This window comes from Microcoleus sp. C2D2 (assembly GCF_036702495.1).
Lineage (GTDB): Bacteria > Cyanobacteriota > Cyanobacteriia > Cyanobacteriales > Microcoleaceae > Microcoleus.
The window spans coordinates 179,424-237,094 of sequence record NZ_JAUBTO010000001.1 but is presented as its reverse complement, the minus strand read 5'-3'; the positions used below and the strand labels follow the sequence as shown (position 1 = coordinate 237,094).

At 45.7% G+C, this 57,671-nt stretch carries 46 protein-coding genes, 1 tRNA gene, 3 pseudogenes and 1 CRISPR repeat array (1 of these 51 only partly in view); of the genes and pseudogenes, 29 read left to right on the top strand and 21 right to left on the bottom strand.

Annotated features, from left to right (window positions below):
• The 4 genes and pseudogenes from QUB61_RS01025 to QUB61_RS01010 form a co-directional block, all read left to right on the top strand.
• A protein-coding gene (locus QUB61_RS01025) for a phosphoglucomutase/phosphomannomutase family protein (protein WP_333132913.1) crosses the window boundary here: on the top strand, positions 1-1,116 show its 3' portion. Its footprint begins 318 nt before the window's first position; the window shows 1,116 of its 1,434 coding nt (coding positions 319-1,434); the start codon falls outside the window, past its left edge; its stop codon occupies positions 1,114-1,116.
• Positions 1,117-1,178: 62 nt separating this feature from the next.
• Positions 1,179-2,042, top strand: coding sequence for a hypothetical protein (locus tag QUB61_RS01020; protein ID WP_333132912.1), 864 nt, complete (start codon positions 1,179-1,181; stop codon positions 2,040-2,042).
• A 274-nt stretch (positions 2,043-2,316) separates the two neighbouring features.
• Positions 2,317-3,024 (top strand): annotated as a pseudogene (locus QUB61_RS01015) (IS1 family transposase).
• Positions 3,025-3,087: 63 nt separating this feature from the next.
• Entirely contained in the window at positions 3,088-3,363 is a 276-nt protein-coding gene (locus QUB61_RS01010) for a LapA family protein (protein ID WP_333132911.1), read from the top strand.
• A gap of 14 nt (positions 3,364-3,377) precedes the next feature.
• Here the strand turns inward: QUB61_RS01010 and QUB61_RS01005 are convergent, their stop codons facing one another.
• The 3 genes from QUB61_RS01005 to QUB61_RS00995 form a co-directional block, all read right to left on the bottom strand.
• Positions 3,378-4,373 (bottom strand): hypothetical protein, encoded by a 996-nt coding sequence (locus tag QUB61_RS01005; RefSeq protein WP_333132910.1) that lies wholly within the window; start codon positions 4,371-4,373, stop codon positions 3,378-3,380.
• 154 nt (positions 4,374-4,527) lie between these two features.
• Complete coding sequence (locus QUB61_RS01000; protein ID WP_333132909.1) at positions 4,528-5,592, bottom strand: hypothetical protein; 1,065 nt, start codon at positions 5,590-5,592, stop codon at positions 4,528-4,530.
• Positions 5,593-6,145: 553 nt separating this feature from the next.
• On the bottom strand, positions 6,146-6,820 hold the full coding sequence (locus QUB61_RS00995) for an Npun_F0813 family protein (RefSeq protein ID WP_332954998.1): 675 nt from the start codon (positions 6,818-6,820) through the stop codon (positions 6,146-6,148).
• 1,351 nt (positions 6,821-8,171) lie between these two features.
• On the opposite strand from QUB61_RS00995, the gene QUB61_RS00990 reads away from it, so the two are divergent.
• The 7 genes from QUB61_RS00990 to QUB61_RS00960 all read left to right on the top strand — a co-directional run bounded on the left by QUB61_RS00990 (position 8,172) and on the right by QUB61_RS00960 (position 13,790).
• Positions 8,172-8,245, top strand: a tRNA-Arg gene (locus QUB61_RS00990).
• Positions 8,246-8,606: 361 nt separating this feature from the next.
• The gene (locus tag QUB61_RS00985; RefSeq protein ID WP_333132908.1) at positions 8,607-10,238 is read left to right on the top strand and encodes a site-2 protease family protein; all 1,632 of its coding nucleotides are present in this window, start codon (positions 8,607-8,609) and stop codon (positions 10,236-10,238) included.
• A gap of 212 nt (positions 10,239-10,450) precedes the next feature.
• Positions 10,451-10,834 carry a helix-turn-helix domain-containing protein gene (locus QUB61_RS00980; RefSeq protein WP_333132907.1) on the top strand — a complete coding sequence of 128 codons (384 nt, stop codon included), beginning with the start codon at positions 10,451-10,453 and terminating at the stop codon, positions 10,832-10,834.
• Between the two features lie 291 nt (positions 10,835-11,125).
• A complete protein-coding gene (locus QUB61_RS00975; RefSeq protein WP_333132906.1) occupies positions 11,126-11,380 on the top strand; it encodes a hypothetical protein in 255 nt (84 codons plus the stop codon).
• A 39-nt stretch (positions 11,381-11,419) separates the two neighbouring features.
• Positions 11,420-11,815 carry a zinc ribbon domain-containing protein gene (locus QUB61_RS00970; protein ID WP_445300237.1) on the top strand — a complete coding sequence of 132 codons (396 nt, stop codon included), beginning with the start codon at positions 11,420-11,422 and terminating at the stop codon, positions 11,813-11,815.
• Positions 11,816-11,942: 127 nt separating this feature from the next.
• Positions 11,943-12,893, top strand: coding sequence for a PIN domain-containing protein (locus QUB61_RS00965; protein ID WP_333132905.1), 951 nt, complete (start codon positions 11,943-11,945; stop codon positions 12,891-12,893).
• A 228-nt stretch (positions 12,894-13,121) separates the two neighbouring features.
• Positions 13,122-13,790: a hypothetical protein gene (locus QUB61_RS00960; RefSeq protein WP_333132904.1), complete on the top strand. Its 669-nt coding sequence runs from the start codon at positions 13,122-13,124 to the stop codon at positions 13,788-13,790.
• A 191-nt stretch (positions 13,791-13,981) separates the two neighbouring features.
• Here QUB61_RS00960 and QUB61_RS00955 read toward each other — a convergent pair whose 3' ends face one another.
• From QUB61_RS00955 to glpX, 3 genes are all read right to left on the bottom strand, one after another.
• A complete protein-coding gene (locus tag QUB61_RS00955) occupies positions 13,982-16,990 on the bottom strand; it encodes a UPF0182 family protein (RefSeq protein ID WP_333132903.1) in 3,009 nt (1,002 codons plus the stop codon).
• Positions 16,991-17,184: 194 nt separating this feature from the next.
• The gene (locus QUB61_RS00950; RefSeq protein ID WP_333132902.1) at positions 17,185-18,477 is read right to left on the bottom strand and encodes a glutamyl-tRNA reductase; all 1,293 of its coding nucleotides are present in this window, start codon (positions 18,475-18,477) and stop codon (positions 17,185-17,187) included.
• A 145-nt stretch (positions 18,478-18,622) separates the two neighbouring features.
• Positions 18,623-19,660, bottom strand: a complete 1,038-nt coding sequence (gene glpX / locus QUB61_RS00945) for a class II fructose-bisphosphatase (RefSeq protein WP_333132901.1) — start codon at positions 19,658-19,660, stop codon at positions 18,623-18,625.
• A gap of 494 nt (positions 19,661-20,154) precedes the next feature.
• On the opposite strand from glpX, the gene QUB61_RS00940 reads away from it, so the two are divergent.
• Complete coding sequence (locus QUB61_RS00940; protein WP_333132900.1) at positions 20,155-20,772, top strand: CP12 domain-containing protein; 618 nt, start codon at positions 20,155-20,157, stop codon at positions 20,770-20,772.
• Between the two features lie 148 nt (positions 20,773-20,920).
• Here the strand turns inward: QUB61_RS00940 and QUB61_RS00935 are convergent, their stop codons facing one another.
• The 6 genes from QUB61_RS00935 to QUB61_RS00910 form a co-directional block, all read right to left on the bottom strand.
• Positions 20,921-21,307: a VOC family protein gene (locus QUB61_RS00935; protein WP_333132899.1), complete on the bottom strand. Its 387-nt coding sequence runs from the start codon at positions 21,305-21,307 to the stop codon at positions 20,921-20,923.
• Positions 21,308-21,457: 150 nt separating this feature from the next.
• Positions 21,458-22,129, bottom strand: a complete 672-nt coding sequence (locus QUB61_RS00930; protein WP_333132898.1) for an SOS response-associated peptidase — start codon at positions 22,127-22,129, stop codon at positions 21,458-21,460.
• A gap of 448 nt (positions 22,130-22,577) precedes the next feature.
• The gene (uvsE, locus tag QUB61_RS00925; RefSeq protein WP_333132897.1) at positions 22,578-23,522 is read right to left on the bottom strand and encodes a UV DNA damage repair endonuclease UvsE; all 945 of its coding nucleotides are present in this window, start codon (positions 23,520-23,522) and stop codon (positions 22,578-22,580) included.
• A gap of 291 nt (positions 23,523-23,813) precedes the next feature.
• A complete protein-coding gene (locus QUB61_RS00920) occupies positions 23,814-23,951 on the bottom strand; it encodes a hypothetical protein (RefSeq protein ID WP_333132896.1) in 138 nt (45 codons plus the stop codon).
• Between the two features lie 261 nt (positions 23,952-24,212).
• A complete protein-coding gene (locus QUB61_RS00915; RefSeq protein WP_333132895.1) occupies positions 24,213-25,865 on the bottom strand; it encodes an AarF/ABC1/UbiB kinase family protein in 1,653 nt (550 codons plus the stop codon).
• Positions 25,866-26,430: 565 nt separating this feature from the next.
• Positions 26,431-27,009 carry a DUF3611 family protein gene (locus QUB61_RS00910; RefSeq protein WP_333132894.1) on the bottom strand — a complete coding sequence of 193 codons (579 nt, stop codon included), beginning with the start codon at positions 27,007-27,009 and terminating at the stop codon, positions 26,431-26,433.
• Between the two features lie 981 nt (positions 27,010-27,990).
• Here QUB61_RS00910 and QUB61_RS00905 point away from each other — a divergent pair.
• Positions 27,991-28,839, top strand: a complete 849-nt coding sequence (locus tag QUB61_RS00905) for a DUF1206 domain-containing protein (RefSeq protein WP_333132893.1) — start codon at positions 27,991-27,993, stop codon at positions 28,837-28,839.
• 210 nt (positions 28,840-29,049) lie between these two features.
• Here the strand turns inward: QUB61_RS00905 and QUB61_RS00900 are convergent, their stop codons facing one another.
• Positions 29,050-29,241: a hypothetical protein gene (locus tag QUB61_RS00900; protein ID WP_333189765.1), complete on the bottom strand. Its 192-nt coding sequence runs from the start codon at positions 29,239-29,241 to the stop codon at positions 29,050-29,052.
• Positions 29,242-29,825: 584 nt separating this feature from the next.
• Here QUB61_RS00900 and QUB61_RS00895 point away from each other — a divergent pair.
• Both QUB61_RS00895 and QUB61_RS00890 read left to right on the top strand, forming a co-directional pair.
• Positions 29,826-30,560: a cadmium resistance transporter gene (locus tag QUB61_RS00895; protein WP_333133765.1), complete on the top strand. Its 735-nt coding sequence runs from the start codon at positions 29,826-29,828 to the stop codon at positions 30,558-30,560.
• Positions 30,561-30,674: 114 nt separating this feature from the next.
• Positions 30,675-31,301 carry a hypothetical protein gene (locus QUB61_RS00890; RefSeq protein WP_333133764.1) on the top strand — a complete coding sequence of 209 codons (627 nt, stop codon included), beginning with the start codon at positions 30,675-30,677 and terminating at the stop codon, positions 31,299-31,301.
• Positions 31,302-31,403: 102 nt separating this feature from the next.
• Here QUB61_RS00890 and QUB61_RS00885 read toward each other — a convergent pair whose 3' ends face one another.
• Positions 31,404-31,832, bottom strand: coding sequence for a hypothetical protein (locus tag QUB61_RS00885; RefSeq protein WP_333133763.1), 429 nt, complete (start codon positions 31,830-31,832; stop codon positions 31,404-31,406).
• Between the two features lie 236 nt (positions 31,833-32,068).
• Here QUB61_RS00885 and QUB61_RS00880 point away from each other — a divergent pair, with 236 nt between their 5' ends.
• Positions 32,069-32,854, top strand: coding sequence for a hypothetical protein (locus tag QUB61_RS00880; protein WP_333133762.1), 786 nt, complete (start codon positions 32,069-32,071; stop codon positions 32,852-32,854).
• A 94-nt stretch (positions 32,855-32,948) separates the two neighbouring features.
• On the opposite strand, the gene QUB61_RS00875 is transcribed toward QUB61_RS00880, so the two are convergent.
• The 3 genes from QUB61_RS00875 to QUB61_RS00865 form a co-directional block, all read right to left on the bottom strand.
• Positions 32,949-34,010: a mannose-1-phosphate guanylyltransferase gene (locus tag QUB61_RS00875; protein WP_333133761.1), complete on the bottom strand. Its 1,062-nt coding sequence runs from the start codon at positions 34,008-34,010 to the stop codon at positions 32,949-32,951.
• 355 nt (positions 34,011-34,365) lie between these two features.
• Positions 34,366-36,535: direct repeats of the CRISPR family, unit length 37 nt; unit sequence GCCGGAAAATACCCAAAACCCTATCAGGGATTGAAAC.
• A gap of 154 nt (positions 36,536-36,689) precedes the next feature.
• Complete coding sequence (locus QUB61_RS00870) at positions 36,690-36,983, bottom strand: hypothetical protein (protein ID WP_333133760.1); 294 nt, start codon at positions 36,981-36,983, stop codon at positions 36,690-36,692.
• Between the two features lie 544 nt (positions 36,984-37,527).
• The gene (locus tag QUB61_RS00865) at positions 37,528-38,139 is read right to left on the bottom strand and encodes a thylakoid membrane photosystem I accumulation factor (protein WP_333133759.1); all 612 of its coding nucleotides are present in this window, start codon (positions 38,137-38,139) and stop codon (positions 37,528-37,530) included.
• A 323-nt stretch (positions 38,140-38,462) separates the two neighbouring features.
• Here QUB61_RS00865 and QUB61_RS00860 point away from each other — a divergent pair, with 323 nt between their 5' ends.
• On the top strand, positions 38,463-39,365 hold the full coding sequence (locus tag QUB61_RS00860) for an undecaprenyl-diphosphate phosphatase (RefSeq protein ID WP_333133758.1): 903 nt from the start codon (positions 38,463-38,465) through the stop codon (positions 39,363-39,365).
• Positions 39,366-39,805: 440 nt separating this feature from the next.
• Here QUB61_RS00860 and QUB61_RS00855 read toward each other — a convergent pair whose 3' ends face one another.
• On the bottom strand, positions 39,806-40,804 hold the full coding sequence (locus QUB61_RS00855; RefSeq protein ID WP_333133757.1) for a tetratricopeptide repeat protein: 999 nt from the start codon (positions 40,802-40,804) through the stop codon (positions 39,806-39,808).
• Positions 40,805-40,971: 167 nt separating this feature from the next.
• On the bottom strand, positions 40,972-42,612 hold the full coding sequence (locus QUB61_RS00850) for a tetratricopeptide repeat protein (RefSeq protein WP_333133756.1): 1,641 nt from the start codon (positions 42,610-42,612) through the stop codon (positions 40,972-40,974).
• A 208-nt stretch (positions 42,613-42,820) separates the two neighbouring features.
• Between QUB61_RS00850 and QUB61_RS00845 the strand changes: the two genes are divergently transcribed.
• The 6 genes from QUB61_RS00845 (at position 42,821) to psbM (ending at position 48,934) form a co-directional block, all read left to right on the top strand.
• Positions 42,821-43,030 (top strand): hypothetical protein, encoded by a 210-nt coding sequence (locus QUB61_RS00845; RefSeq protein ID WP_333133755.1) that lies wholly within the window; start codon positions 42,821-42,823, stop codon positions 43,028-43,030.
• Positions 43,031-43,172: 142 nt separating this feature from the next.
• The gene (locus tag QUB61_RS00840; protein ID WP_333133754.1) at positions 43,173-43,940 is read left to right on the top strand and encodes a methyltransferase domain-containing protein; all 768 of its coding nucleotides are present in this window, start codon (positions 43,173-43,175) and stop codon (positions 43,938-43,940) included.
• Positions 43,941-44,013: 73 nt separating this feature from the next.
• Positions 44,014-45,399 carry a TIGR03279 family radical SAM protein gene (locus tag QUB61_RS00835; RefSeq protein ID WP_333133753.1) on the top strand — a complete coding sequence of 462 codons (1,386 nt, stop codon included), beginning with the start codon at positions 44,014-44,016 and terminating at the stop codon, positions 45,397-45,399.
• 667 nt (positions 45,400-46,066) lie between these two features.
• Positions 46,067-47,965, top strand: coding sequence for a TolC family protein (locus QUB61_RS00830; RefSeq protein WP_333133752.1), 1,899 nt, complete (start codon positions 46,067-46,069; stop codon positions 47,963-47,965).
• A gap of 265 nt (positions 47,966-48,230) precedes the next feature.
• Positions 48,231-48,527 carry a 2Fe-2S iron-sulfur cluster-binding protein gene (locus tag QUB61_RS00825; RefSeq protein WP_333133751.1) on the top strand — a complete coding sequence of 99 codons (297 nt, stop codon included), beginning with the start codon at positions 48,231-48,233 and terminating at the stop codon, positions 48,525-48,527.
• Positions 48,528-48,820: 293 nt separating this feature from the next.
• Entirely contained in the window at positions 48,821-48,934 is a 114-nt protein-coding gene (gene psbM / locus QUB61_RS00820) for a photosystem II reaction center protein PsbM (RefSeq protein WP_015177760.1), read from the top strand.
• Between the two features lie 120 nt (positions 48,935-49,054).
• Here the strand turns inward: psbM and QUB61_RS00815 are convergent, their stop codons facing one another.
• Positions 49,055-49,906, bottom strand: coding sequence for a universal stress protein (locus tag QUB61_RS00815; protein ID WP_333133750.1), 852 nt, complete (start codon positions 49,904-49,906; stop codon positions 49,055-49,057).
• Between the two features lie 141 nt (positions 49,907-50,047).
• Between QUB61_RS00815 and QUB61_RS00810 the strand changes: the two genes are divergently transcribed.
• The 5 genes and pseudogenes from QUB61_RS00810 to QUB61_RS00790 all read left to right on the top strand — a co-directional run bounded on the left by QUB61_RS00810 (position 50,048) and on the right by QUB61_RS00790 (position 54,922).
• Positions 50,048-50,542 (top strand): thioesterase family protein, encoded by a 495-nt coding sequence (locus tag QUB61_RS00810; RefSeq protein WP_332955046.1) that lies wholly within the window; start codon positions 50,048-50,050, stop codon positions 50,540-50,542.
• Positions 50,543-50,737: 195 nt separating this feature from the next.
• A complete protein-coding gene (locus tag QUB61_RS00800; RefSeq protein WP_333133749.1) occupies positions 50,738-51,886 on the top strand; it encodes an RNA-guided endonuclease TnpB family protein in 1,149 nt (382 codons plus the stop codon).
• 342 nt (positions 51,887-52,228) lie between these two features.
• Positions 52,229-52,966: pseudogene (locus tag QUB61_RS39700) on the top strand (2-isopropylmalate synthase); the annotation flags it as partial.
• Entirely contained in the window at positions 52,943-53,377 is a 435-nt protein-coding gene (locus QUB61_RS39695; protein ID WP_445300992.1) for a homocitrate synthase/isopropylmalate synthase family protein, read from the top strand. The pseudogene QUB61_RS39700 and the gene QUB61_RS39695, both read left to right, overlap by 24 nt.
• An 81-nt stretch (positions 53,378-53,458) precedes the next feature.
• Positions 53,459-54,922: an MFS transporter gene (locus tag QUB61_RS00790; RefSeq protein ID WP_333136277.1), complete on the top strand. Its 1,464-nt coding sequence runs from the start codon at positions 53,459-53,461 to the stop codon at positions 54,920-54,922.
• A 41-nt stretch (positions 54,923-54,963) separates the two neighbouring features.
• Here QUB61_RS00790 and QUB61_RS00785 read toward each other — a convergent pair.
• Positions 54,964-55,233, bottom strand: a pseudogene (locus tag QUB61_RS00785) (SufE family protein); the annotation flags it as partial.
• Positions 55,234-55,479: 246 nt separating this feature from the next.
• Between QUB61_RS00785 and QUB61_RS00780 the strand changes: the two are divergent.
• Positions 55,480-57,671, top strand: a 2,192-nt coding sequence (locus QUB61_RS00780) for a hypothetical protein (RefSeq protein WP_445300990.1), incomplete at its 3' end; no start/stop codon positions are given.

Below are 57,671 nucleotides of genomic sequence, written 5' to 3'. Positions count from 1 at the left end.
ACTGCTTCCCACAATCCCGCACCTTACTGCGGCATCAAATACATCCCCGACTACGCCGGCCCGGCAACCCCGGAAATTACTGATACAATTGTGGCCAATATTGCTGGTGCTTCGGATGCCCCAGCCAAAGGCAGCCACAACGATAAAATCTCCAGTTTTGACCCCAAACCCGAATATCTGAAGTTTCTTTATACTTTGATCGATGTGGAGCGGATTCGCTCTGCTAAGTTGAAAGTGAAGTACGACGCTCTCTACTCGACTTCTCGCGGCTATCTCGACGGAGTTTTGGAACACTGTGGCTGTGATGTCGAAAGTTTTCACACCTACCGGGACGTGCTGTTTGGTGGCGGAATGCCGGAACCCAAGGGCGAACAGTTAGTTGAGTTGGTGGAAGCTGTTAAGAAGGATGCGGCGGATTTGGGTTTGGCTACCGATGGCGACAGCGATCGCTTTGGTATTGTCGATGAGTTGGGAAATGTCTTGACTCCAAACACCGTGCTGTTGCTGCTGGCGCGTCACTTGGTTAAGAATAAAGGCTTGACTGGGGCGATCGTCCGTACAGTCGCAACTACCCACTTGCTGGACAATTTGGCCGCCAAGTACGGTTTAACAATCTACGAAACCGCAGTCGGTTTTAAGTACATCGGCGAAAAAATGCGGGAAACGGAGGTGCTCATAGGTGGCGAAGAGTCGGGCGGTTTGAGCGTTTTGGGTCACATTCCCGAAAAAGACGGGATTTTGGCTGATATGCTAGTTGCTGAGGCGATCGCCTATGAAGGCAAACCGCTTTCTCAGCTAGTCGAAGAAGCCATTAAAGAAGCCGACGGTCCCCTGTACAACAAACGCTTGGACTTGCACCTAGAAGAAGCCCACAAAGCAGCCGTTTTAGAATCTTTTACCAAGAATCCCCCCACAGAAGTAGCAGGTATTGGCGTTAAGGAAATCGGCCGCAAAGACGGGATTAAACTTTATCTGGAAGACGGTGGCTGGGTACTGCTGCGGCCTTCAGGAACCGAACCCCTGATGCGCGTTTACATGGAAACAAATTCTGTGGAAAAAGAAACTCAAGTTGCCCAATACATGGAAAAGGTAATTTCCCAGTTAGAACCTGTTTAAACTGCAATATCCCCAGATACCTGACTCCTTAAAGAAGTCGGGTATCTGAGTGTTCTGTGTTTTTGTCTACTTATATCATGCTTTATCAAGCCTTTGAATTAAGGAATAGACAGATAGTTGTTTGTGCCATCAGCCCCGATTGTGAAACTATAGCAAGTACAGACTTTTGTCACCATCATACAACCCCACATCGCCTTCAATTTGGGGATATATCCCAAGGTAATTTTAGTTTACTTTACGAACTTGAAAACACCTACGGCCAAGTCACTAAAATAGCTTTCAGTGCTGAGAGTAAAACAGTGGCAATAGGCAACTTTCAAGGTAAAATAGCATTGCAAGAAGTCAACACTGGACGATTAATCAAGACTCTAGACAGTGGTTCTTGCGTAAATGACATCGCTTTTAGTTTAGACGGTAAGTATATGCTGTCTTGCTGCGACTATGCTGGTGCTCATTTGTGGAACCTCAAATCAGGAGAGCAACTCGATCATTTCTCTGGTTTTCAAGGTTGGACTTATGGAGTTGCTTTTAGTCGAGATGGCAAATTTGCAGCCGCAGGTGACGACTATGGCTGCATTAAAATCTGGCAACTTTCAGATGGAGTTTTGCTCAATACATTGAACCATATATTCAACCATCTTTCATGTTTCCTAGGTCTCTTGGCATTTAGCTGTTATGGCGACATCATCGCCAGTGCGAATCAGCTTGATGGTACAATTAAATTTTGGTGGTGGCGTCAAGAACACAAATTAACCAACTTTGTTTGCAGTATAGTAACACGGGTATTTCAGCGATCGCTTTTCATCCCCATAGACCAATCTTTGCTTGGGCTGATGGTTGCAATTTCAAATTATGGGATTTTGAGCATGATGCAGAGTTTGATTACCAGCACGTCGCCCAGATTAACATCATTCAATTTAGTTTAGATGGCAGAAAATTATATATTTGTCATACAATTGGATTTGTTATAGTTTTGCAATTGTAATTTTTTATTTTAATAAACAAAAAAAAACAAAATTTCGGATACTTCCTTGACTTTTTGAAACTTTATATTGTATTATTCTAAATAATCGGATACTTACGCAAATAAAAATTTCACACAAATTTAGATTGTGAAGCAAGTATATCAGTTAAATTATTGGCGTTGCACAGTTGTGGTATGCTAAAAACGAACAGTTAAAAAATATCCGGCTATGATTTATGATTTGTCCTAAATGTCAATCTACAAAATTTCAGAAAAATGGCCACAAAAGAGGGAAGCAAAATCATCTTTGCTCAGACTGTGGTCATCAGTTTATTGATAACTACTCTCCCCTAGGGTATCCAGAGTATGTCAAAAAACATTGCCTGCATCTGTATGTTGAAGGAAATGGCTTTCGTCGTAAGCGAGCGACTAACAGGTGTTTGTCATAATACTGTTATTAACTGGGTTAAAGCGGCCCGATTAAGCTTGTCCCAACAGCCAGATTACGACGAGATTCCGGAAGTAGCCCAAATCGATGAGTTGCAGACATTTGTAGGTAATAAAAAAAACAAAATTTGGCTCTGGACTTCAGTAAATAAGGAATTTGCAGGGATTTTAGCGACGACTATGGGAGACCGCTCGGCAGAAACATTTAAGTTTTTATGGAAAATTATTAAAGGGTGCAAATGTTTTTTTATGCCACAGATGGTTATGCTGTTTATCCCAAGTTTATTGACGAGGCTGACCACATTGTTAGTAAAAGTTATATGACCGGCGTTGAGGGAGAAAATACCCGTTTAAGGCATTACTTAGCACGCTTGCATAGAAAAACTCTTTGCTACTCTAAGTCTGTTTTGATGTTGGCCATGTCAATTCGATTAGTCATTTATTACTTGAAGCATAAAACCGTGCTTATTCCTAGCCAAAATATTTTTGTTTCTTGATAAAGACTCCCTGTAGCATACCACAATTGTGCAACGCCAAATTATTAGCCTGTCAACCCGTGTATGAAAACAATTCCTCTGCTCGCCATTAGTTTTTTAGTAGCCTTTTTAGCAAGCGCGGTCGGCATTATCTCAGTGCAGAACGCCGCGCCAGTATCCTTAAACTTTATCTTTTTTCAATCGATACAAATGCCCGTAGGAGTAGTATTGGCAATGAGCATGAGTGCAGGACTGATCGGAGGTGCGCTACTGCAACCGTTGTGGAACCTTTCAGACTCCCAAAACTCGCGTCCTAAATTTCAGGCAAATCCAGAAGAATCCGACACCGTACAATATTAAGTAGATTTGATCCCTTAGAGGGAATACACCTGACCGTCAATCAGCAATCTAGTAATTCCCTTAGCTAGCAAATAAGGCGCGGTTTTTTGCAGCATACTGCCGTCAGGAATCTTGAAAACCCTTTGATTGCGAGTAGCAAATCGGCGGGCCACGCGGTGATTGTCAAACACTGCCAGGGTTTTCTCGCGAATTTCCGCCGCCGGAATTTGGCCGAGTTCGCCAAAAGCTTTTAAAGGTCTAGTGATTAACTCGGCCGCCCGATCGACCACCAAATAACAAATTTTGGGTACAGACGCTTCGCTTAAAGGCAAAACTTGAATCAGCCCTGTACCGCGAAGCTCGATCGACTCGCCCGACGATATTGAACCCAGCAGACTACCTTCAAACAGAGAGTCTTCATCGTCTAAATCTTCGTCGAAGTCGTCCTCTAAATCGTCTTCATCCTCATCCTCGTCCTCATCCTCGTCCTCATCTTCCTCGAAATCGCTAAAATCTTCACCTGGCAGCAGCCCTTCTGCTGGCACCATTGCCTTTTGTTCACCAGTCACAACAGCGCCGCGGTTCCGATCGGCCTTCTTTGCTGCTTGGACATTTGGCAAATCAGAAACATCCAAATCCGACTCTACAGTTCCTCGAATTTCGAGTTCTGCAACAGGTTCAGGGGCCGATCCAGAACGCTTTCGGATCGTCGGTCTCGCATTTGAGGCTGACTGCGGTTCGGGGGCTGACTCCGACAGGGGGACATCTACAGGATCGGTTTCGCCATCGGCTGACGACTCAGTAGTCCTCTCTGTCGGTTCAGAAACACTTGTGCTAGAGGACAAACGCTTTTGTTTTTGCTGGACTAGAAATTCGTATTCCGGCTCGGACAAAGCCCCCTGAATGATGCGCCTCACAGTCGAACTGCTCACTCCGTAGCGCTTTGCCAGAGTGATCGTATTCTCGTTTGACTGTCGGTACAGCCTGATGAGTTCGCGTTTGTCTGAATCGGAGAGTTTTGTAGGCGTCATGCCAAGTTTTCCAGCAAAAAGACGTGAAAAGACGCAGGCTAGCAGTCAGCGAACTGTGATTTTTCATGTTCGATGTCAAGCTCAGAGATGCCGACAAGGGCAAAAAAGCTTTCGCGTCCCCATCGCTTGCTCTTGCAACTCCAATCTCAAATCGCTACGCTGCGCGGCGACTTCGCCTGCTCTGGCGAGAACGGGTTGAGATGTCATGTTCCAAGATAGCTCCTATTCCGAACAGGATGGCGCTGAAAACAAAAAAGACTTCCAGCAAACTGCCGCTTTGATAACTACCCTCAGCCTGAGTATCGCGCCATTTAAAATACATATCTGCGATGTAAAGCGAAAAAGTTGCAGCCGCAATCATCCTCCAAGATTGGGAAAAACGTCCTCCCCAAAACGCCAGCAGCAGTGCAGTAGCAATAATCAGCAGAAAAACGTCCCCGACGATGTAAAACAAATTGATTGCATTTTTGTAAGGCGACAGTTGCTTGTCAAGTGCCATCACCCATGCCGGAGCTTTGGTTTCTGCTGCTTCTTCTTCTTCTGCTGCTGATTCATCAGCATCAGTAGCTGCTGCTCCTTTTGCCTGTAACTTGGACGAATTGTCCAAAGCAGGCGCTCTTCCTTTGGCAGCGGTTGCTGGTGCAGAGCCGGTCACTACTTCCTGAGTGGCTGCTGTACCCATTCCTAGCTGTGCCCTCCAAGAGTCAGGTGCAGCAACCCAGATAGCTACAACAATCCCGAAGGCTGCAATTCCCGCTAACAAACCCCACTGCCAAATTTCTAGATTCAGCCGCTTGGAAGTCACAGCTACAACCATGCCCCCGATCAACACCACATAGCTGCCCAGATAAAACGCATCTGCAGGAGACACGTCCGGGTCTAACTCGAAATAGAGTTCCCAAATCCCGAACAGCACGCCGGCTATGAAATAGAAGAGCATCCCCAGACCAATGCCCAGCCAGACGTTGCGCCCGCTGACCATGTGCGGGCTTTGCCAGTTTCTAAAACAGACTAAAGCCGCTCCGAAGTATGCTCCGCATTCAAAAATATAAGTGCCGATCGAGTACCAAAGAGGTAAACCCTCTTCTACTGAGAAGGGGACGCTGAACAGCAAAAAGAACAGCAGCGCCATTACAGCCCAGACAATGCCCGCAATCACTAGGGTCTGAGCTGACAGTAAAGATGGAGATGTAGATGACTTTTCTGAAGTACTACTCATAGGGATTCCACGAGACCTAACTAGCGGTTGAACGCACCCCATCTCAATCTTTGATTGTAGATGAGGATTCTTTCGCAACAGAACCTTTGTCTGACGCTCCCGGAAAAACTGGCGTCCTCAGCGTGTCCTTGGGACTTTTGCCCTTGTACACTCTAGAAAGACTAAGCAAGAATAATATCTATTTACTAATTCAAGGAATTAGTCGTTAGTCGATCTTTTGCCCGGAAATTAATGATAGAAATACGGTATATGTCTCCACCCTTAAGGCTTTTACAGTACCCAATCTATCTCTGAAATTATACCCTCAAATGTTGCAGTATCTGTTTTTTTGCTTCCGCGCTCCCCCATTCATATCAATGATTATGGCTGGGGGAGTGCGATCGAGCGAAATTTAGTTAAATTGCCAGACATTAAGTAGACTCGAAACCGACTCAACAATTTGGTTGCTTAATACACGTTGGTAATCCAACCTGTATATCACGTACCCCCTACAGTGCAATTATCTCGGCTCAATTATCTGGATCCAATTGTCTGAGCAATTGTCAAAGATTTTCTATGCTGCGATCCACAACTTGTTGAGGGCTGATTGTTTCAGCCAATCTAGAAACTGAGTGCGATCCGGTGCTGGCATATCTTGCAGCACATCGCTCACTCCCTCAGCGAAGCCCGTATCCCCAAAGTATGATTTGCCCAAACGATGAAGTTCTTGCAATAATGTCTTGAGATGCTGCTCTTGCCAAGGGGGCGCCTTGTGATTTTGCAAGGGACTAACAGTTAGCCAATTTTTGATCGCATCAGGGGAGTCTGCCTGGGGGAAGTTTCCCTGCTGAAATACCTTGGCGATATCTTTCTGAAACGATGCGGCTTGCCTTGCGCCTAAGAGGTCTTCTACATCGAAGTAAACAGCTTGGAGGAGCAGCAGACAACCCTGCGCGAACAGCGGTGCTTTGGTTGCTTCATTACCTGCCGGTTCTTCACCGGCAAGCTGATCTAAACGGACTTTTCCCCAGACGCTATATCGATCCGGCTCTTCTAGCAGAACACAGGCTTTGCCTCGGTTGTCGGTTAAGTCCCGCCACAAGGCTCTGGCGTCTTCTGCTTGCTTGCCGTTGAAGGCGCTGATCAGGCGAAAAGTCTGCCCCTGATAATTGAGAATGGGAATTTGTTGATCCCGTTTTGGGTGTTGAAAATTGGTTATTTCAACATCCTGCCGTTTCAGAATAAACATGACACTGCGATTTGACTCCTGTCATGGCCGAGGTGCTGTGCTTTTGACACTCCCCATGCCTAAAGGCGAGGGGATTCTTGATTCAGCGAGTCCACTTAAATTAGCAGGATTGCTCCCGTTCACCCAGAGATGGTGCTCTCCTCAAGCGTTCCGATACTTTTTTGCTAACAAATGCTAACAAATATCTAAGCTGAGATTGTCTCTGAGCTTTGGCGTATCAATCAATGCACGAAGGAAAATCCCCCGCGCACAATTTACAACTGCTGTACTGGCAACGCTTGATTTTCGCGCTCGTGCCGAGCGGGCGATTGACTGTTTTGCTTTGATGCCGTAGAGGAAGCTTAGATAGAGGCTCCATACCATCAAGGATTTTCACCTGAGTCTTTCAATCCTAGTTCTACCACATTTTTATCAAATATCAAGTCGAGCCGAATGTTAGCAAACATAACTAAATATCAGCAAATTAGTCATTCTGGCTCAACTCATGCCTAAAATCAGGGAACGATCTCTGGTTTTTCGGTAATGGGTCAGCGTTTTAGGCTTTACCACTATCGAATGTTAACATAACCAATAGACATCCCTGGAAAAGCACCTGTGACTCTTGTCCTGTCTGAGCTCGGTCTTAATTTATGGATATATCCGATCGACAAAATATTTGGGTTTGAACTCGACCTCTAAAATACCTGACGTTAGTTCACGTCCTACCTAGTTTTGATTGTAAATTTACAATTGTGCTGTTTGCAGGTGAGTCCCGACAGCTTTTGTCAGATACAGGAAGAGGACGTACAGGCACTCTCATCACCTTGGTTTTTTTCCCCCATCGCGATCCACGCCGTATTTTCGTACCTCAAACCGGTTTCTGCGCAAGTCATAAAAAAACTCTGTAAGTGGAAAACGAGCGTCCCAAAGAGGACCCGCCCGGGAAAGGATCCTTCGGCTACGCCAGCGGGCATCGCCCGGGCGGTTTCAACCGCCGTGAATCTTCTGCCAATCAAGGTGCGAGTAAGAATAATCAACTACGTGTTGAAGCATTCCTAGTAGGGAAAGATTCCCGCGAAGCACCTAAGTGCCAAGAAGCACAACACAAAAAGAGCAAGTAATGGCAGGGTGGGGAGCGTACCGGATTGGCTAATGTTGAGATCCCAAAGCGATTTGAAAATAAAAGTAACCCCAATAGCAATACCTCTGGGTAGTTGTTTTGAGCGTCAGGGCACCTTGACAATGCCTTTGAAGATCGCAGATATATTCAAGAATCGAGCGTGTGTTCAGACCGCTTGAGTGTCAAAACATAATTTACTTGCTCGATCGCACACTGCACCGATAGAATAATGTTGTTAGCGATTTTTGAGTTGGGTGCGTAACTCAGTTGGATAGAGTAGCTGCCTTCTAAGCAGCGAGCCGCAGGTTCAAGTCCTGCCGTACCCGTTACACAAACTTAATGATATCAAGGGTTTTAGCACTTTTTTACCGAAAAGGAGAGAGCGGTTGAAATCTTATTTGCTTCGGATTTGTTTCGGATTTGTTTCGGATGCCCGAATCCGAAAAACAGTCAAATCCTTGAAAAAGCCCCGCCTGCAAACCGGGGCTAATCTTCCCGGGGACGGGCGAGCGATACTGCTACCCTTGTGAGTAGATGTTTGCTAAATCCGAAGTGTTATCATAAAAAGTCTATTGTGTCAATAGCCAAGAATCGGCGATGTTAAAACAGCACCAGCAGCCGGTTGTGGGCCGAGTAGCCCTCAGGGGTTATCCTTAGTAATCAGGCTAGTTTCCGACAGGTTTGGATATGTTCCCAACAACTCTATTTCATATTCCCCAAAATTTAATGCTATTACTCGACCGCAGCGCGATCGACCGATTAAAGCCCCTATTTGCGCAAGCAAGCGGAATGCCTATAGTTGCATCGGAAAATACGGCAACAATTGCGCTCGTATTGGTTGCTGTGGGAATTCTGGGTTGGGGATTTTATCGCGCCAGACCTTTTGGCAAACTGGGAATTTTGGCTTGGTTGCAGTCAGTTGCCCTGATGAGTCCCTGGTTGCTGTTCTTTGGTTTGTTCGCCGCCGGGATTTACCTCAATCTAGTTGCGGTATTGTTGCTGCTGGTGGCATCCACGGGATTATACATTTATCTGGGCAGGCAATTGCGTAAGGCTGCATCCGATGCAGTGCTGCGATCGCGCCCCGATGCTGCTGAGGTAAAGTCCCAAAGCGATGCTTTCTCTGCCCCTGACTCGCAGCCGGCACCAGCCAAAGAAACCATTAAGATCGTCACCTCGCCGCCTGGAAATAATGAATCAGAAATAATTCCAGTTCCAGTTGAAGACCTCAAGGCAATTAAAGGCATCTTTGGCATTGATACTTTCTTTGCCACAGAAACGATTCCCTATCAAGATGGGGTGATATTGAAAGGCAATCTCCGGGGAGACCCAGAACAAGTACACTCACGTTTGACGGCAAGTTTGGCAGAAAAATTAAACGATCGCTACCGCCTATTTTTAGTAGAAAATCAGGACGACAAGCCAGTAGTTATTATCTTGCCCAGCACCAACGACCCGCAGCCAACTAACCTATCTCAAAAAATCCTAGCTGTCGTGCTGCTGCTGGCAACAATTGCTACTAGCTTAGAGACAGGCGGTTTGCTGCTAGGTTTCGATTTCTTTAACTCGCCGGGTCGATATCTCGAAGTTCTGCCAATTGCGGCGGGAATTTGGGCGGTTTTAGGCTCTGGCGAAATTGCTCGCCGAGTGCTGGCAAATCGGTACAAGGTTCGCTTGAGTTGGCCGTTTTTTATACCAACTTTACAGATAGGTTGTTTTGGAGCGATCGACCGTTTTGAGTCGCTGCTGCCCAACCGTAAAGTTTTGTTTGACCTCGCTTTTGCCGGGTCAGCCGCTGGGGGAATAGTTTCTCTGCTAATGCTGGTAACGGGTTTGCTGCTGTCTCACCCCGGGAGTTTGTTTCAAATTCCCGCAGAATTTTTCAAGGGATCGGTTTTGGTGGGAACTTTGGCAAAAGTGATTTTGGGTGCCCGCTTGCAGCAGCAGATTGTTGACGTTCACCCGCTGGTAGTTATCGGTTGGTTGGGCTTGGTAATAACGGCGATTAATTTGATGCCGGCGGGACAGTTGGACGGGGGTAGAATCGTGCAAGCCATCTACGGTCGGAAAATAGCAAGTCGCGCTACTTTGGCGACGTTTGTGGTGCTGGCGATCGCTTCTTTAGTTAATCCTTTGGCTCTGTATTGGGCGATCGTGATTGTGATTTTACAGCGGAATCTGGAGCGGCCGAGCCTCAACGAGCTGACTGAGCCTGACGACGCTCGCGCAGCTTTGGGTTTGCTAGCTTTGTTCTTGATGATTGCTGCGCTGTTGCCGTTGACTCCGGCAATGGCTGGCCGTCTGGGAATTGGGAACTAACAGTAGCCAGGTGTCTTTGGTAATAGGCTCTTGGGTTGCGGTAAATTAGTGGAATATAGGAATTGAGCGATCTTCCGGGGGAACTGAAGGGCGATCGGGTTCCTAACTACCAAAATTTTGGGGTGAGAGCCTCGCCCATAAGCGGGCGAATTTAATTAATCTTAAGAAACCCCTTGAGGATTTGTAGGGCGGCTGTATACTGAGTCAAGGAGGTGAAGCAAGTGTTTAATTTGACCTTGGAATTTAAGTTGAAGCCCACAGCGACACAGATAGCAGTTTTTGAAGACTCGCTAGAACAGTGCCGCAAGGTTTACAACTATGCGTCGAAAGAGTGCAAAGACTGGTACAACTCACGCAAATGTCAAATTAACTCTTGCTCCAAAAGCTCCGAGTACATTATTCCTGCTGACGGGCCCTTACCGACATATTCAAGTCAGTACAAGGCTTTAATAACATACAGGAAAACCAGCCCCGCACTGCTGCGAGTAAACGCGGTTTTACTGCAACAAACGCGTTTGAGGTTGGAAAAAAGTTTCGTCACTATGTGGGATCTCTCGCCACGGGTTCCCTCGGTAAAAAAAAAAAGGGAGCTTTGAGGTATTTTAACGAACCGCAGTTGGGTACAACTTTCCATCTAGGCAACCGATTTAAACCGCCTGTAATTGGTCGGATAAAGTTTGGGCAGGATCGTCCCATCCCCCAGGGCGCAATCGTCAAACAAGCTCGCGTAGTTAGACGGTCTACTGGCTGGTACATAATGTTGACTTTGCAATGGGAGGTCTCGATTCTCGATACTATTCCTCACGGCAATCCCCTAGGAATTGATATAGGGTTGACTACTTTTGTTGCAACTTCTAACGGACTTTTAATTAAAAGAACGAGGTTTCTTGCGCTCCGCAGAACGCAAGCTTAAATTGCTGCAACAGCGCGTTACTCGAAAAAGAATCGGCTCGAACAACCGGAAAAAAGCTTCGGAAAAAGTCGCATTGCTGCATGAAGATGTTGCAAACTGTCGAAAAGATTGGCATCGCCAGTTGTCACATCGTTTCCGGTTGCATGGGGATGATAAAGTCAAGGTCAATAATTGCACATTCCCCGACGGACGACGGACGACTCCCGACTCCCCATCCCGAACGGTGTAAGCGGAATTGATATCACATCAAATCTGCGATGACGCAGGGATGGCGTTTCTCGAAGACCTTAATCTGGTCGGACCCTCAAGGGCGATGTTAGGCAAGCACTGCTTAGATGCTGGGTTTGGGCAGTTCTTCAATATCTTGGAGCAAACTTGCTTTAAACGCGCTGTGTTTTTCCAAAAAGTAGACGCCAAAAAGACGAGCAATATTTGTCCTAATGGTCTTAATGAAACAGGCAAAAAAGAGTTATCAGAACGAGTTCACTCGTGTGACAATTGTGGGTATATAACCGACAGAGATGTCGCAGCCGCACAAGTAGTTCTCAAGCGAGGGCTTGCAGCCGTAGGGCATAGGGTCAAGATGCACCGCACTGCAAGTAAATTCATGGGAATCGGTGCGAAGCAAGAATCCTCACGCCTTCTTGCCCGGAAGTGTCAATAATTTCCAATTAAGATCCCCGCCCTGGGCAATTTCTATCTTACCAAAAGTTGATTTTTTATAACCCCAAATTTGTTTAAACTTGATCGATTAAGTTTAAATAGCTTATCTGAGCCTATAGGATAAAGTCATGGCTAATCCACTTCCTCCTCTATTGGTAACTTTTGATACAGATGTTTTAATGGCTGGCAGAACTCAAGTGTGGCAAGAATATGCCAAGGTGGGAACTTGCTATATCCCGGAAGTAGTGTACGACGAAATAGATCGTCTCACCGACCAAGCGGTGGAACCGGCCATCGAGCAAGTAGCAAGGGAGTTTATGCGCTTTTTTGCCGACAGTGGCTGGATTGCAACAGACGCTCAACAGACGCACCGCGCTCTCGAACCTTCGATCAAAAATCAAGGCAAGCAAGCAATGCTTGTGGTGGCGACGGCTCAGTGCGTTTACGGTTTGGCTCAGGAACACCCGGAGGCATTGGTGATTTTTGTGTCCAACAGCCAGCCTCTGCTGAAGCGGCTGGCTTCTGTGGGGGCTACGAATCTCTGCGGGATTACCGGGGCGATGCTGTTAAATTGGGCGAGGAAAGGGGAACGCCCGCCCGCGGCGACTCAGCAATTGCAAACTTTGATGCGCACCCTCGCCGAACGCAAATCGACTCAGCGCTCTAACAGCAGAATTCAGGATGCTGCTGCAGGCAAAACGGGGGCTTCTGCTAGCCAGTTAACGGGGACGCCCGGCACTTCTGAATTGGAGTCGTCCAGCAGTTTTACTAAAACTAATAAAACGGGTTTGACTCAGAAGCGCAGGGCGAGTTCGCGCCCCAAAACGCCGCCCCCCACTCGCGAGGACTCGAGAGATTACGAGCCGGCTGTATATCGCAGGACACATATTACACCTCCGAAAAAAAGGAACAGCGGTTTTCTGTCTGCTGTGTTCAATTTTTTGGGAGCGTTATTTTTCTTGACGGTAGCGGTAGGTATTTTGTGGCGAGTGTTCGATGTTAGGGGTTTTAGAAAGACTTTTGTGCCGGCTCTACCGCAGCCTGTGCAACAATTTGTTAAGTCGATCGACCCTAAATAATCTGGTTTTCTGAAAATTATACCCTCTGCTCCGACCCACTTGCACCTTCGGAAACAGGGATAGCACGCTTGGTTAACAAATCGGTTCCCTCCCCTAAATATAGCGGTAAGCTACTTCTGGCGCACCCTAGGATTAGAATTTCTGGCCTTAGTCCGCTGGGAATTTTCAACGGCTACTATCAGAACAGAAGATGAACGCTTCACTTTACCGCTCCAAAAATCCATCGCCATGCTGCACTGGAACAAAATAATTAGTGGATTAGCACTGGCTTTGGCGGGTTTTGCTTATGCTTTAGTCTTTTTTGTTCTTCTTCCCTTCAGACAGTACGATTATGCAGCACCACTTGGGGCTATAGCAATGGCGATCGCCCTTACTATAGCAATGAATTGGCTACTATCTGCATCGTTGCTAACTGGGTGGAGTTGGGTGGCTGCATTATTTGGTTTTCAGGTAGCCCTCATGTTTTTTGGTAGCGTGTTTCTGGAAGATGGGCTGTACCTGCCAAATTTGTTGTTTTTTGGAACTATGAGCGTAGGATATGTGAGCGTTTATACCAGTTTTTCACAACAAAAAACACTGGTGATTGTGGGTTTATGTACAGTATTTTTCCTAGCTTCAATGTACTTCTCTTTGATTGGCGGCTATGTGCTCAAAGGCAAAAATCCGTTTCAGGGTTCTTCTACCCAGATGCTGCCGCTTTTGAATCAAAGGGTAGAAATTATCACTGACAATCCCAAACAATTGTATTTGAATGGCAAAACTGGCGAGCTCACGCATATTGACCGTTATGAGGTGACAGTGAAACTAGATTCTGGAGGAGACGAGAGATTGATGTGGCCCTATGTCGATGTTTGGTGGCAGGATATCAAGGCTGCTAGCGAACAGAAATCGCAGTAATTTATATCGTTTCCGGTTGCATCGGAATAAAATCGAGTCATTAGTCATTAGTTATTAGTCATGAGTTATTAGTCATGAGTTATTAGTCATTAGTCAACAGTCAACAGTCAACAGTCAACAGTCAACAGCCAACAGTCAACAGTCAACAGTCAACAGTCAACAATTCCGGAGGAGTGCAACCGGAATTGATATCATTCACTCTTTAAAGCTGGTTGAGTTCCTTCTACAGGTCGCACAATTGCGGGTTTATTGGTAGATTGTTGCTGAAAAAGTGCCTTGAGTGCCAAGTCAAGACTTTCTGCCATGACGATGCGGTTTTCGTAGGAAGCAATAACTCTGATTAAAGTTGGCAAACTATTGCGTTCGGCTTCTAAGTAAAGAGGTTCCACATACAGTAAAGATTGTTCTATGGGAATTACTAATAAGTTTCCTTGAAGTGCTTTGGAACCCTGGCGATTCCAGAGAGATATTTGTTCGGAAATAACGGGATCTTGGTTAATTAAAGCTTCTATTTGTTCCGGACCGTAAACTAATCGCTGTTTGGGGAACAGATACAGCAGCAATTTTCCGTAATCGCCACCATCCGAGCGCCCTGCAATCCAAGCAATTAAATTGTTGCGACTTACTGGTGTAAATGGCAGCAGCAAAATAAATTCTTCTGCTGTTTCCGTTGGCAGTTTCGTAATCAAATAATACGGTGCTACGGGCTGCTGTTCGCTGCCATAAATTTCATTGGGAACTCGCCACAAATCCTCTCGATTGTAAAATACTTGCGGGTCTTCCATGTGATAAGTTAGCAAGCGTTCTGATTGAATGCTCAACAAATCTACTGGATATCTGATATGTTTCCGGAGAGCCGGAGGCATTTTGTCAAGGGGTTTGAAGAGTCCGGGAAAGATAGCAATCCAACTGTTAATAATCGGATCGGAGGGATAGGCAACGTAGAAGTCAACAGACCCGTTGTAGGCATCAATCACTACTTTAACGGAGTTGCGGATGTAGTTAAACTCATGATTGCCCGGGTCAGAATACGGATAGCGATCGCTCGTTGTATAGGCATCGATAATCCAATAAAGATAGTTGGGAGATTTATCGGTAGCCGAGGGTGAAGGTTTAATCTTGTTGCCATTTTCATCTTTTTCTTTTTCTATATCATCATTGCTAAGATTGGCGTTGGCTACTACTAAATACGGGTCGGAATCGTAGCGCAAAAAAGGAGCTATCGCCCGGACTCTTTTGTTAATATTTCGGCGGTACAGTAATTTAGTTTCTGGCGTAAAATTGCGCGTCAGCGCCATTTGCCAATTTTTGAGATAATTAGCAAACAGCCAGCGCCGCCACATAGAACCGATCTCAATTCCGCCCCTACCGCTGTAAGTATTGTAAACATTTTCTTCGCCGCTGGGATAGTCGAATTCTTCGACTTTTGTGGGCGTCATCGCGTCTGCATCGGTTACTTCGCCGTAGTAAATTCGGGGGTAGCCGATCGGAATACTGGCCCGAATTTGATCGCTAGTTACTTCCAAAGCAGTCTCTCCTTTCTGGGCTGCAACTCCAATATCTTTGACAAAATAATCGGGTAAACCGCCGACACCGACTGTATTTACCGGAGAAAGAGTAAAGCCGTAACCGTGAGTGTAAACCAGGTGCTTGTTCACCCAAGTTTGAGCTTCGGGGGCTACTGCTGTGTAATCTAATTCCCGCGCTGCCAGAAACACTTGTTGGCTTTCAGCATCTCCCTTTTTTGCTTTTTCATTTTTGATTGTGTAGCGCTCGATATCGGCATCAGGAAAGGTATAATAGGGTCTGATTTGCTGTAATTGTCGGTTGGTTTGCAGCAGCGGTCGCTTGTCCCACAGCCGGATGTTGCTAATAGTAAGTTGATTTTTTTCTAAGTCGGCATAAGTAAGTTTTCCGGCGGGATCGAAAGTTTTTATTTCTATATTGTTGAGGTCAAAGGCTTCTTGAGTAAAGGCAATACTGCGCTGGATGTAGGGCGTTTCTCGTGCTAGTTCGTTGGGGTTAACTAGGAGTAGCTGCACAATTGTTGGCAGCAGCAAAGTTCCCAACAAACTTAAAGTTAGCCACGCTAAAATAATCTTTTTTATGAGTTCATTTTTTATTTTGAATGGGTAAACTTGGCACAGCATCAAAAGTGCGATCGCCCCTGCCAAAATACTCAAAAATCCATACCATGGCAGCCGCACCGTCACGTCAGCATAATTCGCCCCGTAAGTAACGTCTCCCCGCGAATACAGCAATGCGTAGCGCCCCAGCCAGTAGCGGAATGCGGCGGCTAGCATTGAAGCTGCACCCAACCCGTACAAGTGCCGCTGCTGCGATCGAGAAAACTCCAAAAATCTCCCTTGACTCAGGCTATTTCCCGACAGCAAATAGGTTAAAGCACAAGATACTAAACTGTACCAAAATACAACTGTCAGCCAGAATCCTAGCAAATCTAAGATTGGCAAAATAAATACATAAAAGCTAATATTTTGATTAAAAAGAGGGTCGGTTGTGTTAAAATTAGTAGGGTGAAAATATTGCAAAACATTTGTCCAGCGACTGGCGGCAATCAGCCCGATCGCCAAACTGAGAAAAAGGGCGATCGCCTGCAGCCAAAAATCCGGCTTAATTGCCACAGCTAAAATTGTCCCCAGCAGCAAGCCCAACTGCCACCAGTGAGAAAATAGCTGCACCGCCCCATGCTGGATTGACTCAATTCCCAACTGCACCGGCGGTGCAGGCAAATTGCCAGCTAGACCGAAATAGGTGAGGCTGTTTGCAGCTAACAGCCCGCAGTGAATTACTGTCAAAGTTGCGATCGAAGTCAATCCGAATACCGCCAACAGCAGCCAGGAAAAGGTTATTTGGGATTTAGCAACAGGTAATTCGTAATTCTTCCCCGTTTTGTTCGCCCTCAGTGAAGCCAATAGCGCCCCCGCAACCGGCGATTTCATTTCCTCTGCGGGATGTTGCAGGCGGCGGGCTAAAGCCAAATTTCCGAGCAAAAAGACAGCAGAAACAGCAATGGCGATCGCCCCCAGCAACCCTTGAGTTTTCAGCTTTAACAGAAAAACCTGAAGATATCCAACTTCCTGAAACCAGAGAATTTCTGCCGAAATGCGGGAGGCAAACTCAACAATCAGCCATAGCCCCGCAATCAGTAGGATTATTTGATAAATTCGCCTATTAGTCATTAGTCATTAGTCATTAGTCCTTAGTTATTGGTTGAATGATAACTGATATGAGGTTCGAGCAATTTACCCTCCCGAATGATGCTTTTGCCGCAAGGGTTGGAGGCATTTTTATTCATGGTAATTGACCGGACATAATATGACTCCTGCTTTCGGGTCAACTGACTAATGACTAATGACCAATGACTAATGACAAACTAGCTGTACTGCTGATTGACATCCACATCCAAATTAAACAGTGTTTGCAAAGTTTGCATCGCTTGCCGCCGCGCCTCAATATCCTGCTGAGCACGCAACTGTACCATCGGATCGTGCAAAATCTTATTCACAATCCCCCTTGTTAAAGATTCAATCACATCTTGATGTTTCTCCGAAAATTCCGAACCCAGACGCGATAAAGCTTTTTCTAACTCTTGTTCCCGAATCAATTCTATCTTATCCCGCAAACAGCTAATAGTAGGAACGGTTTCCAGACTGCGCCACCAGAGATCGAAAGCCTCTACTTCCTGTTCCAGCAAGCCCTGAGCTTCCATTGCCATTTTGCGACGGCTTTCGTGATTTTGAGCTACCACTGCTTTCAAGTCGTCCACATTAAACGATCGCACATTAGCGAGTTCGTTCGCATCCGAGTCAATGTTGCGCGGTACAGAAATATCCACCAACATCAAAACGCGATTCGGGTCTAAAACAGCTTCCAATTTAGCTTTATTTAACAGGGGTTCGGTAGCTGCCGTACTGGTAAAAACCAAGTCAGAACTGGCAATTACCTGCATCATTTCCGAGAGCTGATACAGATGTAATTCAGCATCTTTAAACTGACCGGCCAACTCCAGGGCGCCCCGCACAGAACGGTTGACGATCGAAATATGGTTAGCTCCTTTTGAGAGCAAATGCTGCACCAAAAGCCGGGACATTTTGCCAGCACCGATAATCGCAATTTTGCTGCTGGCTAAATGCTGACCCTTCATTTGAGCCAATTCTGCCGCCGCCGAAGAAATCGAAACCGCGCCGGTACCGATGCTAGTTTCCGTGCGAACTCGCTTCCCTGCTGTGAGAGCTTGCTTGAACAAGCGCTCTAAAATTCTGCCTACACCTTTGTACTGCTGGGCGAGTTTGTGAGTTTGTTTCACCTGAGCCAAAATTTGTCCTTCTCCGAGCACCAAACTGTCGAGGCCAGAAGCCACTCGCATCAAGTGCATCACCGCATCTTCGTGCAGCAAAATAAACAGGTGAGGGCGCAAAGACTGTAAAGGAACTTTACTGCATTCGGAAAGGAACTGAATAACCTCTCGCACACCAGGCTCCGACTCGCTGGTAACAATATAAATTTCTAAGCGGTTGCAAGTGCTGAGGATGGCAACCTCTTGAATGTGCGGGTAGCCGCGCAATTGGGCGATCGCCGCTTCAACTTTTTGTTCTGGAATGCTAAGTTTTTCGCGAACTTCTACCGGCGCTGTTTTGTGGCTGAGACCTACGACTGCAATATTCATATCTGTGATTTGTCACTATTTCTTTCTTAGTTGTTAACAGTCACCTGTTATTAGTTATTAGTTTATCGCTAATTGCTAATCACTGGTCACTGTTAACCGTTAACTGTTAGTGGTTAACATTTAACTATTAACCGCTAACTAATCACTAATTCAATTGCAAAGATCTCGGCTGGTCAAACATATGGATTGTATCCACAAACCGAGCTGTTTTCGACTGAGAAGAAATTACCAAACTTTCAGTGCGAGCGCCGCCGCCAAAGAAGCGAACTCCATCCATCAGGGTTCCGGGAGTAATCCCGCAAGCTGCAAACAGAACTGTTTCTCCAGATGCCAACTCTTCAGCATTGTAAATCTTGTCCGGGTCGGTGATGCCCATCTCTTTAAGTCGAGCGATATTGCTTTCTTTGCTTTCACCGATCAAACCAGTTTTTACAACAGCCGGATCGTAAATTAACTGCCCTTGGAAGTGACCGCCCAAACAGCGCATTGCTGCTGCTGAAATCACACCTTCGGGTGCTGCGCCAATACCCATAAGTGCGTGGATGTTGGAACCAGAAAACGCGCAAGAAATTGCTGCAGAAACGTCGCCGTCGCTGATCAGCCTAACTCTTGCACCCGCTTCCCGAATTTCATTAATTAAACCTTTGTGCCGATCGCGATCCATCACGACCACCACCAAATCTTCAATACTGCGGCCGAGGCAATCAGAGATAATTTTGAGGTTTTGGGTTGGCGTCTTGCGAATATCTACATGATTCTTAGCCGCCGCAGGAGCAGCCAATTTGTTCATATAGAAATCGGGAGCCGCAAACAAACCACCTTTTTCAGAGATTGCCAAAACTGCCATCGAACCGTTTTGACCGTAAGCCACCAGGTTAGTACCTTCGCAGGGGTCAACAGCGATGTCAATTTCGATCAATTCATCTAGGTTGCAGATCTCGTTGGCATCTTCGCGGGTACAAATACCTACTTGTTCGCCGATGTAAAGCATGGGTGCGTCATCGCGCTCGCCTTCGCCGATCACGATGCGACCGCGCATATGAATTTTGTTCATGCGCTCCCGCATGGCTTCTACAGCCACTCTGTCAGCTTCATCTTTTTCGCCTTTGCCCATCAAGCGAGCGGAGGCTATGGCTGCCTGCTCAACTACTTCGATGATCTCTAAACCGATTACATTGTCCACGAACTAGATCCTCCCAACTGCTGATGCGTGCCTTGTGCTCTTTTGCACTCCCAGCCATCAAGTTTATCAGAGGCGGGGATCTGTGCGAGCGCAAGCAGTTGCTTAGTTTGTGTTAACTTTTGCTTCTTTGAGACTGGGGCGGGAAAATCTGAGCCGAACAAGGTCAAAGATCGATCGCCCGAATGCTTCACTCTTGCTTGAAAGCACGCAGGCTGGTCCCTATGCAAGCGGGAACTCGCGGGATCGTCCGGTTTCCGGGGAGCGATCGGCTGTTTCAGGCAACTTGTCATCCCGAGTGCCGTTAAAGGTTTTATGATTAGTTTGCGATCCCACGATTTCTCAGAAACCCGGTGGCTGACTGGATTTATCGTTACTAAACCTAATATTTTCGTATAAACCGGGTTTCTGAGTGTAAGTCCTAATGATGATGGCAAATCAAATGGGCTGCCCCAAATCGGGACGCACTAGACTTCATAAGCGGGAAGCAATAAAAAATGATGATGAAAGCCCAAGATATTATGACAACAGAAGTTGTTACCATTCGCGGTTCGGCAACTGTAGCTGAAGCGGTGGCGATGATGAACGAACTGTGTTTGCGCGCGTTAATTGTGGAACGCCGCCACGAACAAGACGCCTACGGCATTGTGACGGAAACGGATATTGTTTACAAAGTAGCAGCCTACGGAGTAGACCCGAAAAAAGTCCGCGTTTTCGAGATTATGACCAAACCGTGCATCACGGTGAATCCCGACTTGGGCGTGGAATACGTGGCGAGGTTGTTCGCCAATACCCGAATCCGCCGAGCTCCGGTGATTAAAGACAAACTGCTGGGCATTATTTCGGTAACGGATATCTTGACAAAAAGCGATTTTGTCGAGAAACCGAAAAGTGTTTTATTTGACGAAGAAATCGAAGAGGCGATCGCGGAGGCCAGAACTATATGTGCCCAGAAAGGCGCTACTTCTAAAGAGTGCGCGGTAGCGTGGGACATTGTAGAGGAAATGCAGGCTGAGGCTTCTCACCAGCGATCGATGAAGCTTGACAAAACGGCTTTTGACGAGTATTGCGAGGAAAATCCCGAAGCTGCTGAAGCGCGGATGTACGAGAGTTAATTTAGTTATTAGTCATTAGTCATTAGTCATTAGTCATTAGTCATTAGTCATTAGTTATTAGTTATCAGCTCTTATTTAGGGATTGATAACTAATAGCTAACGATCGGAAATAGCTTTTTTTCGGTTCGCCTCACGAAAAATAAAAACCTTAACTGTTTGGCCCAGTCATACAAAACACGTTCAGCTTATTCCCATCAAGATCCCGAAAATATCCCGCATAAAACCCCGGCAACACGCCTCTTGGTCCTGCAGGTCCTTCATCCTTAGCCCCAAGTTCGATCGCTTTGTTATAAACTAAGTTGACTTTTTCTGGACTGTCAACTTTAAGAGCTATCATTACTCCATTGCCAACAGTTGCTGTGTTACCATCAAATGGTTTTGTAATAGCAAGTGCTGGTAGCTCGGGAGACACGCTCCATGCGATAAATCCGTCGAATTCCATGAATCGTCGAGCGCCAATTTCAGCAAGCAAAGCATCATAAAACTTGGCTGCACTTTCAATATCGTTGGTACCGAGTGTAACGTATCCGATCATATTTTTTGTCTTCTAACTGATGTTAAGATTAAAATAATGTTTGAGCAAATAACAACTGAGTTAAACTGATCCTTAGAAAACCCCAGCTACAACTCAAACATCATTTTACATCATAACTCAAACTATCTCGGTTTTATCCGCTCCAATGATTTATTGCCGATCGCTAATACATTCGGGACTGTCTCTACTTGGACTGTTGACGATCGCACTTACCGCCTTTGCTTTCATAGCTTCGGAAGCATAGGGCTTTAACAAGGGCAAAACTTCCTGAGCATTTTTAACAGCAGGATCGAGCCACTGTTCCCAATCGCTGTCGGGGAGAATCACCGGCATTCGATCGTGCATCGGCTGCACTGTTTCGTTAGCAGCGGTAGTAATTATACTGCAAGATACAATGTTTTCTTTTTCTGGAGATTCCCAATTTTCCCACAAACCGGCAAAAGCAAAAGGTTCGCCGTCTGCAGTTTGAAAATAGTAAGGCTGTTTGTTCTTTCCCTGCTGTTGCCATTCGTAGAAGCCGTCAGCGACTATCAAACATCGCCTGTGCTTGATGGCGCTGCGAAAAGCAGGTTTTTCGGCTACAGTTTCCGATCGCGCGTTAATCATGCGGCTGCCTATTTTCATGTCTTTTGCCCAACTTGGAATTAAACCCCAGCGCATAAATTGGAACTGTCGCTGCATTTTTTCGGCAGCAACTGTGACTGTGGCAACTGATTGAGTTGGGGCGATATTGTATCGCGGTTTGATGTCGGGAACTTCCGACAGTTTGAAGAACTCGGCGATGATTTGACCTGAAGTAGTTAAAGTGTATCGTCCACACATAATTTATAGTTGGTATTAACGCGGTTTTTACCGATTCCGGCAGTTGGACAGTCGGGCAATCCGGCAGCCCGGCAGGGGTTTAAACCCCTGCCTCAAAGCTAAAGTCGGTTAAAACCGACTGGAAATACGAGCTCAATATCTATCTATTTTAGTCCTCTTTTAGAGGACTTTAGCTTTGAGACAGGGTTAAAAACCCCTGTCGGACTGTCGGACTAAAGCGGGCGGGCGGGACACCCCACAATAAAATTCATTCTTTGTGGCACAGGCATCTTGCCTGTTCTTGCGGGACACCCCACAATAAAATTCATTCTTTGTGGAACAGGCATCTTGCCTGTTCTTGCGATTTATTGTTGGCTGAGGGTGGGCTGTAGATTGGGATTTACCGCCCAAGCGGGGCGGGTTTTCGAGATGATGCGTGTTAGGCAAAGATGGTTTGTAAAACCCGCCCCTACGAGACATTGCTAAATTGTGGAACATTCACAGACAACCATTCGGCGCGCAACTTTTCAATAGCTAATTCTTTAAATTTAGCTTCTACTTCAATCCAAGGAGCCTGATAATAGCAATTAGGCATTTCTGTAATTAAATCGCTGTGGCGCGGATCGGCAAAAAAATCTTTTCCATTCGATATATGTACTAATTGCCATTCAGGGACAGACCAAGTTGTGCGGGCTGCTGCCAGCATTTCGGCAACGCTGGGATCGTCGTAAGTTTCTAAATGTTCGTGAATGACGTGGTGGTGGGCGTCAAAAACCATTGGTACGCCGGTATCGAGACAAACTTCTAAAATTTCCGAGGAACTGTAAGCGTATTCGTCATTTTCAAAGGTTAAGCGCGATCGAATGGATTCTGGCAAGTCGCGGATGACTGATTTGAGCTGCGAAGTGCGATCGCTCTTGCCGCCGTGAATGTTCATCAGTGCCTGGGGCGATCGGGGCTGTCCCAACATATCTAAAATTAAAGCATGAGCCGCGAGAATTTTAATGCTGTTTTCAACCACAGAAAGCTTGTCGGAACTGAGGACGACAAATTGATCCGGGTGGAGTACCAAGCGGATGCCCAAAGAAAGAGCGCGATCGCCCGTCTTCCGCAATTCCTCAGTCATGGAGTGTAGCACTGCTTCCCCCAAATCTGTATCTGCAAAAGGGAACAGTGCAGAAGTCATGCGGTAGAGCTTAATCTGATTGACGGAACAGAAGTCGATCGCTTTGTCAAGCCGCTTTAAGTTATCTGTATAAAGCTCGCGCAATACTGTTTCTTGTTCAGTTTCCGAAAGTTGTAAAAGTCGCTTCCGGGTGACAGTACGAAAGCGAACTGCATCGGATGTTGTAATGCAGACTAACCCCAATTCCGGCAATTTTTCCTTTCCCAATACTTGGTTAATCCCGCTCATTTATCAATAATTCCTAACTTGAATTTTAGGTTAAATAGTTTTGTCGTAAGGACTTTAGTCCTTTGTTCTGAAGCTGTGATATCAATTCCGTTTGTATCGGAATGATTAAACCACAGAGGGCACAGAGGACACAGAGAAAGAGAAGAGAGAGATAGTAATTCCGATGTCTACGGATTTGATATGAGGTACTACTGAACCTGCCCGAATAGTACGCCAGAGATTTAACTCCTTGGCGGACTCTGGAAGTGCAAGATGTAATTAGTATAAACCTAATTTTTATCAAACCTCTAATCAACCGCGTCGCAGATAACCGGATGTTTCTTGATTTAGCGGGTCAGCGGGTTGGTCGTCAGGGGATGTAATTTGACCGTTAGTGTTGGTATTGGGTTTTGTGGAAGAGCCTTTATGGCTGGCGTGACCGCTACTCATCTTTTTTTCCTCAATTAGGTTTATGGAACAATTTCTAGCTTAGACTTAGCTGCTGCGGGCGATCGCCTATCTTAAGTCAGAGATGTTGCTTAACAGTTGAGGATGCTATAGCACTCCTGGCATCAATTGTGAAATATTTACTCTTCTTTTCTCAACATTCGCGTCCTTCGCGTCTTCGCGGTTCGTTCACAAAAAAAGCCAGTTGCGCGTTTCCCGAAAAGATTGCTATATCTCCTGAATTTCCCCATTTCCTCTATTCAATCAACTGCGCAAACGACCCGATCGCAGAATGCTAATAATCAACCAAAAACCCAAAAAACTCGCCGCCCCAAACAAACCGTTGCTCAGAAAAGATAGCTGAGCAGTTTGCGCGTTAGAAGAAATAATAGCCGCCCCCACAATCAGCGAACCCACCACAATACTAAAAGAAAGTCGGTTCGCAGAATCCCCCAGAGTGCGGCGTAGCGGATCGAGTTCTTTTAGTGTCAAGTTCCACTTCAAAGTTTCCGAAGTAACCCGGTCTAAAAGCACTTCCACCTGTCGCGGAGATTGCAAAGACAAGCTTTTCAGATCCAGGGCTGTTCTCAGCACAGCTTGTAGCGGGTCATCTCCTAATAACTGACGGCGAAACATATCGGTCATCAGCGGTTTTACCTGCTCTACAATATTAAAGCGGGGATTAAAAGAGCGCGCCAGTCCTTCCAAATTAGCTAGAGTTTTTGCATACAAACCGAGATTGCTGGGAAGCCTAATTTTATTTTTGCGGGTGATTTCCAGCACCTCATAAAAAATTTCCGACAAGTTCATTTGCGACAAGCTGACATTGTAATACTTGCGCAGCATTCTCGCCAAATCGTTCTCGAGAACAGCTAAACTTTTCGGCTGAGCAAATTCTGCCATTTCCAATGTTAATTGAGTGCAGCGCTGAGCGTCTAAATCGACAATTGCCAGCAACATTTCTGTCAAATTTTGCTGGGTGCGCGGGTCTAACCTGCCGACCATGCCGCAGTCCAACAAAGCTATCCGGCCGTCTTTGAGATAAAATAAATTGCCGGGATGCGGGTCTGCGTGAAAGAATCCGTCGATGTACAACTGCTGGAAGAAAACGCGGCAAAGCAGCGTTGTAATTTCTTCGCGTTCGGCATTTATATCTCCTTTGTGGCGAATTCCTTGCAAATCGCCTAACAAAATCGGGACTCCGTTCAGCCACTCCATGACTAAGAGTTTTTTTGTAGTCAACTCCCAGTTAATTTCTGGTAGGACAACTTGTTTGGGGTCAAACCAGCGGCTTTTAGATAAATTGCGGCGCAGTTCGTCTGTGTAGCTGGCTTCTTGAATGAAGTCTAGTTCTGCACGCAGGGCGATCGCAAATTCTTCTGCTAAGGCGACAATATCGTATTGTTGACCGAACTCTGTGAGCATGACAAGTTCTGCCAAACCTCGGAGCACGGCGATGTCTTGTTCGATGACAATATCAATACCGGGGCGCTGAACTTTGAGGGCGACTTCGCGACCGTCTTTTAAAGTAGCTTTGTGGGTTTGGGCGATCGAACCTGCGGCGACAGCTTGAGTGTTAAATTTGGCGAAGGTATCTTCGAGAGATTGTGTGAGTTCCTTGCGAACGATTGCTTCTACTTCCGACCACGGTACGGGCGGTACTTCCGCTTGTAGCGTGGAGAGGATTTCGATGTAGCTGGCGGGCAAAAGGTCGGGACGGGTACTCAGCAATTGTCCCAATTTGACAAAAACTGGGCCTAATTCGACCAGGATGTTGCGGAGAACTGCTGGAGTTGGGAGACTGGGTGCGTCGGTTTTGCGACCGGTTAGGAGGCTTTTCATGTAGTCCCAACCGTTGCGGAAGACGACCTCTAGAATTTCTCCTTTGCGAGAAGTGTTTTGAACTAGGCTGAACAAGGGGCCTCCGGGTCGATCGGGTTTAAGGGCTATATAACTACTAGGATAGCGCTGTTAACCAAGCTGACCAGTGTCTTCAGGAATAACTTGGCCCAAAGGGTGCGATTCCCTACGGGATAGCTTCCCTTCACGAATTTTGGGGTGTGGGGGCGGTTTTTGGCTTTGGCGTTACTCCCGATCGTAATATACACAGGAATTACGCACACTACATATACTGTGCCGAAAAAGAGCGATCGCGTTTTCTCTCCGACAAGCGCGATCGTCCGTACAAGTAAAAATTTAACTGCTTAAAAAATAATTAACTTTCCATGATTTCAGTTCTGATTCTTTATACTGTACTTTTTCAATCTGTGTATATTTTTCTGCTTTTTTTGTATCATCTACCAGCCGATTTTTGTTAAAATTATAATAAATCTTTCCGAAATTATTTAGCTTGTAGCTGCGCTGTCTTCGCTCTCTTTCGCCCAGACAGTGCAACCACAAACCTTAGTTAAATCGGTCAGCCCTTGTAAATCCTGACTACATAGGATTTGTGTTTGCCTTTAGCGATCGCTAATGCTGCCAACTAATCCTCTACCCAATTGAGTAACCCAAGAGAAGTAACAGCTCCAAAAAAGTGAGCCCCAATCAGATTGACGTTTGCCATTGTCACAAAAATATCTAGGGAACGAATCACATTTTCTGGCGCATAAGCTGTAATAGTTTGCGGTTGACTGAGAGTTTTCGCTAGGACTACAGCAACTGTTTCTTCTGAAGCGACAAACGCGATTAATACCCCCACCAAACTAGAAATTAATCCAATCCGTAAGGTGTGAGTAATATGTTCTTTGCTGGGATATACCTCGGAATTTTCGGCGTGCAAAAGTCTGCCTAAAAGCCTATAGCGAAAATCCCAAAAAATTCTAAAGCACAGCAATAAAAGTCCTAGTATCGCTAAAAATACCCCGAAACCAATACCTGCATTATTATTGGTTTGTTCGCTCATGTTGCGACCCAACATAGCAAATACTAAAACAATGCCGGAAACAGCACCCAAGAATAACTGTATCCAGAAGCTAACTCGACTGAACAAGCGAAAAGTTGCGACGAATTCGGTGTTCGTCAGCGGTTGCGACAAGGATTCTGGTTGATTCAGTTCATTCATTATATACACCTTATTGCTGAATTGATCGTCAAAACAAACGAGGCAAGAAAGAGATTCTGCTTGTCTTTCTGGCGCAAGCAACCACCTTGTGGTTAGCTATTAGACTTCTCCTGAAAACTCAGTTCAGCACAGGCAGGATGCCTGATGGTTGGGAACTGATTTGGTGGGCAATTCCCGGTAAATAAAAGGTTGAACTCAACACCGCCACTGCCGTTGTGGTTGATTCCATTTTCCTAATATCCTCCTCTGAACCATCAACTTCTTGCGACAATGGCAATTTAGAATCTTAAAAATAGACTTAGCTAAAAGGTCTATTGTCCCTGTTCAACATTTCAAAATGTTGCTTCTCTCTCTATTTAATCTAACTAGCCACACTTTGCCATCTGTCTAATGCCATAAAAAAATATCCACCTGATGGAAGATGATTGAGGAAAAACTTATGATATTGCTTTGAGTTAAGTGCGATCGCTCGGACGGTTGGCGATAGATGCTTTATTCCCAACTGCCGCACGGGGGCGCATCCATTCTTACAACGTCTTGAAGGCAATTTTCTCACAGCTATCATTATGAAAAATCAGGTATCTTTGCTTCCCGCTTACACCTTAGCTCTCTTGACAGCATTCGGATTTTTCTTGGGTTTATTGGGATTATTTTTAGCGCTGCCAATTCTAATTGTTATTCAACTTGGGTTAAAGAAGTTTTAATCAAAGATATACTAGACCGCTGGCAGACGGCTGCATCAGTGAAGCTATTTTATTATAGCCCATAAAGCTATATTTGTCAAGCCCAAAAAAGGTGAAAGTTATCAATAAATTAACCCTTGACACTCCCGCTCAAGACAGATAAAAAAAACCGTTAAACAAGCTAATCTTTAAGTTAATAAATAATAACATAAATTATTTGTTTAAGAACTCTGTTAAGTGGAAAGGAATGCACCATTGCTTATGGCAGCAGTCGTTAACAACTAAATTGTCAAAAAATATGAAACCGCGCAACTCACCCACCGACAGCATTGAACAGTCAATTCGACGGACAGCTTCTCATCCCTGGTTTGAGCGACTGGCAAGATTGGGATATGCTTCCAAAGGCATAGTTTACTTTATTGTTGGCTTTCTGGCAGCACAAGCAGTCTTTAGTACGGGCGGCAGGACAACCGATACTAGCGGTGCATTATCAGAAATTGTTAACCAACCGTTCGGCAAATTTCTGCTATTTCTTGTAACGATTGGCATTATTGGTTATTTCCTTTTGCGTATGGTTCAGACAATTCTCGACCCAGAACACCAAGGACAAAAAATCGATGCCAAGCGCATTGCCCAACGCATTGGCTACGCCTTGAGTGCTTTAGGTTACGCAGGTTTGGCTTTAACCGCTGTAAAACTGATAATGGGTTCGGGCGGTGGTAAAAAGGATACAACCCAAGATTTGACAGCCCAACTTTTAGCGCAACCATTTGGACAATGGCTGGTAGGATTGGCGGGATCAATTGTTATTGGTGTAGGTTTTTCTTATTTCTACCAAGCATATAAAGCAAAATTTCGCCGCCATTTCAAGCTAGATGAAATGAGCCAAAACGAGCAAACTTGGGCAACACGGTTGGGTCGATTTGGCATTGCTGCCCGTGGGATTGTTTTCGTTATAATCGGTTTTTTCTTTATTCAAGCAGCAAGGCTATCAGATGCCAGTCAAGCGAAGGGATTGGGCGAGGTGTTGGGAATTCTGGGACAACAGCCTTTTAGTCCAGTGATTTTGGGTATAGTACCTTTGGGTTTAATTGCCTATGGCATCTACTCGGTAATTGAAGCTCGCTATCGGAAAATCTTGCGCTGATAAGCTGGCCCGTTATGAATTTTGAGTACAACAATTTTTGTGAATTACAGTCCTGGACGCAGGCACTAGATATAGTGTGCCGCAAAAGGTGATGGCGTTGGGCGATCGCGGGCGATCGCCTTTTTTCTGCGACAAGCACAGGTTTCATGTAGTCCCAACCGTTGCGGAAGACGACCTCTAGAATTTCTCCTTTGCCAGAAGTGTTTTGAATTAGGCTGAACAAGCGCCCTCCGGGTCGATCGACTTTAAGGGCAATATAACTACTAGCATAGGGCTGTTAACCAAGCTGACCAGTGTTTTGAGGAATAACTTGGGGGAAAGAGTGCGATTCCCTACGGGATAGCTTCGCACGCGCGTATTTTGGGATGTGCCAGGGGTGCGATCGGTTTTTGGCTTTGGCATTATAGCGGTTCGATCGCGTGGTGAGGTATGCCCGATGCCCGATGCCCGATGCCCGATGCCCGATGCCCTATGCACGTCGGAACATGTTACTGAGAAAGGCCATACTTCTCTCCTATTTCCCAACAAATCTATAAATAGAAGTGATTGATTTGATAAAAAAGAACATTTGCTCTTATGAGTGGCTCTTGACTAAAGTAAAGGCATGAAAGAAAAACGCCAGCGAACATTAACCAGTCAGCTTCAACTAGGCATTCACCCGTGAGGTTTGCCATGAAATCCACTCTATCCAACAGCGTTAACGCAAAAATGAAAACCGCCAGCCATCAAAGGCCTTTACAGCTTACGCCTCAAAAACCATATACAGAAGTGATGCCAATTTTACTTCCAACTCAAAAGCCCTCAATACATACGGTATCCGCGTCAAGCTATTTCAAGCTGTGACCAGCGACGTTACTGATCGGTGAATGAGAGCGTCAGTCTAGCCAATCTGTTAAGTAACATTTTTAACAAAAAAAACACCTCAACATCAATTAATCTCCGGCACTATTCCAGCAATCCTACCATCACAATCTAGGCAGTTAGATATGAACCCATTCATTACGGCTATTTCCACAGGTTTTACAGCTTTCACCGCCACAAATTTAGATGATATTGTCATCTTGCTGCTGTTTTTCTCCCAAGTCAATGCTGTTTTTAGACGGCAACACATTGTTACAGGACAATATCTTGGGTTCGCAGCACTGGTGCTGCTTAGTCTTCCTAGCTTCTTTGGCTGTATGATGGTGCCGCGCCCTTGGGTGGGGATGTTGGGGTTAGTACCAATTGCAATTGGAGTCAGCCGCCTGCTAAATCGAGATACAGAGGCGGATGATGAAAATACAGCCACAGATTCGCCTCCATCCAGTATCTTTGCTAGTATTTTATCGCCACAAACTTATAGTGTAGCTGCGGTTACATTTGCTAATGGAGGTGATAATGTGGGGATTTATGTCCCGTTGTTTGCCAACTGCACTTGGGATAGCCTGCTAGTGATTCTGAGCGTCTTTTTCTTGCTAGTGGGTGTCTGGTGTTATGTGGCGTATCAACTAACTCGCATGAGCGCGATCGCGACCCTACTTGTCCGCTACGGTAATTCCCTTGTTCCCTTCGTTCTAATGGGTCTGGGTACGCTGATCCTGCTCGATAGCCATACTCTAGAAGATCGCGGTTTAACGGTAGTTACTGTAGCTATCAGTTGCTTGTGGCTGCTGACATTGCTTAAAGACAGTTATCAATCGTTACAGACTGCACCTCAAGTCGAAAAATTTGAGGTAAACTAGGGTTCAAGTTTCCTCCACTTTGCTGAAGTTGAAAAATAAATAATTTATAACTTCAGCAAAGTGGAGGGGTTTTCTAAGAACAAACTCTGATTTATTACACAAAGGACAACAAAAATGAGCAAGTTTTTCAAACTAATTCTGGTGGCTTTAGTGCTTTTCGTAAACTTAGCTGTAGCTCAGCCTTCTTGGGCAGGCAAGGATTTCACAAAGGGAGCTGACTATGCGGAGGTGACACAGGAATTGAATCAACTTTTGTCAGCTCAGAGCGACCCTTCGACAGCGGGTTATACGCCTGAACAGTACCAACAGCGGTTGTCCGAATTGCAAATGCAGAAATACGTGATCGAAACTGCTAAAAAGCGGGCTCAGTGTCGTAATGCAACCGGGCAAACCCTGGCAGTTTATGCTAATAAGCCGAAAAAATTGCCGACGCAACTTTATTTCCTAGCATCCGGTGAGATTACAGATGATGATTGGGATTGCGATGGTATTTACGTGCCAGCAGGGACTCAAGCTACTTTAGGCCCGGCGGCTCAGCCAGCTTCTTTGGCTGAACCGGTTGCTATTAAGGTTGTAGATGGTACGCAGCTAATTGCTACAACGAATGCAGCAACGGGTGGTATTCAATTGAATGTTGCCCCTGCTAAAGTTTTTAAGGCGGGTGAGACAACTTGGACTTTGCCCTCGTTTTCTCAGGCCCAGATTAATGCACAAGTTCCTACGCCGGAACTGATTGATTAATCCTTCTTGAGGAACGGTTAATAGTTGGGGGCTTGGGAAAAAATAAAGTCCCAGGCAGAATAGAGGAGAGGCAATGCCACCATTGGCGATTGTCTCTCCTTTTTAGATCGCAAAAAAGCCAGAAGATGCTGAGTGATGCAATAGACCTCTTGCAAAAATCCTTTTCATCAATTGATGGGACGGGCAAGATGCCCATCCCACAAGAGTTATTTTTTGTTGTGGGATGGGCATCTTGCCCGTCCTATTTATTTTTGCAAGAGGTCTAATGATTATTGAGAGATATTTTTTTATAATAAGACAGCCATTTGCAGGAAGCCCCTCATTTGAGGAAGTGGAAGTATGTGTACCGACGATTCTGCCTGGGGGATTAGCATGAGTTTTAGGGTTAGTTGGGCTAGTAGCAGCGGTAGGATCTGGGTCAGCTTTAATAGCAGGATTGATAGGATATAATTTACTAAATAAAGAGAAATAACAAGAGAAAACTGATTTCCCAGAACAAGAATTAGCTCTAGAGAAAATTAAAACTCTCATAGAAATTTATTATCGTTTTGAAGCTGATCATTTAGAATAGAAGTGCGATCTATGCATGCAGCAACTAGGTATCAGTTGCCCTGAATGGCTAGAGTTGAAACCATCTACAGGATTGGATCGGGAGAAAGCCGAAATGATTTACATCATTCCATCCAACTCCTCAGAGTTAGTCTGGGACAAGAGAGTCATTTATAAAGTTGTGTTTCCTTAAAGATTACGATTAGGAGGTTTTTCCAATGAAAAGAGGAGTTTTCGGAGTAGCTAAAAAGGTGCTAGCAGTTAGAAAGTCGGATGTTGACAATTTGTCGAGAAAGGTGCTAGCAGTTAGAAAGTCGGATGTTGACAATTTGTCGAACTTGCTGCGTTCATCAGATGAATTTAGCTTAATCACAGAGAATAGGAAATATTATTTAACTTCTTCGCGCTGGGAATCACTAACAAATACGTCTGATGTACTTTCTGAAGCTACTAAACTTCTTGAATATATAAGTGCTGTTGCAATGATTTATTTTCCAGGTTTTCCACGTCTTGAGTCTGATAAAATCTGCGAAGTTGACGAAAAAGGTAAGCGTCATAACCGGGTTGAGCTTTTAGTCAAAATTCTGCGGGGTCTAGATTCTTTTTCTATCCAACTAGAAGGCGGTCAAGATATAATCCCTATTTTAGAGTTTGACTCCTGGAGGAAGCTGGCAAAAGAAGACGAGATAGTTAAAGATGTTTTTAGACAATTTAGGGAGTTTGAACATACCTGGATTAATCTTTACAAAATTTATGAAATTGTCGAGAAAAATGCTGGTAAAATAAATAAGAAGATTGATAGGATTGAAGAGTGGATAACTAAAAAGAAGATTAGCCAATTCACGCAGACTGCTAATAGTCGAAGGGCAATTGGTGATGATGCACGGCACGGTGTCCATGACAAGCATCCACCAAAAGAACCTATGTCACTCTCAGAAGCACAGGCTTTAATTAGGAATCTGCTAAAACAATGGCTTCAGTGGAAGTGCGAACAACAAAAGTAGAATAGTAAAGTACGACACAGATTAAAAAACGAAAGTGTGGATAAAGAGTGATTAATCCTTTATATTCGCCTGCCCAATCTGTGCCGTACTTACATCACAACAAATCTTTCAATTTATCATCTTCTCCCAACACCTTAATTACCTGTTTAATCTCCTGCGTCCTATCTTTTTTTACAATCAAAGTTACGTTGCCATCTCTGACAACTACCACATCTTCTAAACCAATGGTGACAATTACTTCATTCTCATCGGCTGCATAGAAAATGCCGCCTTTGGTGTCAATTCCGACGTGTTTTGCTAACTCGACATTCGGTTTGTCTCCTTGCAGCAAACGACCGATCGCATTCCAATCTCCCAAATCGTCCCAGCTAAAGCCTACGGGCAGAACACAAGCCTTTTGCGTCTTCTCCATCAGCGCGTAATCGATGCTAATTTTGGGTAATTCGGAGTAAGCCTGCGCGCCTTTTGCTTCCAAAGCTGCCATCATGTCCGGTACATAACTTCGCAATTCTGTCAAGACTGTTCCGAGTCGAAAGACAAAAATTCCGCCGTTCCAACTAAACTTGCCGCTGGCTACAAATTCTTCAGCAGTTGTGCGATCGGGCTTTTCGGTAAACCTCGCCACCCGATAGGCAGGAAAACCCCCAAAACTGCCAATTTCCTCGCCTTGTTCGATGTAGCCGTAGCCGGTGGAAGCATAACTCGGTTTTACTCCCAAAGTGGCGATCGCATCCTGATTTCTCGCCAACTCGGCCGCCGCCTCCAAAGTCTTGACAAACTCTTCCGGTTCCCCAATCCAGTGATCCGCCGGGAAAAAACCCACCACCGCATCCTCACCGTAACGCTTCGCAGTTTCGATAGCAGTCCAGGCCACCGCTGGCGCAGTATCCCGGCCCTCCGGTTCCGCTAGCAAATTCTCCGGCGGTAACAGGGGCAACTGTTCGCGAACCCCATCCGCTAACATGGACGAGGTTACTACCCACAAATCGTCCCAACCGTTACCTAATGTTAATAGTCTTTCCGCTGTAGCTTGCAGCAAACTCTTACCGCTACCGTCGAGACTCAAAAACTGCTTGGGGCGCTGCTTGCGGCTGAGGGGCCAGAAGCGTTCGCCTTTACCGCCGGCGAGTATTACGGGAATTAAGGTTTTGGTCATGGTTTGAAGTTTAAGGGTTCTGATCTATTTTGCTCGACAGCTTATTATTATGAAGAGAATTGTTGCTGTCTGCGGGTTTTGGGGGGGAGCTATATTTTTGGGAAAATTGCGTCTGTTGCTGGGTGTAAAAATCCAGGGGTTAATTTTTTGGGCTGTAATGCAGTTTCCGTAAGGGTTTGAGGCCGCTCCCCGGGTCAAAGGGCAGACGCAATTGCTGAAGCCTTTATCTGATAAGGGTTTGAGGGGGAAAGTCTAAATAGGGTATTGACGGGTCGGAGGCTGAAATGGTATTTTTACGAGTACAGACGCAAATGAACGTTGAAAACCAAATACACCAAGGCTTCTGGAACGGGCGGCCGGAAAATACCCAAAACCCTATCAGGGATTGAAACAATTGGCGAAAAATGGGGCCGAGTCGATGAAGAGCCGGAAAATACCCAAAACCCTATCAGGGATTGAAACTACACCTAAGTCTCGCAACAGAGCACAAACTTCAAGCCGGAAAATACCCAAAACCCTATCAGGGATTGAAACATTGTTGCGTGGTGACCGGCGAACTCGGCACGGGCTTGGGCCGGAAAATACCCAAAACCCTATCAGGGATTGAAACGGGGTTGGGCATTACTTGAGAAGTCTGCCGCTTAGGCCGGAAAATACCCAAAACCCTATCAGGGATTGAAACAAGTTTGCCGAGCAGGCTGGGTTGCAAAAGACACTAAAGCCGGAAAATACCCAAAACCCTATCAGGGATTGAAACAATGCTGTACAGGATGCCATCATTAGTGGCGCTAATGCCGGAAAATACCCAAAACCCTATCAGGGATTGAAACAAAGATAAATCTTTGGGCAAGCGCGTACTGGATCCGGAAAATACCCAAAACCCTATCAGGGATTGAAACAAGTCATTGCGACTACTGTACTGGGTTCGACAACTCCTGCCGGAAAATACCCAAAACCCTATCAGGGATTGAAACTTACCAGCAACCGAGATTTAATTGTTGAAATTAGCCCAGCCGGAAAATACCCAAAACCCTATCAGGGATTGAAACAGCGCTTCTCTTGTCCTTTCCTTTTGGCTCTTAAGGCCGGAAAATACCCAAAACCCTATCAGGGATTGAAACCGCGATCGAAAAAAGACAGACCGTGGAGGCGTCGGGCCGGAAAATACCCAAAACCCTATCAGGGATTGAAACGAATGCCTCGCCGTTCAAGTGACCAAACGCCGTCTGGCCGGAAAATACCCAAAACCCTATCAGGGATTGAAACACAGTATTTTGCGGGAAGCACTCAACACCGACCACGCCGGAAAATACCCAAAACCCTATCAGGGATTGAAACGGAATAGCCAAACTTTCCCGCAGCCAGCCACAGTAAACCGGAAAATACCCAAAACCCTATCAGGGATTGAAACTTTTCGCCGGAGCTGCTCGATCGGGCGATCGAACGCCGGAAAATACCCAAAACCCTATCAGGGATTGAAACATACCACCATTGAAAGCTTGCGAGTAAGTGTGACTGGCCGGAAAATACCCAAAACCCTATCAGGGATTGAAACTTAACCCCATTGACAGCCCGAACTATCCGTCCCCCGGAAAATACCCAAAACCCTATCAGGGATTGAAACTCTTATATTATAGACACAAACACAGGGAGATTAACGCCGGAAAATACCCAAAACCCTATCAGGGATTGAAACAAAAATCCCAGCTCTGGGAATTACCATTAGGAGAAAATCAAGCCGGAAAATACCCAAAACCCTATCAGGGATTGAAACATAGGGATGACAGTGATGGTAAGAGCCTGGTTTGCTGGAATTGCCGGAAAATACCCAAAACCCTATCAGGGATTGAAACAGCGAATATATTTCATTTAACGGCGACTTTCCGCCAGCGCGCCGGAAAATACCCAAAACCCTATCAGGGATTGAAACAAGGGCGGTCACTCGCCCGAGACTTCCTCTAAAAACGCCGGAAAATACCCAAAACCCTATCAGGGATTGAAACGTTATGTCCCTAAGTATTTTAGGGATTCTGGAAAACGCCGGAAAATACCCAAAACCCTATCAGGGATTGAAACGAATTGTTGGGCTGGCATTCGCCAAGCCCAGTCAAGCCGGAAAATACCCAAAACCCTATCAGGGATTGAAACCCGGGCAGGCGATCGCATTCCGGCTCTGAGGTGATGGCCGGAAAATACCCAAAACCCTATCAGGGATTGAAACATTCAGCATTATGCTGCCTCTGGATTTGAAAAGTATCGCCGGAAAATACCTAAAACCCTATCAGGGATTGAAACTGATTAGCCAGATGTTCGCCAGGGGTTGCCCTGGAACAGCCGGAAAATACCTAAAACCCTATCAGGGATTGAAACGTTACTGTAATCATTTCGCCTTTGTACCAATTATTTCTGCCAAGCCGGAAAATACCTAAAACCCTATCAGGGATTGAAACAATATTAGACAACCTTCTTTTTGTTGGTAAATCATAAAGCCGGAAAATACCCAAAACCCTATCAGGGATTGAAACATATATCCTCAAAACTCAGCCGCAATAAACCCAAAACCCTATCAGGGATTTTTTGTCACCCGATCGCTCAAACCAGCATAAAGCGATACCCGCGTGTCGCCGGAAGTTTCCCCAAAACAGCCATTATCCTCAATTTTATCAATATCGCTGATGTTTATATGGAAAAATCCTCGATCGCTATCACCCAAGAACTAATCCCCGCAATCTTCCCGCCAACAAACGAACGCCCGCCCAAATCTCCGCTAGCCGTAGCTATCTCATTTTTCCCCAAACCGCGATCGCGCCACCTCCGAAAATGCCTCCCCAAAGCATCGTGTTGGCTAGTTCCAGCGTCAAAATCAAAGATTAATTGACTTCCCAAAACCAATTCCGACATATCGGATTCTGTAGCATCTTTCAAAACATCAATTAAAGCATCATAGCGATTCTGTCCGCTATATCTTTTCACCTCAGAATTAGAATTTTCAACTTGTCCCCTTGCACCTAAACAGATACAGCGTATTCCAGATTTATGAAGTAGGGACACGGCTTAGCCTAAGTCCCTACGGGGGGGATAGATCGATCTAGGATATCCTTCATAAATGTGGAATCTGCTGTATAGCAATCCTAAATCATTTGTGAATTTCTTACTCCCGAGCGAGCGAGTTCGGGGAGGGTTGGGGTGGGGTAAAAAATTTACGACTCATTTTTACGGCTCCTGGAAGGATTGCTATATATCCATATCCAACTTTTGTCAATACTTTGCCCGCTTCATTTTGGTTTCTATTTATCTCCTACTGTTCCATACTTGGCGGCGCGGCTTTTTTCAGCTTTACTATCGTTTCCGGTTGCATCGGAATAATAAAATCGAGTCAACAGTTAACACTCAACCATCCTGTTTTTCGACCCCTCCTTCTACAGTCAACAGTCAACAGTCAACAGTCAACAGTCAACAGTCAACAGTCAACAATAATTCCGGTGCCACCGGAATTGATATTACTTATTGCAACATTTTACTTCGACAATTCGACGTTAAATTCGTTCACGACGCGGCGTTTCAGCGGGAGAGATTTTTCTCGGGGCAGCAAGTCAAATACTTTCCTAAAAGCATCGTCTACCTTTTCAAACGGTACTTGTCCTTTCGCGTTAAAAACTACTTTTCCCGATTGGTCTAGGATGACAGTTTGAGGTACGAAACCTTCGTAGTAATGGCTCGGTTCGGTGATTTCCGGTAACGGTTGCGGAGGCAAAGAGTCAACTGTTATGGGCATAAAATCGGCTTCGCGGCCGTAAAATTCCTGGAGTTGAGAGACGACGATCGCGTATTGCTTGGAGTCGCTGCTGTCGTCAGTGTAAAACACTAACAATACGGGTTTATTGCGTTTGAAAGAATCTGTGAGTTTTACTTTAGGAGGAACTAGGGAACCGTTGCCGGCGTAGAGGGCAAAGATTGTACCGTCATAGCGATCGTCTGTGAGACTTGCTAAGGCTGGTGGCGTGCCGGTTAGCAGTATCCAGCTAAGTGCGATCGCCACTGTTAAAAGACTGGCTGACAAGATTCGCCGCAGCAAGCCCAGCCCAGAAGCAGCAGTAACAATTGATTTTTTTTTCTCACTAAATATCATAAGTTGTTGGCAGTTGCTGTAAAAAAAGCGAAATCAGATGCAAAAACTTTCCTGATTTTATCACCCAAATGTAGGGAAATGTTGTTGAGTAGGTTAAAGTAGTTTCAGATCCGCTATCATAGTTTGCTTGTTGTGGCGATCGACAAGGCGATTCAACAGACCGAATATCAGTATTTGCGATCGGCTTTTCAGGGGCGGGCTGGAAGTGTCCGCGCCCAAATAAAATTTATTTTTGGTGGGGCGTTGCTCCTAGCTTCCCAGAAGGGTGCAAGATATTAAATTAAACTGATTGCTAGAAACTGACAACAGGGAATTCACAACTAATGATAGCTTTGCTTGACGCACTCCTGGGCCAAACGCCCGCTGCTGATGTTTCCGGGCCCGCTCAAATCAATCTGGTGCAGGCCATTATTTTAGGAATTGTACAAGGATTAACAGAGTTTTTGCCCATCAGCAGCAGCGCTCATTTGAAGGTAGTGCCGATCGCCCTTGGATGGGGCGATGCGGGGGTTGCTTATACTGCTGTTATTCAGTTGGGCAGTATTGTCGCAGTGCTTTGGTATTTTTGGCAAGACTTGACAACTATAACTTTTGGTGCTGTAGATGCCGTGGTGCGGCGCGACTACAAATCGCAAGAGTTTCAACTGGCGCTGGCACTTGTTTTGGGAACAATACCTATAGTCTTTTTTGGGCTGCTAATCAAGGCATTGGTTCCAGATTTTGACAAGTCGCCGCTGAGAAGTTTGGGTGCGATCGCCATTGCTTCGATCGTCATGTCGCTGCTGTTAGCAATAGCAGAAAAAATTGGCACGCGCCATCGCACTTATGAAAAGTTAACTGTTCAAGACGGTATTTTTATGGGATTAGCTCAAGCAATCGCATTGATTCCGGGGTGTTCGCGATCGGGTTCTACCTTAACAGCAGGATTGTTTATGGGATTAGAAAGACCCGCGGCCGCGCGGTTTTCTTTTTTATTGGGAATTCCCGCAATTACTCTGGCTGGATTAGTGGAATTGAAGGGTGCTGTGGGAGAAGGAATCGGCGATGCTGGAGTTGCAGCTTTGATAGTGGGAACAATTTCGGCATTTTTGTTTTCTTATTTGTCGATCGCGTGGCTGATGAAGTTCCTGCAAACTCAAAATACGTGGGTGTTTGTGTGGTACAGGTTGGCTTTTGGCGTGGCGATTTTGACCGCGCTTGCAGGTGGGGCAGTGAACAATATTTAAAATATAAATCCGATAGCAGTAGGAGCGACATAAGTCGCTCTGAACTCGGTAGAATTACGAAATCGAACGCCCCCTTACCAAATTATTCTCAATGAAAGAAAGTCGGAAACCTCAACAGCAAGAGAATCTAGAGAATCTGTTGATGCAGTTAAAAATAAATTGAGATCGGGACGATTTAGAGAAAATGTGCGCCCGTGCCGTTAAGGAGGAAGGCGAAAGATTTGTCTCCCTCCTTTTTTTCGAGAATTTGAGCTGACCACTTTTCTTTTATTTACACAACTCATTCAGACGCGCTATAGTAACGAAAGATCTAAAAAAATAGACGATCGGATTCGGATAATATTTAATTAGATCCTCGACTTCTTAAAGAAGTCGGGGATCTGGGTCTTCTATTTTTTAGCGATTAGTAGTGCGATCGACCTTTGGGGAGTTTTTGCAGTTTATTGAAGTTTCCGCAGGTTGTTAAGGGCTCTTTCATAGTTATCTTTATCACCTTGCTGCTGAAATAAGTCTGCTGCTTTCTGAAAGTCTTGCATCGCCCCGGGCTTGTCTCCCCCTTCAGCGCGGGCAAGTCCCCGGCTCAAGTAGGCACCGGCTAATTTAGGATCGATTCGCAAAGCTGCGTTGTAATCGGCTACAGCATTTTGCGTGTCTCCTAAACGAGAGCGGGTAACGCCCCGGTTTAAGTAGGCACCGGCAAAGTTAGGATTAATTTGCAAAGCTCGATCGTAATCGGCGAGTGCACCCTGGCTGTCTCCCAAATCATCGCGAGCATTCCCCCGGTGGGTGTAGGCTTCGGCAAAGTTAGGATTGATTCGCACAGCTTCGTTGTAATCGGCGACAGCACCCTGGTTGTCTCCTAAACGATAGCGGATATTCCCCCGGTGGTAGTAAGCAACAGCAAAGTTAGGATTAATGCGTAAAGCTTCGCTGTAATCGGCTACAGCACCCTGGTTGTCTCGTAAACGAGAGCGGGTAATCCCCCGGTTGTAGTAGGCAATAGCATCGTTAGGATTAATTCGTAAAGCTGCGTTGTAATCGGCGAGAGCACCCTGCCTGTCTCCTGAGTCATCGCGGGCATTCCCCCGGTTGGTGTAGGCTTCGGCATAATTAGGATTAATTCGCAAAGCTTCGTTGAAATCGGCTACAGCACCCTTATGGTCTCCTAAACTATAGCGGGCATTTCCTCGGCCGTTGTAGGCTTCGGCATAATTAGGATTAAGCACAATTGCTTGAGTGTAAGCGGCTATAGCACCTTGATAATCTCCTTTTTCATCTTTTTCCTCACCCTGAATCAAGAAATCCTCAGCTTTCGTCCCAGCCACCACAGACGCACTCGGAACCTGAACAGATATAGCCAAAACTGCGGTTGGTTGTGCGATCGCACTTATGGCAACTGCACCAATTAACGCGATCGTCCGTTTCTTAAAAAAATTCATTGATTTTACCTGGGAATAAAATAGCTTTTAAATTAAACATACTCGCCTTTTTACAGTAATTGCAAGCGATCGACTGGGAGGAACTTCAAAGCTATGTTCCTCGTACAAACTTCGCTCAAAAAAATTGTCAGTGTTAATTAGGCTATAGCGATTAGTAAGGCGGCAGTTTATTGAAGTCTCCTGAGAATGTTAATCGCTTTTTCATAGCTATCTTTATCTCCTTGCTGCTGATATAAATCTGCTGCTTTCTGAAAGTCTTGAATTGCCCCGGGCTTGTCTCCAGACTCACGGCGGGCAACTCCCCGGTTCTGGTACGCGGCCGCATTGTTAGGATTAATTCGTAAAGCTTCGCTGTAATCGGCGATCGCACCCTGAAATTCTCCTAACCTAACGCGGACAATTCCGCGATCGTAGTAGGCGAGAGCATCGTTAGGATTAATTCGCAAAGCTTCGTTAAAATCGGCTATAGCACGCTGGTTATCTCCTAATTCATAGTAGACAAGTCCCCGATTGATGTAGGCTGCGGCATAGTTAGGATTGATTCGCAAAGCTTCGCTGTAATCGGCTACAGCACCCTGCTTGTCTCCCAATTCAGAGCGGAGATTCCCCCGGCTTTTGTAGGCATCGGCATAGTTAGGATTAATTCGCAAAGTTTCGTTGTAATCGGTCAGTGCACCCTGTTTGTCTCCTAAACTGCGGCGGGCGAGTCCCCGGTTGTAGTAGGCTTGGAACAAGTTAGGATTAATTCGCAGAGCTCGCTCGAAATCGGCGATCGCATCCTGGTTGCTTCCTAAACTGCGGCGGGTATTTCCCCGATTGTTGTAGGCTTGGGCATGGTTAGGATTAATTCGCAAAGCTTCGTTGTAATCAGCTACAGCACCCTGCTTGTCTCCTAAGTCAGAGCGGACATTTCCCCGGTTGTAATAGAACCCGGCATCGTTAGGATTAATTCGCAAAGCTTCGCTGAAATCGGCGAGTGCACCCTGGTTGTCTCCCAAATCAGAGCGGGCATTTCCCCGGTTGTAGTAGGCATCGGCATTGTTAGGATCGATTCGCAAAGCTTCGCTGAAATCGGCTACAGCACCCTGCTTGTCTCCTAACGAGGAGCGGGTATTTCCACGACCAAGGTAGGCAAAGGCAAAGTTAGGATTAACTCGCAGAGCTTCGTTGTAATCGGCTAGTGCACCCTGCTTGTCTCCTAATTGAGAGCGGGTAGTTCCACGGTTTAAGTAGGCGGCCGCATTGTTAGGATTAATTCGCAGAGCTTCGTTGTAATCGGCTACAGCACCCTGCTTGTCTCCCAAATGAGAGCGGACAACTCCCCGGTTGTAGTAGCCAGTATGATAGTTAGGATTAATTCGCAAAGCTTCGTTGTAATCGGCGAGTGCACCCTTATTGTCTCCTAAAGCACGGCGGGTATTTCCCCGGCGGTTGTAGGCTTCAACATAATTAGGATTAAGCACAATTGCTTGGCTGTAAGCCGCTAGAGCACCTTGATAATCTCCTTTTTCATACTTATCGTTACCCTGAATAAAGAAAGCCTCAGCTTTGGGATCGGTCGCCACAGACGCACTCGAAACCTTGACCCCTACATCCACTTGAGCTGATGCCAACAATCTCACACTCGTATTAATCAGAATCCTCTCATTAAAAACTGGTTCTGGGTTCAGAATCCCGGTGCTAATATATGGAAGAGTACCGCAAAAAAAGTTATTATTTCCCGCACGGCTAGGTTGACAAAAAAGCGCTGTTGTGCTAGCAGAAACAACTAAGCCTGTCAGGATCCCCGTCAAAATTTTGAGTTTCATAAATACATATTTTTGATACATCCTCTCACAGCCAAGCTAAATTTACAACCCAGAACTTATCCTGATTCTAAAGGCGATCGACCTTAGCAAACTATGTCAATACCGAAAAAAGGAACCAGAAAAATAATTGTTGATGGGGAGCCTTTCATCTGGCTAATCCGAAGACAAGCTACTAATATGCAAGCAGACTACAGTTGCGGAAATCTTCATGTTGCTGTCCAACACGCTGAAGAACCGGGCGGGCGTGTTAGTTATCATCACCCATCCTCAATGTTGGGGTACTAACGAAGTGAGACCAGTAACACCCTCTGATGCAGCACAATGGATACGCCAAGCGATGCAATTTGGATGGCAGCCTCAGCTACCTGGAATAACTTTTGAGGTGCGGATTGCAGGACTGTTTATGGAAAAAATATAATGCTGTATATTTAGCAACCCGACAAGTCAATTCTGTTAAAGACAATTCACTCGCCTAGACTGGCAGAAGCGATCGGGCGATCGCCAAATTCAGCCTAGACAAGTTAAACTGTAAACATTCTCCGCTAGCCACATCCTAAACTATGACCGCACATCAGGAATCCATCATCGACCAGTTCACTCGTCAGGCAATTCCCTTCTCTAAATTGTACGCTCACACAAATCAAGAGTCTCTGTACCTGCTGAGAGAAATGGCGAGTGTATCTGACAAAGACACAGTTCTAGATGTTGCTTGCGGTTCAGGTATTGTTAGTTGTGCTTTTGCGGAAGTTGCCAGTCACGTTACTGGCATTGATATCACACCAGCGATGCTCGAACAAGCCCAGATTCTGGCGCAACAGAAAAACTTGATTAATCTGTCCTGGCAACAAGGAGATATTGAAACACTACCATTTCCCGATGCTACTTTTTCTATTGTTCTGAGTCGTTACGCTTTCCATCATTTTTTGCAGCCAGATGTTGTTCTATCAGAGATGGTTCGCGTATGTCGTCCAGGTGGTCGAATCCTGATTGCTGATGTTGCTTTGCCAGCGGATAAAGTGAATGCTTATGACCGGATTGAGAAGTTGCGCGATCCCTCTCATACTCGCGCCTTGACTCTGGAAGAGTTTCCAAAATTAGTCGCAGATGCCAATCTTCAAAATGTTAAATTGGCTTTTTACAAGGTAGAACTTGGGCTAGAACAACAGTTAGCTGCTTCTTTTCCCAACCCCGGCGATGACCAGAAAATCAGAGAAATTTTTAGAGAGGATATTGGTGTTGATAGTCTCGGAATTGGCGCGCATTTTCGAGGCGAGGAAATTCATTATGCGGTTCCAATCGCTGTCATCGTTGGCGATAAAAAAGCCTAAGTTTTATCAACTCAAAACAAGTGTAACAGAGTCCCACTAATAACAAATAACTAATTGGGAATCACTAATAAATATGAGCGAATTATCAACCCGACCAGCCCTAATCACCAAAGTTATCCCCGACAGCATCGGCGCCGAAATCGGATTTGAAGCAGGAGACTCAATCGTCGCCGTCAACGGTCAAAAACCCCGCGACTTGATCGACTATCAATTCCTGTGCGCGGATGAATTTCTCGAACTAGAAGTTTTAGATGCCAAAGGCAAAACTCACAAGTTAGAAATAGAAAAAGAGTATGACGAAGACTTGGGAGTAGAATTTGAAACTGCTCTTTTTGATGGACTAATTCAGTGCAACAATCGCTGCCCTTTTTGCTTCATTGACCAGCAGCCTCCGGGAAAGCGCGAAACTTTGTATCTCAAAGATGATGACTACCGCCTCAGCTTTCTTTATGGTAGCTATCTCACTCTCACAAATCTGACTCAAAAAGAGTGGGAGAGAATCGAACAAATGCGGCTTTCTCCTCTCTATGTTTCCGTGCACGCTACCGAACCGGAAGTGCGAATTAGGCTGTTAAAAAATCTCCGCGCTGGGAAGATTCTCGAACAAATCAAATGGTTTCAAGAACGCCGCTTGCAAATTCACGCTCAAGTAGTTGTTTGTCCCGGTATTAATGATGGCGAACATTTAGAACGCACTTTGTTAGATTTGGCAAAGTTTCATACCGGAAATATTCCCGCTGTCGCCTCGGTGGCTGTAGTGCCGGTGGGTTTAACTCGCTTTCGCCCAGCCGAAGATGAACTGAGCGCAGTAACTGCGGAAAAAGCGCGAGAAGTAATCGAGCAAGTGCAGAAAATTCAAGTGCTTTTAAGTAAAGGAAAAGGCGGCCCAAAGGGGAAAAAGCAGAAGTCAAAATCGCGCTGCATTTGGCTGGCTGACGAGTGGTTTTTAATAGCTGGTTTAGATTTGCCGTCGGCTGGAGATTACGAAGATTATCCGCAAATTGGTAACGGTGTCGGTTCTATCCGCCAGTTTATCCAGCAGTTTGAAACGGCTTTTGAGAAGCTGCAACCGATGCAAGTCGAGCCAGAGCGCAAGTTAGTTTGGGTGGTGGGGAATGCTGTAGAAAAAGCTTTTGAGCCGATCGTACAACAACTAAACCAAATTCCCGGCTTGTCCGTCAACATGGCAGCTCTGTGCAGCCGCTACTGGGGACAAACTATCACTGTCACGGGTTTGCTCACCGGGCAAGATTTGCTGGAAGCTTTGCAGGGGCGAGACTTGGGAGATGGCATCCTGCTGCCGTCGGTGATGCTAAAACAGGGGGAACCGCGTTTTCTAGACGACATGACCGTCGAACAGCTCGCCAGCTTGCTGAAAACCCGGATTTTGCCGGTTAGCGGAGTAGAGGAACTAATCTCGGCGGCGATCGGTCTGGCAACTGCTGAAGTTGAATTGTGAAGTACCCATCACTAATCGGAGTACCGATATAGTTAGGGCTTCCCGTCTCGTCTGCCGTTGCCCCTTTAAACCCGTGCTTAAATTGGTCTTACACAACATCTCTGGTCTTTCGACCTTTATCCTCCCGACAGAGAGGAACCCAGGCAGCCGCTCGCCTTCCACAAGCAGTTTAATTGTTTTTTCGTACATTCCTGTTTGGATTATGTTTTATCGCCTTGTTCTTCGAGCATGACGAACCAGTGACCGGAATCTTTCTCCCTTTCTCTCGCTAGTTACTTTCGCAAGCATATGACTGCTACGTCGTGTTGTGGTCAGCCGAGTGGACGGGTCGCAACCACTAATACATTACATCACAGACTGAACAATTGGGGGAAATCAAGGAATACTTTGGTGATTCTTCGGACATCCTCGCCGGGCGTTACCCTGCCGTTAGCAATTGTCGGGGATGCCCTCATAAATCACCCGCCTTACATCTGGCCACTAATCGGATTACCGATCTAGTGGGAGCATTACGGCGGTGTAGGTAAATTTTGAACCGAACATTCAAAAGTTAAGATGAGTAGGGTAATTCTGACTTGTAACTGGCGAGTTCAGGCTACAAACTAGAAACTTGAAGCCAAATCTTGCTCTAAAATTGTCTCTAGGATTGCAGACTAATTAAAAAATTATGCGTGTTTTTCGTCAAATCATCGGAGTCGGAGTGGGCGCTGCAATTACTTTGGGCAACGCCGCACAGAGTGCTTCAGCACAGCCTCCGGCTCAGTCCCAGGACAGCTTGGCCCCTAGCAATCAGCTCGTCGAATTAGGGCCGAATGTTCGATCGACCTCGAACACAGCGCCAGAGTCAGCAAAAGACCTCGAACAGTCGATCGCCCCGGGCCCGCCAACCTCCGACTCTGGGCAGCCAGTCCGAGCGAAGATCGCATCAACTCCCCCAACCGGGCCTTCGCTTGCATCAAAGCCTCAACAGGCTGCTCCGGCTTCCCCATCAACTCTGTCTCAAGGCGGTTCAACGCCTCAAAGAGGTTTGGAACCGACAGACGCTCAGCAGCTTTCCCCGAGCCCTCTCAACAATGTTCCTGTGCCGAGTTCCCCGGTCCCAATTATCCCGGGCACTCCGAACGAAAGTTTCCCCCCTCTGACTCCGAGGGGCATTTTAGACACCAACCCTCCGGCTTCCCTGGAACCCAACCCGAATCCGCTGCAGTTTCCGACAAACCCGGAGGATGTCAGGATCGAGCAAACAGAGTCAATTACCTTGCAGCAGGCGATAGACCTCGCCCGCCGCAACAGCCAAGTTTTGCAAATCGCCCAACAGCAAGTGGAACAAACCAGATCCGCTTTGCGCGAACAACAAGCTGCTCTTTATCCCGACCTAAATTTTCAAATGGACGCCAGCCGCCAAATAAGTGCCGGCGGAGAACTCGGAGTCCGGGCTCAGCAGCGCCAGTTAAACTTTCAGGCTAGCCGAACCGGGGAACCCGCCGACCAAGCCCGGCCAAATTTTGGCAGCAACACTCTCAACAGCACTTTGCAGTTGAGCTACAACCTCGATGTGTTCGGAGGCCGGCGCGCTAACATCCGCGCGGCAGAGGAACAGTTGCGCTTTCGGGAACTGGATGTGGAACGCCAAGCCGAGGAACTCCGCTTCGACACTGCTGAGGCTTACTACAACTTGCAAAACGCGGACGGACAAGTTGCCATCCGCCAAGCTTCGGTGAGAAATGCCCAGCAAAGTTTGCGGGATGCCGAAGCCCTGGAACGGGCAGGGGTGGGAACCCGGTTTGCTGTGTTGCAGGCTCAGGCAAATTTGGCTAACGAAGTGCAACAACTGTCAGTGGCCCGTCGCGACCAGCGAGTTGCCCAGCGGCGTCTGGCTGAGATTTTGAATATCAGCCAGACGGCGAACTTGACAGCGGCTGACCCGGTAGAGCAAGCGGGCTCTTGGAGGCTGTCTTTGGAAGAGAGTATCGTGCAGGCTTTTAGGAATCGCCCCGAGTTGGAACAGCAGTTGGTGCAGAGAGATATCAGCAAGCAGCAGAGGCGATCGATTCAGGCGGGGCGTTTGCCTCAAGTGAGTGTCTCGGCCGCCTACAACGTGGTGGGGCAAGACCCTGACGACCCGGGCCGGTTTGTTCCTCGCGGCTGGGCGGACGGGTATTCGGTGCGGGCGAGTCTGACTTGGAGTCTCTTCGACGGGGGCGCGGCGAACGCCAGGGTGCAACAGCGGGAGGCTGAGATGACGATCGCCGAAAGTCGATTCGACCAACTCCGCAACCAGGTTCGCCGGGAAGTGGAACAAGCTTATTTTGGCTTAGAGTCGAGTTTTGAGAATATCGAAACTTCAGAGGCGGGGGTTTTGCAGTCAAGGGAAGCTCTGCGTCTGGCGAGACTGCGGTTTCAAGCTGGCGTGGGTACTCAGACGGATGTGATTCAGGCGGAAACTGATTTGACTAGGGCTGAGAGAAACCGATTGTCGGCAATTGTCACCTACAACCTGGGGCTTTCGTCTCTCCAGCGGGCTGTGAGCAATCTTCCGACTAATAACCTCTCGGATGCTCCTTGAGATTGGGTTGGGGCGATTCCCTACGGGATAGCTACGCTCGCGCGCACATTTAATTACAAAGGAAATTAGACATCGGGGTATTATATCGTTTCCGGTTGCATCGGAATGATAAAGTCAAGGTCAATAATCCCACATTCCCCGACTCCCGACTCCCAACGGACCACTCCCCATCATTCCGGTGTAACCGGAATTGATATTAAACTTCCGACACATTAGTTAATATTTTGTAATAGAGTTCCATGTCAACTGCGTTAAGGAATCGGCAATGGCCAACATCAAGTTTGTGAAGGAAAATCAGGAAGTCATCGCAGCAGACGGAGCCAATTTGAGGCTCAAAGCTCTAGAAAACCGCATCGATTTGTACACATTTTCGGGAAAGATGATGAATTGCGGGGGCATCGGTCAATGCGGCACCTGCATTGTGGAAATTGTCGAGGGAAGTGAAAATCTGTCGCCCCGCACTGACTTTGAAAACCGCAAGCTCAAAAAAAAGCCCGAAAACTATCGGTTGGCTTGTCAAACTTTGGTCAACGGCCAGGTCAGCGTGAAGACTAAACCCTGACTCTCAGAAGGCATTCGGCATTCGGCAGCAGATGCAGAAGGAAAGAAAAATGCAGAATGCAATAATTTTGTTTTTTTTCCTATTTCACTGTATAATTACGCCTTTTGCCGGGCCAGGAAAAGAAACAGGGTTTCTAGGACAAATAAGAGATTGGGCAGCCAGGTATCGAGGCAGAAACCGGGTTTCGACGCTTGTCCGCAAGCTCTCCTTCTGTCTTCGAGTTTGCCTTTTGCCTTTGAGTGATATCCTAGTTGTGTGTGTTTTCCTATTTTCCGATAGAGGCGAGCGTCTTCATGGAAGTTAACGATTTAGGGTTTGTGGCAACCATTCTGTTTGTCTTGGTGCCCAGCGTTTTTCTAATCATTCTGTACATTCAAACGGCTAGCCGTCAAGGTAGAAAAGATTAGCAACTGCTGCTATTTCTGTCTGGCCCAAGCTGCTTGCAAAAAAGGCGCCAACAGCTTTTTGCTGAGGCGCTTTTTTTGTTAACTGTTGAGTGTTGGCTGCTAACTGTTAAGGATGAGATTCTAGGCGACTGTGCGGGCTAGCAAGACAGGACAGTTGGCGTAGACTCGCACGTAGTCTGATAGCGAATTTCCTAGGAGTCGATCGAGATCCACAAAGTTTTTGGCAACGTTCGGCCGCCGATCGGGGGAACCGATTACCAACAAGTCGGCATTCACGTCGTCTGCAATCTGACAAATAGCTTCCCCTGGCTTGCCTGTGGCACTCACGCACCGGTAGCTAACTCCCATTTGTTTCGCGAGTGCTACTGCGGGGGCTAATACGGGGTCTTTTTCAGCATTTGCTGTTAAATCTTCGGTGGATTTTCCCGTCAAATCTTTGGTTACGTGTACTAGAATTATCTGGCCGCCGCTGACTTCTTTGGCAAAAGATAGGGCGAGTTCTAAGGATTGTTTGGCGGATTCGGATTTATCTAGCGCCACCATGACGCGCTTGATTTTTTTGACGTAGATGTCGTCTTTTACTAACAGCATCGGTCGGGATGTTAGCTGGAAAACGTACTGGCTGACAGAGTTTTCCAAAATCGATTGCAGCCGTCCGAGTCCCCGGGAACCCATAATTACTAAGTCGGCTTTTTCTTCTTCTGCGACTTGGCAAACAGTTGTTTTCGGGTCTCCCTGTTTGAGCCGGGGATTGACTTTGCTGGGATCTATTTTCAAAGACTGGACTGCTTGTGCTAAAATCTTGCCTCCTTCTTCCAACTTGGCGGCCATGCCGTCGGATGTTACTTGTGGCGGCACTACGTGCAAGACGGTGACAGAGGTGTTTTGCAAGGAAGGGATGTCCATTAACATATTAAACATCTCTTCGCACAAGCCGCGACCGGCGACGGCTACTAAAATTTTTTCTATCATGGTTTTGGCGGTAAAAATAGTTGAGTTTTCTTGTGGGAGGTTAAACTAGGGCGTTCGGACTCTAGTTGCTTAATGTCAAGCATAAGCCTGAAATTTGCTTTATGATTTGTAGAAATGTAGCGTTTTGGAACGATTTGTAACGTGTTAGAGAACGATCGAACTCAACCAGAACTCGCACCGGCTGGTGCCATTCAAAACCGGGCTGGGATGAACTCGGAGGGCTGGTTTGAATATTTGGTGCGAGTGTACCCTCACCATACAGACTACAGCGGTGTGGTTTGGCACGGGACTTATCTGGCTTGGATGGAGGAAGCTAGGGTGGAAAGTTTGCGCTCTCTGGGCATCGAGTATGCAGACTGGGTGGCGCAGGGCTTGGAATTGCCCGTGGTGGAACTTTCGCTGCGCTACCACCGCTCTGTACAAATGGGTCAATCTGTGGCAGTCAGAACGCGGATAGGTGCTAGCGAGGGTGTGCGGCTGCTTTGGGATTACGAAATTCGATCGGCTGATACTCAGGAGTTATATGTCACCGCACAGGTAACTTTGGTTGGTGTCGATCGCGACAAAGGTAAGATTATGCGTCAATTACCCCCAACAGTGCAGGCAGCTTTAGCAAAGTTGGCCATCAACCCTTAGACTTATCAGAAAAATCGGTTTAAAACCCCGTCCTTCTAGGACAGCTTTTCGCCGTAAATACGGGTCTGCAATATTTTGTTACACAGACCCAATGGATTAGTAAATCTGTAATGCTGTGCCTTTCGGGGCCCAATTGGGTTAACATTACTTGTAGACCAACTTACGACAGTTGACATACCAACAATAACATACCTAATGAAAGCAAGGTATAAGTACCGATTCTACCCAACCGACCAACAGAAGCAGAGCTTGGCTCAGCTATTTGGTTGCGTTCGGGTGGTCTGGAACGACGCTTTAGCTTTATGTAAAAGCAGTGAAAAGCTACCCAATTACAATCAGCTATCTGGATTGTTAACAAGCTCAAAAAAGGCAGAAGAGAGAGCTTGGTTGAACGAGGTATCATCCGTCCCATTGCAACAGTCTTTAAGGCATTTGGCATCGGCGTACAAAAACTTTTTCGATGCTCGCAAGGGAAAAAGGAAGGGTAAAAAAGTTGCGCTACCTAAATTTAAGAAAAGGACTAACAAGCAATCTGCCGAGTTTGCTAAATCCGGGTTCTCTCTCAAAGAGAACGAAGTCTATTTAGCTAAAATCGGATGCGTCAAACCGATTTGGAGCCGGGAGTTACCCGTAGCTCCTACTTCGGTTACGGTAATCAAAGATTGTGCCAACCGTTACTTTCTAAGTTTTGTAGTCGAAATAAACCCAGTTAGGATTGAACCAAAAAACCAATCTATCGGTATCGACTTGGGTATCCAAACTTTTGCGGTTCTCAGTAACGGAACGCAAGTTAAGGGACCGGACTACTCAAAGCCAGACCGCAAGATTAGAAAATTGCAACGCAAGTTAGCACGCCAACAAAAAGATTCAAGTCGGCGGAACAAAACGCGAATCCGTATCGCCAAGCAACACAACAAGATTACCGACAAGCGGACTGACTTTCTGCACAAACTGTCAACTAAAATAGTCAGCGAAAACCAAACTGTAATTTTAGAAGATTTGAATGTGTCGGGAATGGTAAAAAATCGCCGTCTTGCCAAAGCAATTAGCTGGCAAGGGTGGTATGAGTTTCGCACCCTAACAGAGGCTAAATGCGATAAGTACGGTCGGGATTTTAGGGTAATAGATAGGTGGGAGCCAACTAGCCAAGTGTGTTCGGAATGCGGGTTTAAGTGGGGCAAACTGGATCTTTCAATTAGAAAACTAATTTGTCTCAATTGCGCTACGCACCACGATCGAGATGAGAACGCAGCCAAAAATATAGCCCAAGTCGGGATGGGATATCGCCACGACTTTAAACGGACGCAGAGAGAAGATAAGACTACTTGTAGCGCATCTCGATGAAGTGTCAAGAATCCCCGCGCCTTCTCGGGCCGGGGAGTATATCAACTATTAGATCTCCCCAATAACTTTTGTGGAGCAGGCATCCTGGCTGCCTTTGACTGTATTTTTTGGAGATATCTATTGGGGGTCATGGCTCAAGTTTCTATAAGGTATTGTGCCCTCGCCGATGCCAGCCCCTTTTTCAAGATTTTGTTAAGCTGTTGTGCATTTAAATTGTATATTTCGAGTCCCGAACAAAAATCGTCAAATCCTCTCCCCCTCTCCCCTTCACCCCCTCTCCCTCTCTAATACCATAGGCAATCTAGATGCAACACAGCTTAGTAGCTAAATCGATCGTAGATTATGATTAAAATTCTTGATTCTACCTTGAGAGAGGGAGAACAAACCCCTGGAGTTTATTTCGCACCTGAAACAAAGTTAAAAATTGCGGAGTTTTTAGACCACATAGGAGTTGATATTATTGAAGCCGGCAATCCTGCTGTAGATAGCGAAATTGCTTTAGCCGTTACCCGCATTGCCAATGCTGGACTAAAAGCAAAAATAGGCGCTCATTCGCTCTGCCGAATAGATGATGTTAAAAAAGCCCTGGATTGTAATGTCAGCTTTTTAGGCGTGTTTTTTAGTGTATCCTCTCAACGATTGCAATGCGACTATAATATCTGTTTAGATGAAGCCCTAGATAAAATTGTGGAAGTAATAACTTATGCTAGAGAGCAGAATGATAGTTTATTGATTCGCTATACGCCGGAAGATACAGTTCGCTCTCCTATGAAAAATGTGATTTAGGCGGCTAGTGCAGCAGTGCAGGCTGGAGCTAATATAATCAGCATAGCTGATACCACGGGATATACAACCCCATTTCAACAAAAACGTAGTATTTATTATTTTGTCAAAATCCTGAAGGAGGAACTAGCCAAACGAGAATTATATCCACAAATAGAAGTTCATTGCCACAACGACCGAGGTTTAGCTTTAGCAAATGCCTTGGATGCCTACAGAGCGGGAACAGATATTATTGATGTCAGCGTGATGGGACTAGGGGAAAGAGCTGGTATAGTGGATTTGGCTGAGTTACTAATAAATTTATCCGACCTTATTGAGGAGAAAAAATTTTGGCAACTAGGATATTTGAAAGATTTGTATAATTTGGTAAGCGAGTATTCTCATGTACCTATTTCTCCTCATCACCCTGCCGTGGGGAAAAATGCTTTTACCCATTATGCAGGTGCTCACCTTACGGCCATGGCAAAAGATGAGCGCCTATATCAAAGTTTAAATCCAGAAATTTTGGTAATTAAAAGTAGTATAGCATTAGGGATGCAATCGGGATTGACTGCTGTAGAATTAGCTCTAAAGCAGATTGGCAGAGAGGAACTGGCTGAAAACAAAAATTTAGTAGCTAAGATTCTTAAAAAGATTAAAGAAATTGTTAAAAGAGGAACCCCAATCGATATCGATAAACAATTTATAGAAATTATTGATAATTGCTAATTTAGCGTAGCACCTATCAAGTGAAAACTGCTATAGTTTGGATGATTTCAGAATAATCCCACCTCTCACTAGATAGTAATAATGTCAACAACGCCAGCAGAAAACTCTAACGAATTAAGGCAAGAAGACAAGAAAACACCTAAAAAATGGTGGACTACAGTTGGTATTGGTATTGGTGTATTCATTTTTGCTTTGGATGTATATATAGTTAACTTGGCTTTGCCAGTTATGCTTGAATCTCTCCATACCAGTTTTGCCACGAGTCAATGGATAGTTTTAAGTTACTTGCTGGCAATCGCCATATTTGTAATATTGGTATCAAAATTAGGTGATATCTGGAACAAAAAGCGATTGTACATTATTGGCTTAACAATCTTTACGATCAGTTCACTATTGTGTGGCATGGCGCCAAATGTCGGGTTTTTAATAGCGTTTCGAGGATTGCAAGGAGTAGGGGCTGCGTTTTTATCTGGCTTGGGAACTGCGATGATTGTGGAGGCATTTCCAGCGGCAGAGCGGGGACTGGGACTAGGTATTAGAGCGGGAATTTACGGAATGGGGATTACCTTGGGGCCCATGGTAGGAGGAGTGCTGATGAGTGTGGGAGGCTGGCCTTTAATTTTCTGGGTGAATGTTCCGATTGGGATTTTTGCCATTTTGATTGTGGCTTGTTTTGTACCGAATTCTGCGATTAGTGGAAACCCCGAAAACTTTGATATCATCGGTACGCTGATATTGACCATCGTCTTAACTTCTTTTATTCTTGGTCTTACCCTATTACAGAAAGGTAATTCTCAGATTGCCATAAATATGCTGGGTTTTTCTGTCGTCAGCTTGATTGGCTTTTTATGGTTAGAATCCCGAATAGCAGCACCAATGATCGACTTTAAAATATTTCGATCCGTAGAGTTTAGCCTGGGCTTAACGCTACGTTTTATTGCAAATTTCGCGATCGCAGGTGTCATCTTCATCCTTCCTTTTTTCTTCACCTTCCTTGAACACTATTCAACTCAAAAATCTGGTTTTTTAATGGTAGTACCGTCACTTCTGATTGTGACAAGTGCGCCTATTTCGGGTATTCTTTCCGACCGTTTTGGCACGCAGCTCATTACTTTAATGGGTCTAGTATTTATGGTCGTTGGATGTTTTTTAATCAGCAGATTTGATACTGAATTAACTGTCATCAAGTATATTTTGGGGATTATTCCCTATGGGGTAGGAGTGGCGATGTTCAACTCTCCTAACAATAGCTCTATTATGGGAGCCGCACCACAAGATCGATTAGGTATTGCTTCGGGATTGTTGTCATTTTCGCGGATATTAGGGCAGATGCTGGGAGTACCAATAGTAGGTGCTTTGTTCTTCTTTACCACAAGTTTTAGCGCTAATTTTGCACCGAATATCGATATTAGCAATGCGCCTGTACAAGCATTACTTTTTGCTACACATACTACTTTTTTGGTGCTTGGGGTTTTATTAATGGTTTCGACAATGTTTGCAGCTTTGTTTTGGTGGATAGAGAATAAAAAAACGGCTCTCCTATAAAAATCATTGGCTGTTGATTTTAGTGAGGATTTTTCATGTGCTTAATTCAGTTCTGATTGCTCACTTACCTGGGATTCCAGCCCTTTCTTTTTCATTATTTGAAAAATGTTGTAAAATCCGTTAGCGCGGGAAGGTCTCAAACTCACATTCAATCCCGTGTCTTGAATAAAATATGGGGTAATGGTGACAATTTCAGCAGGCGTTAATCCGCTCAAACCTTCCGCCAGCAAGCCAACTAATCCTTTGACGAACTGAGCGTCTGAATTGCCTTGATACAAAACTTTTCCGTCTGGCAAATTTGCAGTAATATAAACTGCTGACTCAGCATATCGAGATTATTCCTGATATTGTGGATTTGCTGCATTAATCGGACTTGGAGGGTGTTCCGTGCGCACCTTACCTGTAAACAAAAGGTATTTGTAAAGAAATATAAATTCTTGAGCCAAGTGAACGGAGGCTTGCAAGTTGTGATAGCTTTGAGTAAAATAGGGATTTGTTGAAGTCCCTTTTGTGGGCAAGCATCAAGATAACTCAATTTATATCAATTAGATAAAAAAATGGAACCATTAGTTTTATTAATAGGATTTGGAGGCGGGGCCTTAGTCTGCTGGCTAATTTTGAATAAGCGAAATTCACGCAATTTGGTGCGGATGCAGGGTTCACAGGAGGCGATATCGAAGTTGGCGGAGCAGTTGGATGCCCGCAATTCGGAGTTGCAGCAAAAGGTGCAGAATGAAAATCAGCTAAATTATGAATTGTCCCAGTTGCAAAGTCGGTTGGAAACTGTGACTCGCGAGCAAGATTTTTTAAAAAATCAAGTGTCGGAAATGGAAGGATTTGTGGCAGGAGTTGCCCAGGATCGATCGCAAATTGATTCTCTGATTGCTGATTTGGAGTTTCAGCTAGAAAATGCTCAACAAGCTGAGTCGCAGTTAGCAGAAGTGGCGGAACTTAAAAATCAGTTAGAAGTTGGGGCGCAGGAGCGATCGCAGCTTAACGCTCAATTGGTGGAAATGCAAGCAGAGTTACAGGCGGTTGATGCAGAACGTTCTCAATTTCACGCTCTGCTGTCTGAATTTGACAGTCAGTTGAAAACTGCTAGTCAAAGCAGATTGCAGGTACAGTACCAGTTGTCGGAAATTCAAATTAAGTTCGATCGCTCGATTCAAGAGCGGGAGCAACTTCAGTCTCAACTGTCGGGTTTGCAAGCTCAACTGCAATTAGTCGAAGAAGAGCGATCGCAATTTACTTCTCAATTCTCTGAGCTACAAGCTCAATTGGAGAATGCAGAGCAAGAACGCGACATACTCAACTCTCAATTGCAAACCGCTCGCCAACAAGCAACGCAACCTCAATTTGAATTATTAGAACTGGAAACACAGTTAGAAGCTGCTAATCTGGAGAAAATGCAGTTAAACGCTCAAGTTGAAGAAATACAAAGTCAATCAGAAAAGGTTGTTAGAGAGCGAGAAAAGCTGCTGTCTCAGTTGTCAGAATTGCAGGCTCAGATAAATCGCAGCGAGGGAGATAGCTCGCAACTTCAGTCTCAGTTATCGGAACTGCAAGCTCAATTAGAAACTGCTAACAGAGAACGCTCGAACCTTTATTCTCAACTGTCCCAATTGCAAAATCAATTCCAGACAGCAAACCAGAATCAAAATCAACTTCAATCTCAAATCTCCGAGTTAGAACATCAGTTAGAAAGTGTCCGTCAAACTCGCTCTGAATTAGAAGCTCAGCTAGAAACTGCTAACACAGAACGCTCGCAACTTTATTCTCAAATCTCCCAATTGCAAAGTCAAACCGAGACAGCAAACCAGAATCAAAATCAACTTCAATCTCAAGTATCCGAGTTACAACATCAGTTAGAAAGCGTGCGTCAAAGTCGCTCGGAATTGGAAGCTCAGCTCACTTCTCAACTCTCGGAATTGCAAAATCAAATCGCAACAGCAAACCAGAATCCAACTCAACTTCAATCTCAAATCTCCGAGTTAGAACATCAGTTAGAAAGTGTCCGTCAAACTCGCTCGGAATTGGAATCTCAGCTAAAAGCTTCTAACACAGAACGCTCGCAACTTTATTCTCAAATCTCGGAATTCCAAAGTCAAACCGAGACAGCAAACCAGAATCAAAATCAACTTCAATCTCAAATCTCCGAGTTAGAAAATCAGTTGAAAAGTGTGCGTAAAAGTCGCTCGGAATTGGAATCTCAGCTAGAAGCTTCTAACACAGAACGCTCGCACCTTTATTCTCAAATCTCCCAATTGCAAAGTCAAATCGAAACAGCAAACCAGAATCAAAATCAACTTCAATATCAAATATCCGAGTTAGAACATCAGTTAGAAAGTGTGCGTCAAAGCCGCTCTGAATTGGAATCTCAGCTCACTTCTCAACTCTCGGAACTCCAAAGTCAAATCGAAACAGCTAATCAAAATCAACTTCAACTTCAATCTCAAATCTCCGAGTTAGAACATCACTTAGAAAGTGTGCGTCAAAGTCGCTCTGAATTGGAAGCTCAGCTAGAAACTGCTAACACAGAACGCTCGCACCTTTATTCTCAACTCTCGGAAACTCAAAGTCAAATCGAGACAGCAAACCAGAATCAAAATCAACTTCAATATCAAATCTCCGAGTTAGAACAACAGTTAGAAAGTGTGCGTCAAAGTCGCTCGGAATTGGAAGCTCAGCTCACTTCTCAAATCTCCCAATTCCAAAGTCAAACCGAGACAGCAAACCAGAATCAAAATCA

Coding starts and splice junctions, on each gene's coding strand:
- QUB61_RS00920 (WP_333132896.1), bottom strand. CDS start 23,951: ATGAGTAGCGGTCACGCCAGCCATAAAGGCTCTTCCACAAAACCCAAT.
- QUB61_RS00890 (WP_333133764.1), top strand. CDS start 30,675: ATGAGCAAGTTTTTCAAACTAATTCTGGTGGCTTTAGTGCTTTTCGTA.
- QUB61_RS00910 (WP_333132894.1), bottom strand. CDS start 27,009: ATGAATGAACTGAATCAACCAGAATCCTTGTCGCAACCGCTGACGAAC.
- psbM (WP_015177760.1), top strand. CDS start 48,821: ATGGAAGTTAACGATTTAGGGTTTGTGGCAACCATTCTGTTTGTCTTG.
- QUB61_RS00875 (WP_333133761.1), bottom strand. CDS start 34,010: ATGACCAAAACCTTAATTCCCGTAATACTCGCCGGCGGTAAAGGCGAA.
- QUB61_RS00900 (WP_333189765.1), bottom strand. CDS start 29,241: ATGCCAAAGCCAAAAACCGATCGCACCCCTGGCACATCCCAAAATACG.
- QUB61_RS00860 (WP_333133758.1), top strand. CDS start 38,463: ATGATAGCTTTGCTTGACGCACTCCTGGGCCAAACGCCCGCTGCTGAT.
- QUB61_RS01010 (WP_333132911.1), top strand. CDS start 3,088: ATGAAAACAATTCCTCTGCTCGCCATTAGTTTTTTAGTAGCCTTTTTA.
- QUB61_RS00790 (WP_333136277.1), top strand. CDS start 53,459: ATGTCAACAACGCCAGCAGAAAACTCTAACGAATTAAGGCAAGAAGAC.
- QUB61_RS00935 (WP_333132899.1), bottom strand. CDS start 21,307: ATGATCGGATACGTTACACTCGGTACCAACGATATTGAAAGTGCAGCC.
- QUB61_RS00960 (WP_333132904.1), top strand. CDS start 13,122: ATGCTGCACTGGAACAAAATAATTAGTGGATTAGCACTGGCTTTGGCG.
- QUB61_RS00825 (WP_333133751.1), top strand. CDS start 48,231: ATGGCCAACATCAAGTTTGTGAAGGAAAATCAGGAAGTCATCGCAGCA.
- QUB61_RS00895 (WP_333133765.1), top strand. CDS start 29,826: ATGAACCCATTCATTACGGCTATTTCCACAGGTTTTACAGCTTTCACC.
- QUB61_RS00840 (WP_333133754.1), top strand. CDS start 43,173: ATGACCGCACATCAGGAATCCATCATCGACCAGTTCACTCGTCAGGCA.
- QUB61_RS00845 (WP_333133755.1), top strand. CDS start 42,821: ATGTTGCTGTCCAACACGCTGAAGAACCGGGCGGGCGTGTTAGTTATC.
- QUB61_RS00830 (WP_333133752.1), top strand. CDS start 46,067: ATGCGTGTTTTTCGTCAAATCATCGGAGTCGGAGTGGGCGCTGCAATT.
- QUB61_RS00835 (WP_333133753.1), top strand. CDS start 44,014: ATGAGCGAATTATCAACCCGACCAGCCCTAATCACCAAAGTTATCCCC.
- QUB61_RS00970 (WP_445300237.1), top strand. CDS start 11,420: ATGGCGTTTCTCGAAGACCTTAATCTGGTCGGACCCTCAAGGGCGATG.
- QUB61_RS00855 (WP_333133757.1), bottom strand. CDS start 40,804: ATGAATTTTTTTAAGAAACGGACGATCGCGTTAATTGGTGCAGTTGCC.
- QUB61_RS00995 (WP_332954998.1), bottom strand. CDS start 6,820: ATGTTTATTCTGAAACGGCAGGATGTTGAAATAACCAATTTTCAACAC.
- QUB61_RS00955 (WP_333132903.1), bottom strand. CDS start 16,990: ATGACTAATAGGCGAATTTATCAAATAATCCTACTGATTGCGGGGCTA.
- QUB61_RS00800 (WP_333133749.1), top strand. CDS start 50,738: ATGAAAGCAAGGTATAAGTACCGATTCTACCCAACCGACCAACAGAAG.
- QUB61_RS01000 (WP_333132909.1), bottom strand. CDS start 5,592: ATGAGTAGTACTTCAGAAAAGTCATCTACATCTCCATCTTTACTGTCA.
- QUB61_RS01005 (WP_333132910.1), bottom strand. CDS start 4,373: ATGACGCCTACAAAACTCTCCGATTCAGACAAACGCGAACTCATCAGG.
- QUB61_RS00940 (WP_333132900.1), top strand. CDS start 20,155: ATGATGATGAAAGCCCAAGATATTATGACAACAGAAGTTGTTACCATT.
- QUB61_RS00865 (WP_333133759.1), bottom strand. CDS start 38,139: ATGATATTTAGTGAGAAAAAAAAATCAATTGTTACTGCTGCTTCTGGG.
- uvsE (WP_333132897.1), bottom strand. CDS start 23,522: ATGAGCGGGATTAACCAAGTATTGGGAAAGGAAAAATTGCCGGAATTG.
- QUB61_RS00930 (WP_333132898.1), bottom strand. CDS start 22,129: ATGTGTGGACGATACACTTTAACTACTTCAGGTCAAATCATCGCCGAG.
- QUB61_RS00885 (WP_333133763.1), bottom strand. CDS start 31,832: ATGAGAGTTTTAATTTTCTCTAGAGCTAATTCTTGTTCTGGGAAATCA.
- QUB61_RS00850 (WP_333133756.1), bottom strand. CDS start 42,612: ATGAAACTCAAAATTTTGACGGGGATCCTGACAGGCTTAGTTGTTTCT.
- QUB61_RS00815 (WP_333133750.1), bottom strand. CDS start 49,906: ATGATAGAAAAAATTTTAGTAGCCGTCGCCGGTCGCGGCTTGTGCGAA.
- QUB61_RS00965 (WP_333132905.1), top strand. CDS start 11,943: ATGGCTAATCCACTTCCTCCTCTATTGGTAACTTTTGATACAGATGTT.
- QUB61_RS00880 (WP_333133762.1), top strand. CDS start 32,069: ATGAAAAGAGGAGTTTTCGGAGTAGCTAAAAAGGTGCTAGCAGTTAGA.
- QUB61_RS00985 (WP_333132908.1), top strand. CDS start 8,607: ATGTTCCCAACAACTCTATTTCATATTCCCCAAAATTTAATGCTATTA.
- QUB61_RS00905 (WP_333132893.1), top strand. CDS start 27,991: ATGAAACCGCGCAACTCACCCACCGACAGCATTGAACAGTCAATTCGA.
- QUB61_RS00950 (WP_333132902.1), bottom strand. CDS start 18,477: ATGAATATTGCAGTCGTAGGTCTCAGCCACAAAACAGCGCCGGTAGAA.